The organism is Paenibacillus sp. BJ-4 (assembly GCF_020404765.1).
In the GTDB taxonomy this organism is placed as follows: domain Bacteria; phylum Bacillota; class Bacilli; order Paenibacillales; family Paenibacillaceae; genus Paenibacillus.
This window is the reverse complement of the sequence record NZ_JAIVEM010000190.1, coordinates 1-57671: the sequence shown is the minus strand read 5'-3', so window position 1 is coordinate 57671 and position 57671 is coordinate 1. Positions and strand designations below refer to the sequence as shown.

General features: G+C 47.5%; 47 protein-coding genes, 2 pseudogenes and 1 riboswitch (1 of these 50 running past the window's edge). Of the genes and pseudogenes, 39 read left to right on the top strand and 10 right to left on the bottom strand.

Annotated elements, in window-relative coordinates; translation table 11 throughout:
* The 8 genes from ruvX to LCF57_RS27225 form a co-directional block, all read left to right on the top strand.
* Positions 1-320, top strand: partial view of a Holliday junction resolvase RuvX gene (gene ruvX / locus LCF57_RS27260; RefSeq protein WP_226003464.1) — the 3' portion only. It extends 97 nt beyond the left edge of the window; 320 of the gene's 417 nt are visible here — the last part of the coding sequence; its start codon lies off the left edge, out of view; it ends in the stop codon at positions 318-320.
* Between the two features lie 13 nt (positions 321-333).
* Positions 334-636: a DUF1292 domain-containing protein gene (locus LCF57_RS27255; RefSeq protein ID WP_025682191.1), complete on the top strand. Its 303-nt coding sequence runs from the start codon at positions 334-336 to the stop codon at positions 634-636.
* Positions 633-935, top strand: coding sequence for a DUF1292 domain-containing protein (locus tag LCF57_RS27250; protein WP_226003463.1), 303 nt, complete (start codon positions 633-635; stop codon positions 933-935). Before LCF57_RS27255 ends, LCF57_RS27250 begins: the two co-directional genes overlap by 4 nt.
* A 93-nt stretch (positions 936-1028) precedes the next feature.
* Positions 1029-2057 (top strand): endolytic transglycosylase MltG, encoded by a 1029-nt coding sequence (gene mltG, locus LCF57_RS27245; RefSeq protein ID WP_226003498.1) that lies wholly within the window; start codon positions 1029-1031, stop codon positions 2055-2057.
* A gap of 11 nt (positions 2058-2068) precedes the next feature.
* The gene (locus tag LCF57_RS27240; RefSeq protein WP_226003462.1) at positions 2069-2998 is read left to right on the top strand and encodes a peptidase U32 family protein; all 930 of its coding nucleotides are present in this window, start codon (positions 2069-2071) and stop codon (positions 2996-2998) included.
* Between the two features lie 30 nt (positions 2999-3028).
* Positions 3029-4360: a peptidase U32 family protein gene (locus LCF57_RS27235; RefSeq protein ID WP_226003461.1), complete on the top strand. Its 1332-nt coding sequence runs from the start codon at positions 3029-3031 to the stop codon at positions 4358-4360.
* A 224-nt stretch (positions 4361-4584) separates the two neighbouring features.
* Complete coding sequence (locus tag LCF57_RS27230; protein WP_318840821.1) at positions 4585-6834, top strand: methyl-accepting chemotaxis protein; 2250 nt, start codon at positions 4585-4587, stop codon at positions 6832-6834.
* Between the two features lie 125 nt (positions 6835-6959).
* Positions 6960-8768: a peptidoglycan D,D-transpeptidase FtsI family protein gene (locus LCF57_RS27225; protein ID WP_226003459.1), complete on the top strand. Its 1809-nt coding sequence runs from the start codon at positions 6960-6962 to the stop codon at positions 8766-8768.
* Here the strand turns inward: LCF57_RS27225 and LCF57_RS27220 are convergent.
* On the bottom strand, positions 8723-9877 hold the full coding sequence (locus tag LCF57_RS27220) for an AI-2E family transporter (protein WP_226003458.1): 1155 nt from the start codon (positions 9875-9877) through the stop codon (positions 8723-8725). The genes LCF57_RS27225 and LCF57_RS27220 overlap by 46 nt on opposite strands.
* 176 nt (positions 9878-10053) lie before the next feature.
* Between LCF57_RS27220 and LCF57_RS27215 the strand changes: the two genes are divergently transcribed.
* A complete protein-coding gene (locus LCF57_RS27215; RefSeq protein WP_226003457.1) occupies positions 10054-11451 on the top strand; it encodes a polysaccharide deacetylase family protein in 1398 nt (465 codons plus the stop codon).
* 136 nt (positions 11452-11587) lie between these two features.
* Here the strand turns inward: LCF57_RS27215 and ilvD are convergent, their stop codons facing one another.
* The 3 genes from ilvD to LCF57_RS27200 all read right to left on the bottom strand — a co-directional run bounded on the left by ilvD (position 11588) and on the right by LCF57_RS27200 (position 14959).
* Entirely contained in the window at positions 11588-13276 is a 1689-nt protein-coding gene (gene ilvD / locus LCF57_RS27210) for a dihydroxy-acid dehydratase (protein ID WP_226003456.1), read from the bottom strand.
* A 225-nt stretch (positions 13277-13501) separates the two neighbouring features.
* Complete coding sequence (locus LCF57_RS27205; RefSeq protein ID WP_025717949.1) at positions 13502-13750, bottom strand: KGG domain-containing protein; 249 nt, start codon at positions 13748-13750, stop codon at positions 13502-13504.
* A gap of 174 nt (positions 13751-13924) precedes the next feature.
* A complete protein-coding gene (locus LCF57_RS27200) occupies positions 13925-14959 on the bottom strand; it encodes an acyltransferase family protein (RefSeq protein ID WP_226003455.1) in 1035 nt (344 codons plus the stop codon).
* Between the two features lie 315 nt (positions 14960-15274).
* Here LCF57_RS27200 and LCF57_RS27195 point away from each other — a divergent pair, with 315 nt between their 5' ends.
* The 4 genes from LCF57_RS27195 (at position 15275) to mgrA (ending at position 18725) form a co-directional block, all read left to right on the top strand.
* Positions 15275-16081, top strand: coding sequence for an alpha/beta hydrolase (locus LCF57_RS27195; RefSeq protein WP_226003497.1), 807 nt, complete (start codon positions 15275-15277; stop codon positions 16079-16081).
* A 14-nt stretch (positions 16082-16095) separates the two neighbouring features.
* Positions 16096-16875 (top strand): HAD family hydrolase, encoded by a 780-nt coding sequence (locus LCF57_RS27190; RefSeq protein ID WP_226003454.1) that lies wholly within the window; start codon positions 16096-16098, stop codon positions 16873-16875.
* Positions 16863-17606 (top strand): NAD-dependent protein deacylase, encoded by a 744-nt coding sequence (locus LCF57_RS27185; protein ID WP_226003453.1) that lies wholly within the window; start codon positions 16863-16865, stop codon positions 17604-17606. Before LCF57_RS27190 ends, LCF57_RS27185 begins: the two co-directional genes overlap by 13 nt.
* A 99-nt stretch (positions 17607-17705) precedes the next feature.
* A complete protein-coding gene (gene mgrA, locus LCF57_RS27180; RefSeq protein ID WP_226003452.1) occupies positions 17706-18725 on the top strand; it encodes an L-glyceraldehyde 3-phosphate reductase in 1020 nt (339 codons plus the stop codon).
* Between the two features lie 204 nt (positions 18726-18929).
* Here the strand turns inward: mgrA and LCF57_RS27175 are convergent, their stop codons facing one another.
* Positions 18930-19796, bottom strand: a complete 867-nt coding sequence (locus LCF57_RS27175; RefSeq protein WP_226003451.1) for an AraC family transcriptional regulator — start codon at positions 19794-19796, stop codon at positions 18930-18932.
* A gap of 218 nt (positions 19797-20014) precedes the next feature.
* Here LCF57_RS27175 and LCF57_RS27170 point away from each other — a divergent pair, with 218 nt between their 5' ends.
* The 10 genes from LCF57_RS27170 to ptsP all read left to right on the top strand — a co-directional run bounded on the left by LCF57_RS27170 (position 20015) and on the right by ptsP (position 32931).
* Entirely contained in the window at positions 20015-21193 is a 1179-nt protein-coding gene (locus tag LCF57_RS27170) for a galactokinase (protein ID WP_226003450.1), read from the top strand.
* A gap of 1 nt (position 21194) precedes the next feature.
* A complete protein-coding gene (galE, locus tag LCF57_RS27165; protein ID WP_226003449.1) occupies positions 21195-22184 on the top strand; it encodes a UDP-glucose 4-epimerase GalE in 990 nt (329 codons plus the stop codon).
* Between the two features lie 17 nt (positions 22185-22201).
* Positions 22202-23845: a UDP-glucose--hexose-1-phosphate uridylyltransferase gene (locus tag LCF57_RS27160; protein WP_226003448.1), complete on the top strand. Its 1644-nt coding sequence runs from the start codon at positions 22202-22204 to the stop codon at positions 23843-23845.
* A gap of 185 nt (positions 23846-24030) precedes the next feature.
* Entirely contained in the window at positions 24031-25194 is a 1164-nt protein-coding gene (locus LCF57_RS27155) for an iron-containing alcohol dehydrogenase (protein WP_226003447.1), read from the top strand.
* Between the two features lie 173 nt (positions 25195-25367).
* Positions 25368-25886 (top strand): NfeD family protein, encoded by a 519-nt coding sequence (locus tag LCF57_RS27150; RefSeq protein WP_226003446.1) that lies wholly within the window; start codon positions 25368-25370, stop codon positions 25884-25886.
* A gap of 48 nt (positions 25887-25934) precedes the next feature.
* Positions 25935-27470, top strand: a complete 1536-nt coding sequence (locus tag LCF57_RS27145; RefSeq protein ID WP_226003496.1) for a flotillin family protein — start codon at positions 25935-25937, stop codon at positions 27468-27470.
* A gap of 195 nt (positions 27471-27665) precedes the next feature.
* On the top strand, positions 27666-28517 hold the full coding sequence (glcT, locus tag LCF57_RS27140) for a glucose PTS transporter transcription antiterminator GlcT (RefSeq protein WP_226003445.1): 852 nt from the start codon (positions 27666-27668) through the stop codon (positions 28515-28517).
* Positions 28518-28780: 263 nt separating this feature from the next.
* Positions 28781-30826 (top strand): glucose-specific PTS transporter subunit IIBC, encoded by a 2046-nt coding sequence (ptsG, locus tag LCF57_RS27135; RefSeq protein ID WP_226003444.1) that lies wholly within the window; start codon positions 28781-28783, stop codon positions 30824-30826.
* Positions 30827-30950: 124 nt separating this feature from the next.
* Positions 30951-31226, top strand: a complete 276-nt coding sequence (locus tag LCF57_RS27130) for an HPr family phosphocarrier protein (RefSeq protein ID WP_013372579.1) — start codon at positions 30951-30953, stop codon at positions 31224-31226.
* Entirely contained in the window at positions 31219-32931 is a 1713-nt protein-coding gene (gene ptsP / locus LCF57_RS27125) for a phosphoenolpyruvate--protein phosphotransferase (protein WP_226003443.1), read from the top strand. Before LCF57_RS27130 ends, ptsP begins: the two co-directional genes overlap by 8 nt.
* Before the next feature lie 131 nt (positions 32932-33062).
* Here ptsP and gcvPB read toward each other — a convergent pair whose 3' ends face one another.
* The 3 genes from gcvPB to gcvT all read right to left on the bottom strand — a co-directional run bounded on the left by gcvPB (position 33063) and on the right by gcvT (position 37138).
* Positions 33063-34559 carry an aminomethyl-transferring glycine dehydrogenase subunit GcvPB gene (gene gcvPB, locus LCF57_RS27120; RefSeq protein WP_318840820.1) on the bottom strand — a complete coding sequence of 499 codons (1497 nt, stop codon included), beginning with the start codon at positions 34557-34559 and terminating at the stop codon, positions 33063-33065.
* A complete protein-coding gene (gene gcvPA / locus LCF57_RS27115; RefSeq protein ID WP_226003442.1) occupies positions 34556-35911 on the bottom strand; it encodes an aminomethyl-transferring glycine dehydrogenase subunit GcvPA in 1356 nt (451 codons plus the stop codon). The genes gcvPB and gcvPA overlap by 4 nt, the downstream gene beginning before the upstream one ends.
* A gap of 126 nt (positions 35912-36037) precedes the next feature.
* Positions 36038-37138 (bottom strand): glycine cleavage system aminomethyltransferase GcvT, encoded by a 1101-nt coding sequence (gene gcvT / locus LCF57_RS27110; protein ID WP_226003441.1) that lies wholly within the window; start codon positions 37136-37138, stop codon positions 36038-36040.
* A 175-nt stretch (positions 37139-37313) separates the two neighbouring features.
* Positions 37314-37502, bottom strand: a riboswitch (glycine riboswitch).
* Positions 37503-37803: 301 nt separating this feature from the next.
* Between gcvT and gcvH the strand changes: the two genes are divergently transcribed.
* The 10 genes from gcvH to LCF57_RS27060 all read left to right on the top strand — a co-directional run bounded on the left by gcvH (position 37804) and on the right by LCF57_RS27060 (position 51900).
* Positions 37804-38202 carry a glycine cleavage system protein GcvH gene (gene gcvH, locus LCF57_RS27105; RefSeq protein WP_226003440.1) on the top strand — a complete coding sequence of 133 codons (399 nt, stop codon included), beginning with the start codon at positions 37804-37806 and terminating at the stop codon, positions 38200-38202.
* Between the two features lie 381 nt (positions 38203-38583).
* Positions 38584-40062, top strand: coding sequence for a PTS mannitol transporter subunit IICB (locus LCF57_RS27100; RefSeq protein WP_226003439.1), 1479 nt, complete (start codon positions 38584-38586; stop codon positions 40060-40062).
* Between the two features lie 83 nt (positions 40063-40145).
* Complete coding sequence (locus tag LCF57_RS27095) at positions 40146-42224, top strand: BglG family transcription antiterminator (protein WP_226003438.1); 2079 nt, start codon at positions 40146-40148, stop codon at positions 42222-42224.
* Entirely contained in the window at positions 42221-42655 is a 435-nt protein-coding gene (locus LCF57_RS27090; protein ID WP_226003437.1) for a PTS sugar transporter subunit IIA, read from the top strand. The genes LCF57_RS27095 and LCF57_RS27090 overlap by 4 nt, the downstream gene beginning before the upstream one ends.
* Entirely contained in the window at positions 42652-43797 is a 1146-nt protein-coding gene (locus tag LCF57_RS27085; RefSeq protein WP_226003436.1) for a mannitol-1-phosphate 5-dehydrogenase, read from the top strand. The genes LCF57_RS27090 and LCF57_RS27085 overlap by 4 nt, the downstream gene beginning before the upstream one ends.
* 218 nt (positions 43798-44015) lie before the next feature.
* Positions 44016-46169, top strand: a complete 2154-nt coding sequence (locus LCF57_RS27080; protein WP_226003435.1) for a DUF454 family protein — start codon at positions 44016-44018, stop codon at positions 46167-46169.
* On the top strand, positions 46162-47817 hold the full coding sequence (locus tag LCF57_RS27075) for an amino acid ABC transporter ATP-binding/permease protein (protein WP_226003434.1): 1656 nt from the start codon (positions 46162-46164) through the stop codon (positions 47815-47817). Before LCF57_RS27080 ends, LCF57_RS27075 begins: the two co-directional genes overlap by 8 nt.
* A 261-nt stretch (positions 47818-48078) precedes the next feature.
* Positions 48079-50565 carry a type I pullulanase gene (gene pulA / locus LCF57_RS27070; protein WP_226003433.1) on the top strand — a complete coding sequence of 829 codons (2487 nt, stop codon included), beginning with the start codon at positions 48079-48081 and terminating at the stop codon, positions 50563-50565.
* Between the two features lie 110 nt (positions 50566-50675).
* Positions 50676-50978, top strand: a complete 303-nt coding sequence (locus tag LCF57_RS27065) for a hypothetical protein (protein WP_226003432.1) — start codon at positions 50676-50678, stop codon at positions 50976-50978.
* 160 nt (positions 50979-51138) lie between these two features.
* Positions 51139-51900, top strand: a complete 762-nt coding sequence (locus LCF57_RS27060) for a transposase (RefSeq protein ID WP_226003431.1) — start codon at positions 51139-51141, stop codon at positions 51898-51900.
* A gap of 64 nt (positions 51901-51964) precedes the next feature.
* Here the strand turns inward: LCF57_RS27060 and LCF57_RS27055 are convergent.
* A pseudogene (locus LCF57_RS27055) lies at positions 51965-52344 on the bottom strand (MFS transporter); the annotation flags it as partial.
* 208 nt (positions 52345-52552) lie between these two features.
* Here LCF57_RS27055 and LCF57_RS27050 point away from each other — a divergent pair.
* Together LCF57_RS27050 and LCF57_RS27045 are read left to right on the top strand one after the other, a co-directional pair.
* Positions 52553-52891, top strand: coding sequence for a winged helix-turn-helix transcriptional regulator (locus LCF57_RS27050; protein ID WP_226003494.1), 339 nt, complete (start codon positions 52553-52555; stop codon positions 52889-52891).
* A 32-nt stretch (positions 52892-52923) separates the two neighbouring features.
* Positions 52924-53787 carry a LysR family transcriptional regulator gene (locus tag LCF57_RS27045; protein WP_226003430.1) on the top strand — a complete coding sequence of 288 codons (864 nt, stop codon included), beginning with the start codon at positions 52924-52926 and terminating at the stop codon, positions 53785-53787.
* Positions 53788-53923: 136 nt separating this feature from the next.
* Here the strand turns inward: LCF57_RS27045 and LCF57_RS27040 are convergent, their stop codons facing one another.
* Positions 53924-54583 carry a type 1 glutamine amidotransferase domain-containing protein gene (locus tag LCF57_RS27040; protein ID WP_226003429.1) on the bottom strand — a complete coding sequence of 220 codons (660 nt, stop codon included), beginning with the start codon at positions 54581-54583 and terminating at the stop codon, positions 53924-53926.
* Positions 54584-54842: 259 nt separating this feature from the next.
* Here LCF57_RS27040 and LCF57_RS27035 point away from each other — a divergent pair.
* The 4 genes and pseudogenes from LCF57_RS27035 to LCF57_RS28445 all read left to right on the top strand — a co-directional run.
* A pseudogene (locus LCF57_RS27035) lies at positions 54843-54947 on the top strand (aldo/keto reductase); the annotation flags it as partial.
* Between the two features lie 44 nt (positions 54948-54991).
* Positions 54992-55216 carry an FAD-dependent oxidoreductase gene (locus LCF57_RS27030; protein WP_318840819.1) on the top strand — a complete coding sequence of 75 codons (225 nt, stop codon included), beginning with the start codon at positions 54992-54994 and terminating at the stop codon, positions 55214-55216.
* A gap of 14 nt (positions 55217-55230) precedes the next feature.
* Positions 55231-56397, top strand: coding sequence for an iron-containing alcohol dehydrogenase (locus LCF57_RS27025; RefSeq protein WP_226003428.1), 1167 nt, complete (start codon positions 55231-55233; stop codon positions 56395-56397).
* A 3-nt stretch (positions 56398-56400) separates the two neighbouring features.
* On the top strand, positions 56401-56745 hold the full coding sequence (locus LCF57_RS28445; RefSeq protein ID WP_413232241.1) for a putative quinol monooxygenase: 345 nt from the start codon (positions 56401-56403) through the stop codon (positions 56743-56745).
* The last annotated feature ends 926 nt before the right edge of the window (positions 56746-57671 follow it).

Below are 57671 nucleotides of genomic sequence, written 5' to 3'. Positions count from 1 at the left end.
GACGTGGTGACGACAGTGAGTTCGGTAAAATTGCAGATTTAATCCGTGATCATGAAATCGGTGAGGTGGTTGTAGGCTTGCCGAAAAATATGAACGGAACCGTGGGTCCACGCGGTGAGATTTGCATTGAGTTTGCGAACCGACTCAAGGAGTTGCTGGGATTACCCGTTCACCTTTGGGATGAACGGCTGACGACGCGTTCGGCAGAGCGTACGCTTCTGGAAGCCGACGTCAGCCGAAAAAAACGCAAGCAGGTGGTAGATAAGCTAGCAGCAAGCCTGATCTTGCAAAACTATTTGGACGCACACAGTACAAGGTGAGGGGGATATCGTAATGGCTGAAAATCAAGTGGGTATGGAAGAAGAGCCGGAAATTATTTATATTGCCGATGACGAGGGCAACGAAGAAGAGTTCGAGGTCATTATGAAGTTTGAGGTAGACGGTTCCGAAGCGAAGTACATGATGGTTGCGCCAGTGGACCCTGAAGCTGATGAGTCCGATGTTTACGCCTTCCGTTATGAGGAAGAAGGCGATGATATTAAATTGTTTGTGATCCAAGACGATGCTGAATGGGAAATCGTCGAAGAGACCTTTAATACATTTGTAGAAGAAGAGGACGAGGAAGACGGGAAATGACGAACTATTCACGCGAAGACCTAAGCTGGACCTCTGATTTGAAAGAAGCGTTCGACGGCGATGTAGAGTTGCAGGATGAACAGGGTCATGCGGTACGCATGGAGCTGGAAGCAGAGTTTAAGGTAGGTAATCAACGGTACGCCGTATTACGTCGACCTGGGGCTACTGCAGGCGAACATGAGCTATATCATGTGAGCTCATCCACAGACGGCGAAATCTCCATCACCACCATCGAAGATGATGACGAGTGGGAAGATATTTCCGAGCTGTACGATGAATGTACGCTGCCGGAGCTGTAAGCCTGGATAACGAGGAGATCAAACCTGAAAGGGCGGACCTGTCCGCCCTTTTTGGCTGTGAAGGAGTTGAGTGGATTGAAGCGAAGGACGAGGATGGTCACGCTGCTGTTGCTGCTTGTCATCATAGCAGGAGGAGCAGCTTTCTATATTTGGAGTGCTATGCAGCCTGTTCAGCCGCAAACGCAGCCTGTTGCATTTACGGTAGTGAAGGGAACAGGGACCTCAGCTATTGCAGATACGCTGGAGCAAAAGGGACTTATACGTAATGCGCTCGTGTTTAAGGCATATCTAAAATTCAAACAGCAAGGAAGTGCATTTCAGGCTGGAAAATATGAAGCGCAGCCTGGCGTAACCTTTGATCAGCTAGTTGCCAAGCTATCGGCAGGGGACGTTGTCAAAGAGGAAATGATTCGTTTTACAATACCGGAAGGTTATACGATCAGACAGATGGCTGATAAGCTGCAAAAGGAAGGGCTGGCAAACCGGAAGCAATTTTTGCAGCTGGCCAACGATCCGTCTGCCTTTGACGTCTCGCTCGTGCGGGATATTCCGAAGCAGGCAGGGCTCCGCTATGCGCTGGAAGGCTATCTCTTCCCCGAAACCTATGAGCTGAAAAAAGGCAGCACAACCAAGGATATTGTTCAGACGATGCTGGAGCAGACGCAAAAACGTCTGAATACCATACCCGATTTGGATGCCAAGCTGAAGCAGCGGGGCGAAACGCTGCATCAATTGTTAAGTGTTGCTTCTCTGGTGGAGCGCGAGGTGGTTGTGGATGAAGAACGGCCTATAGTGGCTGGAGTCATTTATAACCGACTCAAGAAGGACAAGAAGCTGGAAATTGACGCTACTGTTCAATACATGCTGGATAAGCAAAAGGAACGGCTGTATTATAAAGATTTGGCTGTAGAAAGTCCTTATAATACGTATTTGCATCAAGGACTTCCACCAGGACCGATTGCAAGTCCGAGCTTAAAATCAGTGGTGGCGGCCTTAGAGCCGGAAGCTACGGATTATTTATTTTATGTGACTAAAAAAGACGGGACACATAAACATTTGTTTGCCGCCACGTATAAAGAACATTTGCATAACATTCAGGTAAGTAACCGTAAGACAAAATAGGAGGTGAGCCTATGGCTTACAAACCCGAACTGCTGGTAACCGCCAGCTCTCCGGAGGATGCCCGCCATATGCTGGATGCCGGAGCAAATGCATTGCTGATTGGGGATGACCGCTTTGGCATGAGGCTGCCGGGACATTTTACACCGGATCAAATCCGTGAGGTGGTAGAAGAAGCACGGAAGCATGCGGCGCAGGTATATGTATCGATGACAAATTTGATGACGAACGAGCTGTTGCCGCTTCTTCCCGAATATGTGCAGACAATCGCAGGATGCGGTATAGATGCCATTGAGTTTAATGATCCGTCGGTGCTCATGGCGGTGAAGGAGCATGCTCCCCATCTGAAGCTGTTTTGGAACGGAGAAATGATTTCCACCAACTTCGCAACCGCCAACTATTGGGGTGAGAAGGGAGCTTCGCGTGTTATTTTGGCCCGTGAGCTCAGTATGGACGAAATTACGGAAATGATTCCCAAGCTGAACATGGAGGCACAGGTTCAGGTACATGGCATGACTAATATTTATCATTCCAAGCGTAAGCTTGTACAAAGCTATATGCTGCATCAGGGACGCCCGGTAGAAGGCGATCTAGGCAAGGAGCGCGGTTTGTTCCTGATTGAAGCCGAGCGGAAGGAAGAGAAGTTCCCCATCTATGAGGATATAAACGGGACGCATATTATGAGTTCGGATGATTTCTGCATCATGGAGGACCTGCATATTCTGATGGAGGCAGGCGTACACAGCTTTAAGATCGAAGGGCTGTTAAAACCTACGGCTTACAATGCGGCAGTTGTTCGTGCTTATCGTAAAGCCATTGACACCTATACAGCTAATCCGGAAGCTTATGCGTATGATGAAAGCTGGCTGGATGAGGTTCGCCGTCTTCAAGACCCTGAACGCGAGCTATCCTTCGGATTTTTCTATAAAGAGCAGGTTTATTAATATTATATGAACACACAAGGGGGGAACGTCATGGGAACGTTGACCAAAACGAGAAAATATAATGGCAAGCGGAATCGTCTGGATAAGCCGGAGCTGTTGGCTCCTGCCGGAAATCTGGAAAAGCTGAAGTTTGCGGTTCACTATGGCGCGGATGCTGTATATATTGGTGGACAAAAATATGGTCTGCGTTCTAACGCCGACAATTTCAGTTTTGAGGAAATGCGGGAAGGTGTGGAATTTGCCAACAAGTACGGTGCCAAGGTGCTTGTGGCTACGAACATCTATGCCCATAATGAAGATATTGCCGGGATCGAGGAATATCTGCGCAATCTGTACGAGGTAGGAATTCATGCTGTTATCGTTGCTGATCCAGCCATTGTATCTGTGGCATTGCGTGCTGTTCCGGGATTGGAAGTGCATTTGAGCACACAGCAATCCACACTGAACTGGCAAGCGGTAAAGTTCTGGAAAGACGAGGGACTGCCACGTGTTGTCTTGGGACGTGAGACCAGCTTGGAGGAAATTGAGGAAATTAAAAAGCATGTAGATATTGAGATTGAAGCTTTTGTCCATGGTGCGATGTGTTCTTCATTCTCTGGTCGCTGTGTGCTATCCAATCACTTTACAGACCGGGATTCCAACCGTGGGGGATGCTGTCAGTCTTGCCGCTGGAAATACGACTTGTTCGAGGATGCCCGCCCGGGCGAGGTGTGGATATCTGAGGAAGAGGCGCAGGACAGTAATGTGCTGAAACAATTCCAGCTTGGCGTTAACCAGCTTCCGCTGTTTGAAGAAGGAGATAATGCTTTTTCGATGGGTTCCAAGGACCTGTGCATGATTGAAAATATTCCTGATCTGATTGATGTCGGTGTAGACAGCTTTAAAGTGGAAGGACGCATGAAGTCCATTCATTATGTGGCTACGGTCGTGAATGTCTATCGTCAAGCGATTGATTCCTATATGGCTGATCCTGAAAATTATGTGCTCAAACCAGAATGGATTGAAGAAATTAACAAGGCCGCCAATCGTCCGCTGAATACAGGCTTTTTCTACGATACACCGGATCATGAGGATCATATTTATGAGCCGGAAGAGAAGGCAGTGCCTTATGATTTTGCCGGACTGGTCATGGATTATGATTCTGCGAGTGGCATCGCAACGATTCAGCAACGGAATCATTTCAAGCCGGGTCATGAAATTGAATTTTTCGGTCCGAACGGAACGTTCTTTAAACAAAAGGTTGGAACGATCTGGGATGAGGAAGGCAATGAGCTGGATGCTGCCCGTCACCCGCTTCAACGGATTAAAATGAAGGTAGATCAGCCTGTATCGTATTTTGATATGATGCGTAAAAAGAAGTGAATAGGCCCTAAGTCTCGGGTTAAAAGATTCAAAAGTCTCTCCTATCGGTTGGAGAGGCTTTTTTTTGAATACTTTTCTAGGAAAAAAGTTTCACAAAATTTAGTCATTCCTCAAAGGAAAGCTACATTCCGTGTCGAATAGTTCCGATAGATGTTATATAGATAATAGATACATAATGGATGACGTGGAACAGGAAACTAATCATATGGTGGTAGGTGAGATGAATGGGTTTTCGGAAAAAAGAGGGGAATACAACAAAAAGGCAAGCAAAGAAAACAGATCTTATGAAAGGCTCGAAGGACAGCAAGGTAACAACGGATAACAGTTCACAAACGGTAAGAGTGTCCTCGAAGGTTCTCCCCTGGGTAGCTAGAGCCACCCGTAAGAGTACATCTAATTTAAAGCGGTTACTTAAGCTAGAAAAGTACAGTAAGGATTTCATGCATTTGGTCAAAAACTATAATCCGATCCGTTCGGTTGGAATGAAATTGTTCCTGATTTTTTTTGCGGCAATTATGCTATTTGTGGTCAGCTTGGGGATGCTCTCATACTACAAGGCTAAAAGTACAATTGAGCGAAATGCGGCTACAGCATATCAGCAAACCGTTCAGCAAACTTCGGAAAAGCTGGATATTATTTTAGAGCGTTTTCAAGATACCTCGACACAGGTATTTTTTGATACAGAATTAAGCGATCAACTGCAAAAGGCAGTAAAGAAGGAGAAAAACTCCTTTGATTCTTTTGTTGCTATGGGCGAAGTGAATAAGAAGCTAACGAACCTTGCTTTTACGAATAAAGCGATTGATTCATTATATTTGTACCCGGAAGAAACCAGTTTAGCTGCGATGGGTACAGGAACACAAAAGGATGTACGACAGGAAGCATGGTTTAAGGATATTTTGAAAAACAAGGGAATTGTTTGGCTACCTACGCAGGTGAATGATAATGGAAGCAAGACTTTTCGTCTGGCACGCTCCATGAACAGTATGTCCGGGTTGGGAGGGACTTACGTTCTGGTTATGGATTTAAAGTCCAGTGCGGTGGAGGATGAGTTGAAAAGTGTTAATTTGGGCTCAGGCAGTATGATTAGCCTTGTGACAGACAAGGGTGAATTTGTAGGCTCTAACATGGATAGCTTGGCAGGAGGAAAGAAAAAGCTGGATTACGTTTCCAAGCTAGAAGGAATCGAAGGAAATCAAATTATGGAGCAGGAAGCAAATGGGAAAGAGCAAAATGTGCTTACGGTTCATAATACACTGGGAACCTCCAAGTGGATTCTCGTGGGTGTAATACCTGTATCTGAGCTGGTTAAAGACGCGAGGGGGATTTTAACAACGACCTGGATATTTGCTGCGGTGGCTGCACTCATTGCATTGTTCATTGGCCTGTGGATCGTACGCCTCGTGGCGCGCCCGTTGACCCATTTGAAAGATTTAATGATCGAAGGAGCCAAAGGTAATTTGCAGATCCGAACGAATTATAAGGCTCAGGATGAAATTGGCCAGTTGTCGGTCAGCTTTGACATGATGATGGAGCAAATCACATTGCTGGTAGAGCAGACGAATGCCTCGGCTCAGGAGGTTCTGAATACAGCAACGGAATTAAGTGATGCCTCGAAGAAGACGGCAATTTCAGCCAAGGAAATTGCAGCCGCAACTGAGGAAATTGCTCATGGCTCCACCAGTTTGGCAACAGAGGCTGAACGTGGCAGCGGATTAACCGGGAATATATCTCAGCAAATGGATATGGTGATGGCTTCTAATCATGAAATGAGCTTGGCTGCGCAGGAGGTTGAACAATCCAGTGAAAAAGGGACGATCCAGCTGAAAAACCTGTTAAGCAAGACGCGGGTTACAGAAGAAACTACGCATGCTCTGGTAGGCAAGGTAGATGAACTGAAACAGACAACTTCCGATGTCTTTCGGGTGCTGGATGTATTACAGGATATTGCTAAACAAACAAATATTCTGTCACTGAATGCGACGATTGAGGCGGCACGGGCAGGAACTGCCGGACGTGGCTTTATGGTGGTAGCGAATGAGGTTCGGCAGCTGGCCGAGCAATCACGTCAAGCCATTCATACGGCCTCAGGCATTATTAACAACATCGTCAATGAGATGAATGAAACGGTCCAGGCGTTATCCGAGGTGTATCCACTGTTCCGTGAGCAGATGGGAGCCGTACAGGTGACGACGGACATTTTCCAATCGGTACAGCAGCAAATGGGAGAGTTCGCGCTTCGACTGGGAACCGTCACCTCATCCATTCAGGAATTGAGTGAATCGCAGACCATTTTATCTGAGGCGATGACCAATGTAAGTGCTGTAGCCGAGCAATCCTCGGCCACTTCACAGGAAGTCGCTTCTCTCAGTAATGAGCAGGCAAATATCGGTAATCAACTGGTAGGCTTGTCTGATAAGCTGGAAGGTGTATCCGTGAAGCTGAAGGAACAGCTTTCACGGTTTACAGTGTAAATGTAACAAAAATCGTAGTTGTTAATTTTATGATTAACGACAGAAAACCCATTCCCGTGTTCAAAAGCGGAATGGGTTTTCTTTTTTAGCTACAGGACATACTACTGGAAAAAGATGAAAGAAGGATGCGTGTGCCGAGGCGTGGCAACAGCTTCATGCGAAAACGTCGAATTGCATATATGGCCTTGGGGATCATGGCGCTGCTGCTCATTTTACTACTCCGATTGGCTTGGATTCAGGGGACGGCGGGGATACATATGTCTGCTTACGGGGGACATTCGCTGAAGGAAATGTCTGTACGTCAGCGCCAGGAGGGAATTGCTATCGACTCTGGGCGTGGACAGTTCACGGATCGATATGGGCAACCATTGACTGGTGGTGTAGTCTGGACGCCAGTGCTTTTCCCCGATGTTGACGGCAAAGCGGCTCTGCATGGCGAAGAACTCGCCAGGCTGCTGCAGACGAATAAGAAGCAACTGCTGACACGATGGAAAGGTCTGCAATCACCGCTAATATGGCGCGATGGGCGCGGAGAGCCCGTACAAATCAGGCCGAATGAAGCAGGCAAGCTGCTGAAGCTAGCCCCTTCACTCATCGAGCTTGTACCTTATGCGAAACGCTATACGGATCTGCCTAATGGCAGGCAATGGCTTGGCTTTCTGTATGAGCGTGCCGACCGAGCGGGTGAACTACCCATCGGGGCAGCCGGGCTGGAAAGAACGCTGGAGCCGCTGCTGAGCGGCGTCGGTGAAACGTTCGTCTCCCGGTTGGTGGATGCGCAGCGTCGCCCGCTGGCCCATGTACCGCTTCGGGTCACTGCTCCATCTAATGATCACTATCCGCTACAGGTGCAGACTACAATTGATCTTTCATTACAGGAGCAGCTTGAAAAGCTGACGGCCACCAATCACCTGGCAGAAGGTGCGGTGGTTGTACTTGATGCGGGCAATGCGGATGTGCTGGCGATGGTGTCCCGTCCTTTTTATAATCCTGTTCGTGTTGATCCGCAGCAGACCACAGATTGGTCGAATCGCGCGCTCAAGGCGGTAACCCCCGGTTCCATTTTTAAACTGGTTACGGCTGCGGCTGCACTTGAATCGGGTGTTGTCCAACCGAAGGAGCAGTTCCATTGCCATGGAACCTATGGCAAGTACGGTTTGACTTGCTGGAAAAAAGAAGGACACGGCACCCTGAACCTGGAGGAGGGGCTTGCCGTATCCTGTAATAGCGTGTTCGCTCATCTTGGCGAACGGCTTAAACCTGAGCAAATTCAGGCGGCGGCCTCTGCGCTGGGATTGAGTCGAACAGTGGGCTGGCAGGAGCGAAATCTTGCAGGGCTACCGCAATTCAGACCGCTGGATCACGAGGAAAAGGGAGCCGTATTCGGCTCCCATACCCATGCGGCAGATCCGGGCGTACGTGCACAGACAGCTATCGGTCAGCGCGATGTGCTGGTCACGCCTCTCCAAGCCGCCAATCTCATCGTCACCTTGCTGCACGATGGCCAGGTCCATGCTCCACGCCTTGTGAATCGCATCAGCTACGCAGATGGAGGCACCATGCTGGAGCTACCTGCTCATGCTTCACATGCTCCCCAGGGAAGCCAGCAGATTCATGCCTCCACGGCTCGCACGCTTCGCGAGGCGATGGAGGAAGTCGTGGCCCATGGCACAGGCGCATCCTTGCGTGATAAAACATGGCATCTGGCTGGAAAATCGGGTACAGCCCAAGCCTTAAAGAACGGTCGTCCTGTAAATCACCAATGGTTTATCGGTTATGGTCCGGTAGAGCGACCTCGTTATGCCGTTGCCGTCCTGGTGCAAAATGCTTCAAAGCACTCTGCCAATCAGGCTACTGCACTGTTCGGACAGGTGATGGATCTGCTAGCTCAATTTTCCTCAGCTCCACGAGCAGTTCCACGTTCTTCCTCCTGAATTTTAACAATAAACGGGGGCTCATCAAATTCTTCTGTCGGAAACCGAATCCATTGTTGCAGATAGCCTTGCTGCCACAATTCCTTGAGCAAAATAATCAGAATCGGAGACAAAATTAATCCGGCCAATCCGAAGATGGATAACGATATAATGGCAAAGGAAAGCATCAGATAGGCAGATGAGACACCGATGGAATTTCCAGTAATTTTAGGCTCCGCCAGCTGGCGGACGATCACCGCAACAGCCATGACAACAAGCAGCCCGATTGTCAAGCTGGTATTACCCGTGATGAACAAATACACGGCCCACGGAATAAAAATAACAGGCACACCCAGCAAGGGAAGAATATCAAATAAAGCCGCCACAAGCGCCAATGAAAGGGCATTATCCACTTGTAAAATGAGTAAACCTATAAATACAAGAATAAAGGTAATCCCTACCAGTAAGGCTTGAGCCTTCAGAAAAGCGGAAATCGCTTTAAGCACGTGGTTTTTTAGAAAAAGGTAAGCCGTTTTAAGTGTTTTGGGAGTCTTGCTACGGGCAATTCCCTTCCAAAGATTAATTTCCATACTTAAAAAGAATGCTAAAATAATTGCAACGGCAAAATTGCCCATAAAAACAGTGAAGGAACTGAGGAATTGTATAAAAAAGGATAACCCGAGTTGTGCCCATTTGGTCGCAATCGTGGTCGCAGTTGCAAAATATTCATTCACACGTTCCGTAACACCCGGAGGTAAAGCAGCAATTTTATCTTGAGAAAGATGAAGATATCGCGTGAATTCCGTTTGGATAATCTGGGTATAATGTGGGAGGTTTTGCGCGACTTTCGTAAATTGCGTAACCAAAATCAAACCCAATCCGAAAAAAATAGCGAGTAAAAGAATGATGAACAACAACACAGAGAGCGCGGAGGCGAAAGGCTTCTTCATCCCTTTACGATGGAAATAACGGGCTGCAGGTTCAATGCACCAGAACACGACGAACGATAGGAATACCGGTGCCGCCAGTTGATACAGCTTGCTGGATACGAACATAATTAAATACACGGTTAATACAATCAGACCGATATCAAAAACGGTACGCCAATATTTTTTGTACAATGGAAGCATATGTATACAACGACTCCTTTAAGATTTTTACTTATTGTACACTAAATTGGACTTCATTGCTGATCAGGCAATAGCAAAATGTCCGCATGCTTACGCTTTATGATAATATATAAGTAAGTGAGTTTTCCTCAGAGAGCCAGCTTGGGAGTTCAGAATAGAAAAGTGGGGATAAAAACGTGCAGACTTTGCTGTTATGGATGTTTTACATTTCAACTTTTTATGCTTTTATTCCGGCGTTGGTCAGTCGTATTTTTGGGTTCAGAGTGTTTCGGCGTGGCAAAAGCGAGCAAGAATTTGCGCTCACCTTTGATGATGGTCCTGATCCGGTATATACCCCGCAGTTGCTAGATTTGTTGAAGCGTTTTGATGCCAAGGCCACTTTTTTTGTCATCGGCATAAATGCGGAAAAGCATCCCGAGCTTCTAAAACGCATGCATGATGAAGGCCATTTGATCGGTATTCATAATTATGTGCACAAATCGAATTGGCTTATGCGACCAGTTACTGTCAGAAGGCAGATTGCCCAAACAGAGGCAGTCATTCGCCGGGTAACGGGACAGGGAACGACCTTCTACCGTCCGCCATGGGGAATTGTGAATTTCTTTGATATTTCCAAGACGAATGGCCGTCGAATTGTATTATGGTCCTCCATGTTCGGGGATTGGAAGGCGAGGATTGGAGCGAAACAGTTAGCGGAGCGAATGCTCAAAAAGCTGAGGGGTGGCGAGGTGATGCTACTCCATGACTGTGGTACGACATTGGGGGCAGATGAAGAAGCCCCTCAGAATATGCTAATTGCACTGGAGAAGCTACTGTTGGTCGCTCAAGAACGGCAATTACGCAGCGTACGGGTGGATACATTGTTTTGTCAGCCTGTCCATATTTCAGCTGCTGGTGAGATAGCCGGTACAGGCTGGTTCAAAAGTATGCTGGTATTCGGATGGCTGCTCTACGAGCGGTTATTCCACACTTTATTCCGGCTTCGTCCCGTAAGCAAGGAGGATACAATTTTTTATTATCGTCGCCGTACCTATCATGGACCGAATGTAAACATGGAGAACGGTAGGTGGCTAAAAAAGGGAGACCCGATAGTCGAGCTTCATTTTGATAATAAAATGTTGTTTCATTTAGGTTCGTCGGCAAAGTCCATGGTGCATTTGGCTATTCAATTAATCAGGATAGTGAAGCGGCAGCTTCCTGATCTTGCCCATCTGCTTGTACATGATTCTGGAATGAACGGCGTAAAGGCTGTCTATGCAGTAAGTATGATTAACCGTGGACCGGAGAAACTGGGTTTTCAAATTCAAGAGCTACCCAAAGGGCTGTTCAAGAAAGCGTCCACCATATATTTAAAGCTGTTATTTAGTGTCATCCATCCTTCGGGCCCAGAACAGTTGAACGACAAAAAAGAGGTGATGGTACCGAAACTGATCGTGATGCCAATCGATACTTTGTTTGACCGTTTTCATCAAGAGGGTCCATTTCAGACAGATCAACCCCCCGATCAAACCAATCAACGAGACGCTACACATATGCTCCACGGTGAAGTGAGTGATGAGGTTAGTTCCATTTAAACAGCAGTTAGAGCTTCACAAGCAGTGGATGCAGGATCAAAGCAGTCAACCTAATACGAAAAAGCCTCCCACTCCCTGTTATTAAAGGGAGCGGGAGGCTTTTTTAACTGTTCATAAAATATATCTTAGACAAACATTAGATTTTCATAATTCCGCCGTTACTTGCGTTCGTTACCAGCTTGGAATAACGTGCCAGATAGCCAGTCTTCACCTTTGGCTCGAAGCCCTTCCAGTTGGCGCGGCGACGTTCAAATTCTTCATCCGTAATTTGAAGCTCAATCTTACGATTGTTCAGATCCAGCTCAATGATATCGTCGTCCTCAACAAAAGCGATAGGGCCGCCCTCTGCGGCTTCAGGGGAAATGTGGCCGATGGAAATACCACGGGATGCACCTGAGAAGCGTCCGTCTGTAATCAGACCAACCTTGGCACCGAGCCCCATACCCACGATTTGTGAAGTTGGAGCAAGCATTTCAGGCATACCCGGTCCGCCCTTAGGACCTTCATAACGGATAACAACAACATGTCCTTCCTTGATTTTACCGTTGGCGATGCCAGCCAGTGCATCTTCCTGTGAATCAAAGCAGATGGCAGGACCTTTGTGATAACCGCCAACAGAAGGATCAACAGCACCGACCTTAATAATGGAGCCCTGTGGTGCCAGATTACCGAATAATACAGCCAGACCGCCGCGTTCGGAATAAGGGTTGTCCAGCTTGTGGATAACATTCGTGTCCAAAATTTCCTGACCCTCTACGTTTTCGCGAATGGTTTTTCCGGTTACAGTAATACAGTCACCATGCAGTGCGCCTGGTTTCTTCAACAGTTCATTCAGCACTGCGCTTACGCCGCCTGCATTATGAACATCCTCAATGTGATAGTCGGAAGCAGGTGCCAATTTGGACAAATGAGGTACGCGGTTTGCGACTTCATTAATACGTTCAATAGGGTAATCCACTTCAGCTTCATGAGCCAATGCCAACGTATGCAATACCGTATTGGTGGAACCGCCCATTGCCATATCCAATGCGAACGCATTATCAATGGCCTCTTTAGTCACGATATCACGTGGTTTCAGATCCAGCTTGATCAATTCCATCAATTGGCGTGCAGATTGTTTGACGAATTCTTTACGCTCTTCTGCTACCGCGAGGATGGTACCGTTACCTGGCATAGCCAGACCCATCGCTTCAGCGAGACAGTTCATGGAATTCGCTGTGAACATTCCTGAGCAGGAGCCACATGTCGGACAGCCGTATTGTTCCAATTCAAGCAAGCTTTGGTCATCAATTTTACCCGCCTGGAATGCACCTACGCCCTCGAAGACGGAGGTCAGGGAAATAGAGCGACCATTTTTGTCTTTACCAGCTTTCATAGGACCGCCACTGACGAAAATAGTAGGGATGTTGACGCGCAATGCACCCATCATCATGCCGGGGGTAATTTTATCGCAGTTAGGAATACAAACCATGCCGTCAAACCAGTGGGCGGAAACGACCGTTTCCAGAGAGTCGGCGATAATTTCACGGCTTGGCAGAGAATAACGCATACCAATATGCCCCATGGCAATACCGTCATCTACACCGATGGTGTTAAATTCGAAAGGTACTCCGCCCGCCTCACGAATAGCCTGCTTGACAATTTTGCCAAATTCCTGCAAATGAACGTGACCCGGTACAATGTCAATATACGAGTTGCATACCGCAATAAACGGCTTGTCAAAATCTTCTTCCTTAACGCCCGCTGCGCGCAGCAAGCTGCGGTGAGGAGCGCGGTCAAAGCCTTTTTTAATCATATCGGAACGCATTTTCGTCTTAGCTGTCATGATGCTGGTTTCCCCCCAAAGTTTAAAATGATATGGCGTTCAATAGACGCCGTTAATAGCGCAGATGTTTTCTAAAGAGTCTATCATAGATGTGAGCTTTTTTCTACATATATAAGATTTCGAAAAATGATAAAAAATGACGGCAAAAAAGCCCACACCGCAATAAAGCGGGTGGACTCAAGCTCATTTCTATGATTAAGGGAGGGTACAATGGGACACTACAACTTAGTTTTTGCCGCCTTTGCGACCAATGTCTCTGTAGAAATTCTTGTCATGCGACTCAGCTGTAGCATCGCCGCCCTTTTTGCCGATTTCTTGATAAAATTCTTTGTCATGAGAGTTTGCGGTTGCTTCCCCGCCTTTTCTACCAATCTCCTGATAAAAATCCTTGTCGTGCTTCTTCGAAGTCGCCTCTCCACCCATGCGACCTGCTTCTTCACGGCTCATTTTCCCTTGATTTTGATTACGTGCCATCACAAATCACTCCTTTTTAAAAAGTTGTTTTTTGTTGCGCGCATCCTTTACTTACCACATTGAGCCTCTATGAAACAGGCTTTATGCGGAGTAAAAAAGGTCATGAGTCCCTTGCCTTTTCGTCTGTAAGCGAGTTGTCGCGTGTTTATGCCTGATATAAAGGAAGCTAAAAAATTATGCAGATCGTCTAAAAGGATAAAGGGCTGGTTTGAGCATCCAATCCACTTGTGGCTCAATCAGAGGGCGCGTTGCAGTCCGAACCCAGGGCATGGTCAACAAACAGCACAGACCTGCTGCGCACACTACGATTAAAATGATCTCTACCGGAGTATCTATATATTCGTAGACTCCCTTCGCAACAACGGTACGGACGATCAGGCCATGAAGCAAAAAGACATATAATGTCCGCCGGCCCATCTCGGTGATACGTCCTGTGATTGATGGAACAAAGCCTAGAAATGCCATAGAGGCTATGAATTGAACTCCATAAATACCGATACGGTAAATCCCTGCGTACCATTCGGTGTGTCCCAGCTCACCATAAGTCATGCTCCCATACAGCCAGCCTGCCGGGATGCCGAAATACGACGTTCCCGCCATTACCATGAGCAGAACGGATACAGCACCAGTGATTATTCGGACTGGAGCTGTAAAGAAGCGCCGAACGTCTGCATAGTTCAAATGATATCCTGCTATAAAGTAAGGTAAATAAACAAAGGTTCTGCATACGCTTAGCCATATACCCTCCATAGGGAGATATCCGACAAGGATACCCAGTAGTACGGATATGCCCAATTGCAAGACAGGCGGCATTCCCTGCAAAGCGAGCATTAACAGTCTCCAACAGATATGGCTGGCGAGGAACCAGAGCAGCAGGTAAGGTGCGAAAAAAGAATGATGGATACGGGGAACGTGAAAGAGTGCAGCGTCCAATACAGAATAGAGCGATTGGAAAATAAGATATTGCATACCAATCTGTAGAAGAACTTTACGTCCTGCCGATCCGGTTAGGGAGGACTTTGCAAAATAGCCTGTAACAAGCACAAACAACGGCATATGGAACATAAATATCCAGCTGAAAAATTGCTGTGCAATATCAAATGAACTGGCCAGTGGTTCCAATGCATTCCCTGCAAATACACATATGATCAACATAAATCGCAAATTGAGAAAGAAGCTTTCACCCTGTACATCATGGCTTGTCGTCATGTGTTTCCCTCCGAACGGCATTCAGCCGTGTAAACTATTTAAAAAATAATTCTTTACAAGGAACAAGGTACGATACTCTGGACCTTACCATTGTGATTTAATTCACAATGGTAAGCGCTATCATGTCCTTATTGTGTGGCGAAAGCTTGAACAGCGGATAAAGATAGGCTAATACTTGGAAATGTTTGCTGATTTGACCCTGTATGTACAACGATGTTACCCTAACAAGGCTATAGTTACGCTGTTGAATACAGCTGCACTTTTTATATTCAAATGACGAAACATGAGGCAGGCAAGGTGAAAGGAACATTTAAAATGAGAAGAAGAACAAGAAGCTCATACAGTTCATATGGGACACGCGGTCCTCGGAAAATATGGAAGATCCTCCTGGGCATCCTGATTGTCATTGTGCTGATCGCAGGTTGGGGAGCATGGAAGGTGTTTACACCTTATCAGCCTGATGAGACGGCGGTAGCTGCATTAGCAGAAGCAGCTGATGCTGTGAAGGTAAATGAACAAGAGCACTGGATTGGATTTGAGCCCGCCAAAAGAAGTGGCGCCGGAGTCATTTTGTACCCGGGAGCGCTGGTGAAGCCCGAAAGTTACGCACCTTTGGCACGGCGTCTGGCGGAAAAGGGCCATCATGTGATCATTGCAAAAATGCCGTTGAATCTGCCACTGGCTTCCCCAGATTTGGCGGGTGAAGTGCTCAAGGCTTATCCGAAAGAAGCATTTGTCATTGGAGGCCATTCGTTGGGTGGTGTGATGGCAGCCCGCTATGCTGCCGCACATGCCGACCAGATCAAGGGTGTATTTTTCCTCGCTTCCTACCCGGATAGCAAAGGGAATTTAAAGGATAAGAATTTGCTCGTTATTTCTCTTCTGGGAAGTGATGACGGAGTGATCAATATGGATCAGGTTCAGAGTGGCAGAGCCTATTTACCAGCCAATACATTATATTTTACAGTGGAGGGGGGCAATCATGCCCAGTTCGGCAGCTACGGAGCTCAAAAAGGGGATAACGCAGCTACAATTAGTGCCGTGGAGCAATGGAATCAGACAGTATCGGCTTTACAGGACTGGATGAAAGAGAGTGTGGATGGGGCTCCTAAAAACCAGTAAAGGAGGCATACTGCATGTCTGAGCTGATCGTGCAGGGAAAACGGTATCCGTGCCGTGGCATTTTATTGGATAAGGATGGTACGTTGCTGGATTTTATTCAGTTGTGGGGTCCTTGGGCTCGTTCTATACTGGATATGATGGAGCAGCACCTTGCCTTGGCAGGTACCAGTTTTACAGTGGAAAAGGGTAGGGTTCTAGGTACCCTTCATGACCAGGAGGGGTGCGTGATCGGTTATGATCCTTCCGGTCCGCTGGCTATGGGAACGGTGGATGAAAGTACGGGCGTGCTCGCCTGGCAGCTGTATACTGCCGGTGTGCCATGGAATGAAGCCGTGCGGCTTGTCCGCGATTTTAATAAAACAGCGATGGCTGATATTCGAAGACACCGGGCAGCAAAAGTGTTTCCGGGGTTGCGGATGTTGCTGGAGCAAAGCCGCTGCGCCGGAATAAAGCTGGCAGTTGTGACCTCTGACAGTACAGAGGCCGCACAGGAGCATTTGGAATGGATGGGGCTAACATCCTGTTTTGACGAGGTCATTGGACACGATAGGGTTACATACGGCAAGCCTGACCCGGAAATGGCTGAAAAAGCCTGTGCTTTACTGGGACTGTCACCATCAGATGTGGTTGTCATCGGAGACAGCAACGGGGATATGCAGATGGGTAAGCGTGCCGGGGTACGGTTGGCCATTGGATTTGCGCCGGAGCCGGAACGTTCGGCTCATTTGCTGGATGCGGATATGGTTATCCGCGCGTATGAAGAACTGGAGGTGCGTAAAACATGGACAAAGTAAAAATGTTGGCTGAATGGATACAGGACGCGCAAAATATTGTTTTCTTTGGCGGAGCAGGGACATCGACGGAAAGCGGTATTCCGGATTTTCGTTCAGCGGCTGGCTTATATCAGAGTGAGGAAAAGCTGCCTTATTCCCCGGAGGTTATGCTTAGCCGTTCTTTTTTTGTAAAGCATCCTGAAGTGTTCTTCGACTTCTATCGCAGCAAAATGTTGCATCCCGATGCGGAGCCGAATGGCTGTCATCGTTTCCTTGCGTCATTAGAACACCAAGGCCGACTTAAAGCGGTTGTAACACAAAATATTGATGGATTGCATCAGGCCGCGGGCAGTGTAAATGTACTGGAACTTCACGGCTCGGTGCATCGCAATCATTGCATGAAGTGCGGGCGCTTTTACAGTCTGTATGAAATAATGAGCAGCTCTGAGATCGTACCCAAATGTCCGGTAGACGGGGGAATTATCAAACCGGATGTTGTTTTATATGAGGAGGAGCTGAATCAGGATACCCTCATCCGCTCCGTCCAGGCCATTTCGCAGGCCGATCTGCTGTTAATTGGAGGAACGTCGTTGACCGTGCATCCTGCGGCAGGTCTGATTACTTATTTCCACGGTAAACATACGGTTCTGCTCAATACCGACCCCACCTCGTATGATCACAAGGCGGATCTCCTTATCACTGAGCCGATTGGAAAGGTTATGGGACAACTCGCTGAACAATTAGGGTTGTAATCGTTTTCTTGTCAACGGTCGGATAAAAGCGCTATAGTATGGTTGTACCGGACATGACCGTACTGGACATAAGAATGTTTCGAGAGAGGCAGGGATAGCATGGTTTATTTGGCTGACGACAATCGTTATGAAATCATGAAATATAACCGCACAGGGAGATCAGGTCTTAAACTGCCCGCCATTTCGTTGGGCTTGTGGCATAATTTTGGCGGGATTAACAATGCGGAGAATGGTCGCAGTATGATTACCCGATCCTTTGATTTGGGAATTACGCATTTTGACCTGGCCAATAACTACGGCCCTCCTGCGGGATCAGCAGAGGAATTTTTCGGACAAGTGTTAGCTAGTGATCTGAAACCCTATCGTGATGAGATGGTCATTTCGACCAAAGCAGGCTACTATATGTGGCCGGGACCTTATGGGGATTGGGGCTCACGCAAGTATCTGATTTCCAGTCTGGATCAGAGCCTGAAGCGGATGGGGCTGGACTATGTCGACATCTTTTACTCTCACCGCTTTGATCCTGATACACCGTTGGAAGAAACGATGCAGGCGCTGGATCATATCGTACGTTCCGGCAAAGCGCTGTACGTGGGTGTGTCTAATTACAGCGCGGAGCAAACGGCAGAAGCGGCCCGTATATTGAAAAAGCTGGGAACACCGCTTTTGATTCATCAGCCCAAATATTCTCTGCTCGATCGCTGGATTGAAAACGGATTACAGGATGTGCTGGACGAAAACGGGATAGGCAGCATTGCCTTTTGCCCACTGGCTCAGGGATTGCTAACCAATAAATATTTGAACGGAATTCCCGAGGATTCACGTGCGGCGAGTACGTCTGTCTTCTTGAATGAGAACCATGTGACGCCTGAAACACTTCGCAAGGTACGTGCGCTCAACCAAATGGCAGCTGCACGCGGACAAAGTTTGGCTCAGTTCTCGTTGGCCTGGGCTCTGCGTGGTGGACGCCTGACCTCCGTCCTGATTGGGGCCAGCCGTGCCAGCCAAATTGAAGAAAATGTCGCCGCCTTGTCCAATCTGGACTTTTCACAGGAGGAACTGGATCGGATTGATTCCATTCTGCATACCGGGAACACTCAGGATGGCGGCACAGCCTAAAGGCAAAAGGTATTCTGGAGTCAACGACCTAATTTCACATTCTCTTATACGATATATACTTAACAGCCCGCAACCGCTTGGAGGATGCGGGCTGTTTATTATGGTAGGGAGTTAGGGAAACCACTGCCTGTCCTGTCTTCTCTGTAAAAGAAGCTCAATCGTCCGTCAGAAGCAGCAGGTCAATGCAACCTGCTAAAGCCTACTTTACGACTGTGGATATTGCTTAACCTTGTTTCGATACTCGGTTGGTGACTGACCGCAGAAGCGCTTGAATTGACGTGAAAAATATAAAGCATCGGTTAATCCAACCGAGGCGGCTACCTGCTCCACGGACAGCTCGGGACGCTCACGCAGCAGCTGACGTGATTTGTCGATTCGCAGCTTGAGCAAATAGGTAACGGGGGAGACGCCCGTCTCCTTCTTGAATATCCGTGACAAGTACGCACGATTATACCCAAGTCCCTCAGACATTTGTTCAATGGAAACGGGGTGTGCATACTGGGTGGACATGTACTGAACCATCTGCTTGACTGTACGTCGAATTTGCGAATCCGCCCCTGACGGATCAGACCAGTCACTTAGATGATTACCTGCTTCTCCCATGATCAGATACAAATAGCCCAGTGCTGAAAGATGAGAGCTGGATTTTCTGCTGTAGAAGGCCAATTGCATTTGCTCCAGATAACCGGGAATGGGATTGTGATCGGAGGCATGGAAGACAGGCTGATGAACGCGCAGTCCTGCTTCCTGCACCACCTGCTCGGTGAGGTATCCGGTAAAGGCAGACCAACGATAACGCCATGGTTCCTCTTCATCCGAGGTATAGCTCACAAGCTGACCAGGATGGATGAGAAAAAAATCGTTTTTTTCAAGCTGGTATGTGTGCTGTTCCGTTCGGAAAATACCTTTCCCCGATTCTACGAAATGAAGCAGATAGTAATCGTAGAGCTTCGGCCCTACGGCATGACCGGATTTGGTTTGGCTCTCCCCGGCAAAGAGTACATGCAGCGGGCTATTTTCATAAAACACCGGATTGGAGGCGACAGCATAACTATATGAATGCGCTTGCAAAATAGGGTCATCCTTCCTGCATTTGTGAATAGTTTAGCGAATGCGGTATACTTACATTGTACATGTCCAAGTCACATTTATCCATATCTTCAACACATGGATGCATTACATTGTGTGGCGCTTTCATTTATACTGAATTCATAAGAGATGTCAACCTGATTAAGATTGTACAGGGAAGTCAGGGTACCTTTACTAACGTGAATGAGGTGGATGCGGATATGAACGCTGCTGAATTAAAGAAACATTTTATTGAAAAATATGGTGAAAGCAGTCATGAACTGCGGATATTTCACGCACCCGGGCGGGTCAATCTGATTGGAGAGCATATCGATTATAACGGTGGCTACGTACTCCCGGCTGCGCTGGAATTCGGAACGACACTGATCCTTCGTGCGCGTAATGATGATGAAATTCATTTTGCTTCGACAAATCTTTCATATGAAGTATCTATTCCACGCGGAGAAATAGGTAAGAGTAAAACCGATGAGTGGGTGGACTATCCGGTCGGTGTGCTGGTGGAGCTGGCTGAAAAGGAAGTTTATCCGTCTAGTGGATACGACCTGCTCTATCATGGAGAAATACCGAACGGTGCTGGATTATCCTCCTCTGCCTCCATTGAGGTGGTAACGGGATACGCGTTCCTCACGATCGAAAAACAGGAGACAAATACGGTCGAAATCGCTTTGTTGTCGCAGCGGGCAGAAAACAATTACGTTGGTGTCAACTGCGGTATTATGGACCAGTTCGCTGTCGCGAACGGAGCGGCTGATCATGCCATTCTGCTGATGTGCGATACGCTGGAGTACCGTAAGGTGCCATTCCGTACGGGGGCCTATAAGCTCGTGATCGGCAACACGAACAAGCGCCGCGGGCTGGTGGACTCAGCCTATAACGAGCGCCGCAGCCAATGTGCCGAAGCGCTGTCCATTTTGCAGCAGCAGGAGCCAGCACTGGAATACCTCGCTCAGCTGGATGAGGCCCGTTTTGGCGAGCTGCAGCATCACATAGCGGATGAAACGGTGCGTCGCCGGGCACAGCATGTGGTAGCGGAAAATGCTCGTGTGCTGGCCTCTGTCGATGCGCTTGCGGCCAATGATCTCGCAGCTTTTGGGCAGTTGATGAACGCTTCGCATGATTCATTGCGCGATTTGTATGAGGTCAGCTGTACGGAGCTGGATGTCATGGTCGAGGAAGCACGACGAATTTCCGGCACGCTGGGTGCGCGTATGACGGGAGCTGGCTTTGGAGGTTGTACGGTTTCACTGGTTCATGAAGATGATGTAGAACGTTTTGTGAAGGAAGTTGGCGAAGCTTATCAGACCCGGACAGGGCTGGAAGCCAGTTTTTATGTATGTAAAGCGGGAGACGGAGTTAAAGAACTGAAGGAGGACGAATAACATGGCAATTTTGGTCACAGGTGGAGCGGGATATATTGGTTCACATACAGTAGCAGAGCTGTTGGATCGAGGGGAAGAAGTAGTTGTGCTGGACAATTTGCAGACCGGACACAAGGCAGCGCTGCTTGGAGGCAAGTTGTATGAAGGGGATTTGAGAGATAAAGAGCTGCTGTCCAAATTGTTCTCCGAAAATAGTATTGACGCGGTTATCCATTTTGCAGCCAACTCGCTGGTTGGGGAAAGCATGCAAAATCCTGGTAAATATTATGACAACAACGTGTTTGGCACGTTGAGCTTGCTGGAGGCTATGAAGGATGCCGGCGTGCGTCGAATCGTGTTTTCATCTACTGCGGCTACCTATGGCGAACCGGAAAAGGTGCCGATTGAAGAAGGCGATCGTACAGAGCCAACAAACGTGTATGGTGAAACGAAGCTCATGATGGAGCGCATGATGTCGTGGTTTGATAAAGTATTGGGCATTAAATATGTGTCCTTGCGGTATTTTAATGCGGCTGGCGCACATGAGAGCGGCAAGATTGGTGAAGACCATCGCCCGGAAAGCCATCTAATCCCATTGGTACTGCAAACAGCCCTGAAACAGCGTTCACACATTGCCGTGTTTGGTGAGGATTATGCGACACCGGACGGAACGTGTGTCCGTGATTACATTCACGTAAGCGATCTGGCAGATGCTCATGTCCGTGCAGTGAACTACTTGCGCGAAGGCAATGAGAGCAATGTGTTCAATCTGGGCAATGGACAGGGCTTCTCAGTGAAGGAAGTTATTGGGACGGCACGCAAGGTGACTGGGCTTGACATTCCGGTTGTTACGGAACCACGCCGTGCAGGTGATCCTGCGGTATTGGTTGCATCTTCTGACAAGGCTCGTTCCGTGCTTGGCTGGAGTCCGACACGGACCAGGCTGGAGGACATTATTAGCGGAGCATGGAGCTGGCATCAGTCGCATCCTCAGGGCTACGGCGACGAATAGACAGGAGACGATGACATATGAGTGAAAGTCAATTCGCAGCTAAGAGCCAAGATGAGGAACATAACCGGCACCTGGCTGATGACATCGATGAAACGGCGCAGCAAGCCGCTTTATATGCGGTGGAACAATTGGTTGCATTCGCACAAAATCGGGGCTTGATCAGTCAGCAAGATATAGATTACAGCCGTAATTTGCTGCTGGAGCAATTCGGTTTCTCGGAGCCTTATTCCGGTGGGGAGGCAGGGGGCATTACTGCCCCTGAAGTTCTCCAGCCTGTGCTCAATGTATTGATTGATTATGGCGTTGCCACTGGACTTATCCCTGAAAACACAGATACGTATCGTGATTTGCTGGACTCCAAAATTATGGGCTTGCTGATGGCGAGACCTTCTGAGGTCGTTCGTGACTTTCATCAAACGGAGGCTGAACGTGGCATAGAGGCGGCGACAGATGCTTTTTATCAACTATCTATCGACTCGAACTACATTCGAATGGACCGAGTTTCCAATAATGTGTATTGGAATCAACCGACAGCTTACGGGGATATGGAAATTACGATTAACTTGTCCAAGCCGGAAAAAAGTCCAAAAGAAATTGCGATGGCGAAGCTGCTTCCACCGCCTGTGTATCCCAAATGTCAGTTATGCCGTGAAAACGTAGGATATGCAGGAAGGGTAAATCATCCGTCACGTCAAAATTTGCGCATCATTCCGTTGGAATTAAATGGGGAGCCGTGGTTTTTTCAATATTCTCCTTATGTGTATTACAACGAGCATTGCATCGTGTTCCATCATGATCATGTGCCGATGAAGCTGACGAAGGACACGCTACGGCGGTTGCTGGCCTTTACGAAAGCGTTTCCGCACTATTTTATCGGCTCCAATGCGGATCTGCCGATTGTCGGTGGATCGATCCTGACCCATGATCATTTTCAAGGCGGGCGCCATACATTCCCGATTGAAAAAGCAGGTGTGGACGGGGATTACCATAATAAAGCCTTTCCGCAGGTTACGGCAGGCATCGTGAATTGGCCCATGTCGGTGATCCGCCTTACGTCAACGGATGCCGGGGCGCTGTTGGAGGCAGGAAATGCTGCTTTTGAAGCCTGGAAAGCTTACAACGATCCTGCGGCCGACGTCTTCTCTCATACAGAGCAGGCTGGGGAAACGATTCCACATAACACAGTAACGCCGATCGTGCGCCGGGATTCCGAAGGAAGGTTCCAGATGGATCTGGTGCTGCGCAACAACCGAACAAGTGATGAATACCCGGAAGGTATTTTTCATCCTCACCGCGAGATGCATCACATCAAAAAGGAAAATATCGGTCTGATCGAAGTTATGGGACTTGCCATATTACCGGGGCGGCTTAAGGCAGAACTGGATGGAATTGCAGATATTTTGTGCGGGAACGATGAGCTGGCTGCTGCCATGCAGGAGGAAGAACATCCGCTGTTCAAGCATGCAGACTGGATCTATCAGCTAAAAACCCGATTTGGTCGCTTGACTGACAAGGAGACGGCTGTCCGTACCGTGCAAAATGAAGTTGGACTGAAATTTAGCGAAATTCTGGAGCATGCAGGAGTATATAAACGGAATCCGTCCGGTCAGCAGGCCTTTGGTCGTTTTATGCAACAATTGGGATATACTCTGGGAGAATAAAATCAATTGCACGACGCATAATACATTACGAGAACCCTCCCAAGATATGTCATGGAACCATGCTCCTTTTCAGGAGTGTGGTTTTTTTCTGCAAATAGAGCAGATTTGTTTCCTGTAACTGAAAAGGTTATAATAGAGTAGTTTCTTAACCTTAAACTTTAAAATATTGGAGGCGAGCGTTTGCGATGAAAGCATTTGAATTTTATAATCCGACACAATTGATCTTCGGTAAGGGGCAATTGGAAGCTCTCAAGCGTGAAGTTCCTAAATATGGTAATCGCGTATTGCTTGTATACGGCGGCGGCAGCATTAAGCGCAGCGGTCTGTATGATAATGTAATAAGTTTGCTCGGTGAAATCGGTGCAGAGGTAACAGAACTGGCTGGTGTAGAACCAAATCCTCGCTTGTCTACCGTACATAAAGGCGTGGAATTGTGTAAAACACATCAAATCGACCTCGTATTGGCTGTGGGCGGCGGTAGTGTGCTGGATTGCTCCAAAGCCATCGCTGTTGGCGCGAAATACGATGGTGATATGTGGGATTTTGCGGAGCGTAAAGCGGCTCCAAAGGCGGCATTGCCATTAGGTACAGTTCTGACGATGGCAGCAACCGGTTCCGAAATGAACGCAGGTTCTGTCATTACGAACGAAAAAACACAAGAAAAATTGGGATGGGGCAGCGTATATGCGTTCCCAGCGTTTTCCATTCTCGATCCGGTGAACACTTATTCTCTGCCGCGTGATCAAACTGTTTACGGAATTGTAGATATGATGTCACATACACTGGAGCATTATTTCCATTTGGAATCCAATACTCCGGTTCAACTGGGCTGGTGTGAAACGATTTTGCGTACGGTCATGGATGCTGCTCCGGGTCTGGTTAACGATCTGGAAAACTACGAGTTGCGTGAAACAATTATGTATTGTGGAACAATGGCGCTGAACGGCTTTTTGAACATGGGACTGACAGGTGACTGGGCTACTCATAATATTGAGCATGCTGTGTCTGCTGTGTATGATATTCCACATGGCGGAGGACTGGCTATTCTGTTCCCGAACTGGATGAAACATAATCTGCATGTGAAGCCTGAACGCTTCAAGCAACTGGCTGTGAATGTATTCCATGTGAACCCGGAAGGCAAGAGTGATGAAGAAGTAGCGTTGGAAGGCATTCAGGCGCTGCGTAATTTCTGGAACTCGATTGGTGCACCAAGCCGTCTGGCAGATTACGATATCGATGCTTCCAAAATCGATATTATGGCGGATAAAGCTGTGAAATTTGGAGCTTTCGGCGGCTTTAACAAGCTCAACCGCGAAGATGTAGTGGAAATTTACAACGCTTCTCTGTAAATCGGTTTCGGACTACTTTAAGCACGTTTGTACGTCATTTGACGTAGGAACGTGCTTTTTTGGGTTTCATGTGAGGCATTTCAGGAAAATTTTGAAACTTTTTAAGGTTGAATACGTAAACATAGTTATAGACTGGAAACCAGACTGAAAAGGCATATGGAAGGAGGAGTCGCATGGAAACCCTATTTTGGTGGTTATTGGCAGGGGGCGCTATCTTTACGGTAGTCAGCGTGCTGATCGGAGATGTACTCGGTAGTTGGCTGGACGGGGCGTTGGAGCTGCCGAGCCTTGATTGGTTCAGACCTGTTGTTTTACTTGGAGCCATGACTGCCTTTGGCGGGGCAGGTGTGCTATTGACGAAATATACAGGGCTAAGCACGGGCTGGGTCGTTGTGCTTGCTTTTTGTGTTGCATTTGTCATTGGAATACTTGTGTTTTTTGCGTTTATCAAGCCAATGGCGAACTCGGAGGTATCCAGCGGCTTCTCTATGCGTGAGCTGACTGGCAGGATCGGTGAGGTCACCATTCCGGTGCCGGAGGTTGGTTACGGGGAGGTTATGATCCGCTTGGGTGCAGGCAACACCATACATACAGCATCCAGCTTTGATCACAAACCGCTGGCTGCGGGGACCCGTATCGTCGTGGTTGAGGTCGCAGAGGGCGTCGTTCGCGTAGCATACCTGGACACATAGACGGCGCATTCGCTTAACTTGAAGGGAGCGTGAACGGGAGTGTCAAATTTGCAGGATATTGTGCTGGTCCCTGGGATTGTTGTTATCGTTATTGTCATATTAGGGATTGCTTTTTGGGCCCGCTACAAAACGGTTGGACCGGATGAAGGAATGATCGTAACGGGTTCTTTTCTGGGAAATAAAAATATTTCCGAGGATGAATCCGGTCGCAAAATTAAAATTGTACGCGGTGGAGGGGCATTTATTTGGCCTATTTTTCAGCAATCCGAATTTATTTCTCTCTTGTCCCACAAACTTGACGTAACGACACCGGAAGTATATACGGAGCAAGGGGTTCCAGTGATTGCTGACGGTGTAGCCATTATTAAGGTCGGCAGTTCCATTGAGGATATAGCGACAGCAGCCGAACAATTTATTGGGAAGCCCTTGGAGGCTCTCAAGGGAGAGGCCCAGGAAGTGCTGGAAGGGCATTTGCGTGCCATTCTCGGCTCAATGACGGTGGAGGAAGTGTACCGTAATCGGGATCGGTTCGCCCAGGAAGTACAGGGCGTAGCTGCTCGCGATCTAAAAAAGATGGGTCTGCAAATTGTATCATTCACCATCAAGGATGTGCGTGACAAACATGGATATCTGGATGCACTCGGTAAGCCGAGAATTGCCGCCGTGAAACGGGATGCGGAGATTGCGGAAGCAGAGGCTGTGCGGGATGCCCGGATTCAGAAGGCGCGTGCAGAACAGGAAGGCCAGAAGGCCGAGCTGCTGCGCGATACCAATATTGCCGAGGCAGCCAAGGAGAAGGAACTAAAAGTGGCTGCGTTTAAGAAAGAGCAGGATACAGCCAAGGCCGACGCTGATCAGGCTTATCATATTCAGGAGGCTCGTGCCAAGCAGACTGCTGTTGAGGAGCAGATGAAGGTTGAGCTGGTCCGCAAGGAGCGAGAAATTGATCTTCAAACCAAGGAAATTCAGGTTCGTGAAAAGCAATACGATGCGGAAGTGAAAAAGAAAGCGGAAGCCGATCGGTATGCCGTAGAGCAAGCAGCGGAAGCGGATAAATCGCGGAAAATGCGTGAGGCGGAATCGCTGCAATACTCGATTGAGACACAGGCTAAAGCATCAGCTGAGCAAAAACGCTTGAACGGGCAGGCTGAAGCGGACGCGGAACGTGCGAAGGGTACGGCGGACGCAGACGTCATCCGTTTGCGTGGTTTGGCAGAAGCGGAGGCAAAGGAAAAACTGGCGGAGGCGTTCCAAAAGTTTGGAGAGGCAGCCGTACTGGATATTATCGTCAAAATGCTGCCTGATCTGGCTGGACGAATTGCCGAGCCGATTGCGTCCATTGATAAACTGACGGTAGTTGATACAGGCAAAGGAGAAGGCGCGGCACGTGTCAGCAATTATGTCACAGAATTGATGGCTACGGCTCCCGAGATGCTGAAGAGTGTATCCGGTATCGATGTGGAGCAGTTAATTAAAGGGCTGACCACTGGGAAAAATGGCCTTCATTCCGCACCGTCCTCCGATGAAACGGATAAGCTACACATTCATGCCCCGGTTGAGGTAGCGTATTCAGATAAAGAATAGAATATAAGTCTTTAGGTGAGCAGATGATCCTGAACAGAAAGGCCGCTTTTCATCACAGTTTTTCCCGGCAATTGTGATGAAAAGCGTTTTCTTTTTATTGACCTTTAGCAGAATATTTGGTACTTTAACGTGGATTCCTCTGAGCAGCATGCTATAATTCTTAGGATCAAGGTTCTGATAAAAAGAGGTGCGGATGTGAGCAGCCTACAAGTGGCGAAAGCGCTGAATAACAATGTGATTATAGGAATGCATCCCGAACATGATGAGGTTGTCGTGATTGGAAAAGGAATCGGTTTCAATCGCAAAGCCGGCGATCTTATACCGTTGGATTCAGTTGAAAAATTATTTATTTTAAAAAGCCATGAAGAGCAGGAGCAATACAAACGATTGCTTCCTGAGCTGGATGAAAAGCTCATTGAGGTCATCGGTGAGGTGCTTCATCTGGTTCAGCTTCAAGCGAAGAAGCCTTTGAATGAGCACATATTAATTGCTTTAACCGACCATATCGCTTTTTCCATCAACCGTCAGAAACAGGGGATTACGATTCATAATCCGTTTCTGTACGAAACCAGGGAAATATATCCCCAGGAATACAAGATGGCTGAACAGGCCGTTTCTTTAATCAGGGATAAGATGGCCGTGGATTTGGGAGAAGATGAAATCGGATTTGTGGCCTTGCATATTTATAGTGCCATGACGAACCAGCATATTTCTGAGGTTCGGAAGGATTCTCGTCTGATCGCTGATATGGTTCAGGTAGTCGAGAATACCCTCGACTATCGTATTCCTCTCCAATCTCTTGATTATTCCCGCCTGCTGACACATCTGAGATTTGCCATTGAACGTGTGCGGCGTGGTGAGATTGTGCAGGAGATTTACCGCTTAGACAAGCTTTTGAATGAGGAGTATCCGGAAATGTATATGCTGGCCTGGAAGCTCACGAAAATTATGGAGAAAAGGCTCCGTAAACCTGTGTATCCAGCTGAGGTTAGCTATTTGACGATGCATTTGCAGCGGTTGTCCCAGCGCAAAGAGCAGGGAGAGTAACCAATGTAAAACCGGGAAATAAAAAAGTATTGCCTCACTTTTAGCAGGATGCTATAATCAATCTGTAATGAGCAAGACAACAATTGAACATTTAACGTGTTACTGATTCGATCAGGCATGAGTTGTTTTAAGTTATGATTGTTTACAGCCTACTAGGGTAAGCTATATCCCAAGGTTGTGTTCAAACATACTTAAATCGGCTTATGCCTTTTTTGTTGTTTTGCCTCTGCATTCTAAATTTTTTAGAGAAGGAAGTGGAACGTATGTTTAAAAAGCTTTTCGGCGTTTTACAGCGTGTCGGCAAAGCTTTAATGCTTCCTGTAGCTATTTTGCCAGCTGCGGGACTTTTATTGGGAATTGGTAACATGCTGGTCAATCCTGATTTTCTCCAGTATATTCCTGCATTGAATGCGGGCTGGGTACAATCAGTTGCGACGATCATGATGAATGCCGGACAAATCGTTTTTGATAATTTGGCATTGTTGTTTGCAGTCGGCGTAGCCGTCGGTCTGGCAGGTGGTGAAGGTGTAGCAGGTTTGGCTGCGATCATCGGTTACCTCGTAATGAATATTACGCTGGGAACAGCCGTTGGTGTTACACCTGGCCTAATTGCCCAAAAAGTCCCGGGGTATGCAACTGTATTGGGGATTCCAACGCTTCAAACAGGGGTTTTTGGCGGGATTATCATTGGTATCCTGGCCGCGTCTATGTACAACCGCTTTTTCAAAATTGAGTTGCCTTCGTATTTGGGCTTTTTCGCAGGTAAGCGCTTCGTTCCGATAGCAACAGCAGTATCCTCGCTGATTGTCGGACTTGCACTGGTTCTGATCTGGCCTCCAGTTCAACAAGGACTTAACGCAGTATCTCACTTTATGGTGTATTCCAATCCGACCTTCTCAGCGTTCCTGTTCGGGGTTATCGAACGCGCACTTATTCCATTCGGTTTGCATCATATCTGGTACTCACCGTTTTGGTTTGAGTTTGGCGAATATGTTAACAAAGCAGGTCAAACCATTCATGGTGACCAGCAGATCTTCTTTAACCAGCTTCGCGACGGAGTGACTCTGACAGCAAGTACGTTCCAAGTGGGTAAATTCCCATTCATGATGTTCGGTCTGCCAGCTGCCGCGCTTGCGATGTATCATGAAGCAAGACCGGAACACAAAAAATATGTAGCAGGTATTATGGGTTCCGCAGCATTGACTTCGTTTTTGACAGGGATTACGGAGCCGCTGGAATTTTCCTTCCTGTTCGTTGCTCCACTGTTGTTCGCAGTTCACTGTGTATTTGCAGGTCTGTCATTTATGACCATGCAAATTTTGAATGTCAAAATCGGTATGACGTTCTCGGGTGGATTTATTGACTTCCTGATTTTCGGGATTATCCCAACCCGTACTCCATGGTGGTATGTCATCATCGTCGGTCTGATTTTAGCGGTTATTTACTACTTTGGATTCCGATTCATCATACGAAAGTTCAACCTGAAAACACCAGGACGTGAAGAAGCTACAGACAATGTGGATAGCGCTGCGACCGGCAGTAGTGATGAGCTTCCACACAACATTTTGGCCGCTTTTGGTGGTTCATCGAATATCAAGCATCTGGATGCTTGTATTACACGTCTTCGGATTGAGGTTAATGAGAAATCGAACGTTGACAAAGCTCGTTTGAAACAGCTTGGTGCTTCGGGTGTTCTTGAAGTCGGCAATAACGTACAGGCGATTTTCGGTACACGTTCCGATACGATTAAAACTCAAATGGCTGATATCATGGCGGGACGCACGCCTGCACCTACTCCGGCACAACCAGCTCCACAAGAGGAAAAGGAAGCTGGACAAGAGCAACAAACGATTATTGTGGAAGATATCGTGATGCCAGTTAATGGTGAATTGGTTGATATTTCGACAGTTCCCGATCCGGTATTTGCAGAGCGTATGACAGGAGACGGCTTCGCAGTCGTGCCAAATGATGGAACGATTGTATCCCCTGTTTATGGTAAAGTCTTTAATGTATTCCCAAGCAAGCACGCAGTGGGTATTCAATCCGATGGCGGCAAAGAAGTGCTTGTTCATATCGGAGTGAATACAGTCAAGCTTAAAGGACAAGGATTTGACGTTTTGGTGAACGAAGGCGATCTTGTGTCAGCAGGTCAGCCAATCATGAAAATTGACCTGGAATACGTGAAGGCAAACGCTAAATCCATCATTTCACCTGTCATTTTCACCAACCTTCCAGAAGGTTCTTCGGTAACTTTAAACAAAACAGGAGTATTGAAGGCTGGCGAAGATGGTATAATTACGATAAAATAAACTCTATGTGTTTCGGTTTAATGATTAGGCGGCTTAGGCCGTCTGATCATTGCCCGGTTTCACTGCACGTATTATACTGCGTGTAAACAAATACTATTTTTAGAAAAGTGGGAGGAACAATTTTATGCAAACAACTTTTAGAATTACAGATGAAGACGGTATCCATGCACGTCCTGCAACTGCGCTGGTAAATACAGCTAACAAATTCAGCGGTGCTGAATCTTTTGCCGAAGCTAATGGTAAAAAAGTAACTTTGAAATCCATTCTGGGTGTATTGTCTCTGGGTTTGGAGCAAGGTGATACCATCAATATTATCTGTGAAGGCGCTGAAGCTGCTGAAGCTTTGAAAGCTCTTGAAAATGTAATCGTTAACGAAGGGCTGGGCGAAGTTCATGCTTAAGATCTCCGGGATTGCCGCTTCGGCAGGCATCGCCATTGCCCGGGCGTTTATCTTGGAGCATCCGAATTACGCTGTAGAGAGACGCGCGGTTGGTGACGTTGAAGCTGAAATTGCAAGATTGGATGCGGCTTTAGCAGAATCTCAAACCGAATTGGAAATGATTAAGGAGAAAACATTAAAGGAGTTGGGCGAGAAAAAAGCAGAAATTTTTGCTTCTCACCTGTTGATCCTGAATGATCCTGAATTGATCGATCCAGTAAAAGCTAAAATCAGAGACGAGCAGCTTAATGCTGACTATGCTCTGGATGAAGTGGCTACACAGTTTATTTCCATGTTTGAAAACATGAAAAGTGCATATTTGCAAGAACGCGCGTCTGACATGCGTGATGTAACCAAACGGGTGCTCAATCATCTGCTTGGTGTTCATTTTGTCAGCCCTGCAGAAATTGCCGAAGAAACGATCGTGCTTGCAGAAGATTTGACACCTTCCGACACAGCTCAGCTGAATCGTGAATTTGTTAAAGGCTTTGCAACAAATATCGGTGGACGTACTTCGCATTCGGCTATCATGGCTCGCTCACTTGAAATTCCTGCGGTTGTAGGAACCAAAAATATATTGTCCCAAGCTAAAAGCGGCGATTTGATTATCGTTGATGGTCTGGATGGACATGTATTCGTGAATCCTTCTGAAGAGATCGTTGCTGAATACCGTGCTAAACAAGTGGCATACGACAAGCAGCGCGAAGAGTGGCGAAAGCTGCGCGGCGAAGCTACGGTTTCTGTCGATGGTGTCCATGTCGAACTGGCAGCCAATATCGGTACGCCTAACGACGTAGCTGGTGTTCTAGATAATGGTGGAGAAGGCGTCGGCTTGTATCGTACAGAATTCTTGTATATGGGACGCGACAAGCTCCCATCCGAAGAAGTACAGTACACAGCATACAAAACCGTTCTGGAAAAAATGGAAGGTAAGCCGGTTGTAGTCCGTACGTTGGACATCGGTGGCGACAAAGAACTTCCTTATCTGGATCTGCCGAAAGAAATGAATCCGTTCCTCGGATTCCGTGCGATTCGTCTGTGTCTGGATCGTCAAGATATTTTCCGTACTCAATTGCGTGCTTTGCTGCGGGCAAGTGTACACGGTAACCTGCGCATCATGTTCCCGATGATTGCTACACTGAACGAATTCCGTGAAGCAAAAGCAGTTTTGCTGGAGGAAAAAGAAAAGTTGGTAGCCGAGGGTGTAGCCGTAGCTGAAGAAATTCAGCTGGGCATCATGGTAGAAATCCCTTCTACAGCGGTATTGGCTGATCAATTTGCTAAAGAAGTTGATTTCTTCAGTATCGGTACGAACGATCTAATCCAATACACAATGGCTGCAGACCGTATGAACGAACGCGTATCTTACTTGTATCAACCATACAATCCATCCATTCTGCGTCTGGTGAAAATGGTTATTGATGCAGCTCACCGTGAAGGACGTTGGGTTGGTATGTGTGGCGAAATGGCAGGGGATGCAACAGCAATTCCGTTGCTGCTGGGTCTGGGACTCGATGAGTTCAGTATGAGCGCAACTTCCATTCTGCCAGCACGCAGTCAAATCTCCAAATTGTCTCGTGCAGACATGGAAAAATTGGCTGCAAAAGCTTTGGACATGCAAACAGCCGAACAGGTAGTTGAATTGGTTCAAAGCATTGAAGGCTAAGGGTATCACATTTTTAAGGGTAATATCTTTTTCCAACAAAAAATTGCTGTGTACATACAGCAGCCGGTATCTAAACAGATACCGGCTTTTTTGTATGCTTCTTTTTTATATACTTTAGATAAAATTTGTTTTTAGCTGCACGAGCAGTTCAGTACAGGCTTGCGGGCAGCGGTGGTTTCATCCAAGCGTGTGACTGGTGTGGTATAGGGTGCATTAAGCACCAGCTCGGGGTTCTCCTCCGCTTCTCGCGAAATATGAATCAAGGTGTCGATAAAACCATCAAGCGTCTCTTTGCTTTCCGTTTCTGTCGGCTCAACCATGATACATTCCTCTACATTTAATGGAAAATAAATCGTAGGCGGATGATAGCCGAAATCGAGCAAACGTTTGGCAACATCAAGTGTGCGCACTCCAAATTTTTTTAAATTCCGTCCAGACATCACGAATTCGTGTTTGCAATGTCCCGGGTAGGGAAGCTCGAAATATGGAGCCAGCCGGTGCATCATATAATTAGCATTCAGTACGGCGCACTCAGAGACCCGCTTCAAGCCGTCAGGACCGTAGCTGCGGATGTAGGCATAGGCACGGACGAGAATGCCGAAGTTGCCGTAAAAGGCTTTGACCCGTCCGATGGAATCTCCCTGCTCCCGGTCCCAGTGGTACGTACCCTGAGCATCACGTACAACCAGCGGCTTGGGCAAATAGGGAATGAGCCGCTGCTTTACACCGACCGGCCCTGCGCCGGGTCCGCCTCCGCCATGCGGGGTACTCATCGTTTTGTGCAAATTGAGATGCACAACATCGAAGCCCATATCCCCGGGGCGGGTAATGCCCATGATGGCGTTGGAATTCGCGCCGTCATAGTAGAGCAGTCCCCCCGCTTCATGCACAATCGCGGCAATGTCAGCGATTTGCTTCTCGAACAGGCCAAGCGTGTTCGGGTTGGTCAGCATGAGCGCAGCGGTGTCGTTGCCTACAGCTTGACGCAGCGCGTCCAGATCCACCAGCCCCTGCGGGGTGGAGGGAAGAGTGATCGTCTCGAAGCCCGCGACGGTTGCACTGGCGGGGTTCGTTCCGTGCGAGGAATCCGGCACGAGCACCTTGGTACGTCGCTCACCACGGGCTTCATGGTATGAGCGGATCATCATCAGCCCGGTCCATTCGCCATGGGCGCCGGCGGCGGGCTGAAGGGTGACGGCATCCATACCGGTTAACGCGGCCAGATCGTTTTGGAGCGTATGCAGCAGTTCCATGGCACCCTGGATGCTATCCTCAGGCTGATAGGGATGAATTTTAGCGAAGCCTGCATAACGGGCGACATCCTCGTTTACCTTCGGGTTATATTTCATCGTACAGGAGCCGAGCGGATAAAATCCGTTGTCCACCCCAAAATTGCGCCGGGACAAGGCGGTGTAATGGCGAATCACGTCTACTTCGTATACCTCCGGTAATGCCGCAGGCTCGCTGCGCAGCGCATAATACGGCAAAAGCTCTGCCACCGGACGACGGGGAACGTCGCATTCGGAAAGGGAATAGGCGATACGACCCGGACGGCTCAATTCAAAAATGAGCGCTTGATCGTGTTCCTTCAACAGCTCTTGCTTCTGATCTTGTCCGGTGTGTGTCATAGCAATCCCCCCAAGGTGTGTACAAATTGATCGATCTCTTCTTTGGTTCTTTGCTCCGTCACGGCAATCAGCATGTGACCGGCAAGTTCCTCGTAGTCCCGGCCCAACTCATAGCCGCCGATAAATCCCGCAGCGAGCAGTCCGGCCTGGAGCTTGTTCATATCCGTACCATCAGGCAGCTTGAGTGCAAACTCGTTAAAGGTGGGCGCATTAAAGGAGGCAGTCACACCCTTCAAGCTCAGCAATTGCTCTAATGCATAGCGGCTTTTATGCAAATTCAGCTCGGCTACTTCTTGCATGCCCTGTCTACCCATGACGGACAAATACACAGATGCAGATAAAGCAAGCAACGCTTGATTGGAGCAAATGTTAGACGTGGCCTTTTCACGCCGGATATGCTGTTCCCGTGCCTGCAAGGTCAGCACGAAGCCGCGTTTACCATTGCGGTCTGTGGTTTGGCCTACAATACGTCCGGGGATGCGGCGCATATGTGCCTGAGAAACGGCAAAATAACCGCAGGTCGGACCGCCGAGGGAGGAAGAGATGCCAAGTGGCTGTGCGTCTCCTACGACAATATCCGCTCCCTGCTTGCCGGGCGTCTCCAGCAAGCCCAGTGCCAGCGGATTGGCGCTGACAACCATAAGCCCTTGGTGTGCGTGGATCAGGTCAGCCATGAGCTTCACATTTTCCACGGCTCCGAAGAAGTTGGGGCTTTGGACCAAAACAGCTGCCGTCTGTTCCGATACGGCCTCCGCCAATGCCTGTGTATCCGTTACACCGTCCGAATAGCCAATCTCCACGATGTCCAAGCCCAGCCCACTTGCATAGGCAGCTAATACCTGACGTGCCTCCGGGTGGACGGTCCGTGATACGATAAGCTGTTTGCGGTGGGTAGCAGAGGCGGCCAGTGAACCCGCCTCCGCCAGCGCAGTCGCTCCATCGTACATGCTGGCATTGGCTACAGCCATGCCTGTTAATTCGCAGATATACGATTGAAATTCGAAGATGGCTTGCAGCTCGCCTTGGCTTATCTCTGGCTGATAAGGAGTGTACGCGGTGTAAAATTCCGAGCGCGAAGTGATGTGCTGAATGACGGACGGGATATGATGATCATAAATCCCTGCACCAAGAAAGCTGGCATGAGTGTCTGTATTGACATTACGCCCGGCCAGCTCGGACATATGGCGGGTTAAGCCTCTTTCGTCCAGTCGAGAGGACATGGGCAGCTCGCCCTGATATCGGATATCCTCTGGAATATCACTGAATAAATCGTCAATGGACGATACGCCGACCACGCGCAGCATTTCGGCTTGATCCTGTTCGGTCATGGGCAGATAGCGATGCTGCTTCATAGGTTCTGGCTCCTTTCGAAAAAGCAAAATTTAAAATCATAAATTGGCTAATAAATAATCGTGAACTGGAAAATCCAGAAGTTCATATCTGACATGTTCGCTATATAAAAATGAAGAGTGCTTAAATCAACGTGAACGTTTATAAAAAGGTGCTGCTACCACCTCGGCGCGCAGGCGTTTGCCACGGATTTCGACCTCCAGTGGTGTGGATAGAGCACTAAACCGGCTGTCGACCAGAGCCAGACCCAGATTACGCTTTAAGGTTGGCGACTGGGTTCCCGTTGTAACCTCGCCGATTTGCTGTCCTTCCGCGAATACCGGGTAATGGGCGCGCGGGATACCACGATCCAGCAACTCCAGTCCGATCAGCTTGCGAGGAATGCCTTGCTCTTTCTGGCGTTGCAGCGCTTCTCTGCCGATAAAATCTCCCTTGCCCAGCTTGACGAAAAAGCCCAAGCCAGCTTCAAGCGGTGAAATCGTTGCAGATAGCTCCTGTCCGTACAGCGGCAGCCGTGCCTCAAAGCGCAGCGTATCCCGGGCACCAAGCCCAGCGGGTACCAGACCATGCGACTCACCCGAACGAAGCAAACCTTCCCATACAGCCGAGGCTTCCGCAGCAGGTATATACATTTCAAAACCATCTTCACCCGTATATCCGGTGCGGGAGACAAGTGCTTTTACTCCGAACAGCTGCACGTTCTCACGGAATCGGAAAGAGGCCAGATTTGTTATGTCCGTATCTGTCACGGCTGTCATAATACGCGCTGCTTCCGGACCCTGCAATGCCAGCAATGCGATGGCATCAGACACATTTTCCAGATGAACGGATGCAGGCACGTGGCGAATGAGCCAATCCCAATCCTTGTCGATGTTGGAGGCATTCACAACGAGCATGTAACGCTCCGGCCCTTTACAGTAAACAAGCAGATCGTCTACCACACCCCCGTCGGGATAACAGAGGAGCGAGTATTGAGCCTGGCCCGGTTCCAACTGGCTGACATCGTTCGTCGTTACCTGTTGCAAAAAAGCTTGGGCTTCTTTGCCTTCAACCAAAAACTCGCCCATATGCGATACATCGAATAACCCCGCATGTTGCCGGACGGCCTCATGCTCCTTTTGAATACCGCTAAACTGTACGGGGAGCTCCCAGCCTCCAAAGTCAATACAACGGACCCCGGGCAGCGTTCCATAAGACGAATACAGTGGTGTTTTGCGCAAGTTAGTCATTTTTCCACTCCTATCCGGTGTGATCGGCTAAACAAAAAAGACAGGCCGAAAAAAACGTATAGACGGTGGTCCATACTCTTTTTTCAGCTCTGTCCTTGATACCTGAAAGTTACCCCGGTGTATACCAGGTTTCCTCTTGGGTGATCCGCTTCATAGCGAATGCTCTCCAGAGATGCGTCCGGCAGAGGTCCTTTTGCCTGAGAGATTCACCTGCGTATAGGTTTACTCCTTCGGCGCTACCATTGGAAACCATTGTTGTTACCAGGTCATGCAGATAACAACTTGATCCGATTCGCGCGTGTACATCTGCCTCACAAGTGGCAACAGCTATGCGAATTTTGGTAGTCTCTCCCTCCGCGTTCATCCGCGTTTGCAGTTGTCGGGAAGTTTCCAAAAGCATTTGTTATAACCCATTAATACGCAAATTCATTCAAAATGTCAATAAAAATGTCATGAAAATCAATTCTAAAAACATTTTATGCATAAATAAGGATATGTAAGCGTTTGTTATACCTTATCATATTTTCATATAGAACGCTACCTGAAGTGATGTGAAGTATTTTTGTTAGTATTATTGACATGAGCGTTCTTGTTATCATAATCTTAACCTGTCTAGATAAATGAGCAGAAGCGATCTAATTCATTTGGAAGTGAGGCGGAACAGGATGAGTGAAGTGAAACAGCAGCTTTGGTATACGGAGGAACATGAGTGGGTTGAACGCACAGAAGCTGGAACAGTACGGATTGGTATTACAGATTTTGCACAGCATCAACTGGGTGATATTGTTTTTGTCGAATTACCTGCGGAGGGAGCAACGATTGCTCAGGGAGCAGAGGTTGGTACAATTGAATCGGTAAAGACGGTATCCGATCTTTTTGCTCCAGTGACGGGAACTGTTTTGAGAGTAAATGAAGCGCTGGAAAGTACGCCAGAGCTGGTAAACGAATCTCCTTATGAAAAAGGCTGGATGATCGATGTGGAATTCAGTAGTGATGTGGAGGAAGCTTTGGGCAAGCTACTGACTGCCGATGAGTACAAGAAATTGACTGCCGATGAGTCATAAATAGTGCAATGTAGTATGGAATTATAGCGTCGTTTGTCCGCTCGTTTTTGTATAAAATAGTCGCGATGATTTGACATTGCGGCTATTTTTTTGTCTTTTTAAGCAAGCGTAATTACGTGTTTTTCCCCTTTTTAGAGGATTGTCCCCGTATCAGAATTGTACAGTTGAGAGCATGTTATTCCGACTAATTTCTATAGTACAGGCCATATTAAGAAGAATTATGCTGGTATATTATCTTCACGGTTATTTTAAATTTAAATGTTGTCATCAACGTTCATGACGAAAGTACGTTTTCATTTCGTTGATGAAGATAGCGCTGTCATTTAGTATGAATTTTGAGCAAAGGTAGTGATGCTAGTTACTCATAAGGAGGATATGAATATGAGCACAATGGACGCAAAGTCCAATCCCAACGGAGGCGCTCGCGTCGCCGTACAACGTTTTGGCCGTTTTCTCAGCGGTATGGTTATGCCCAATATGGGGGCCTTTATCGCGTGGGGGTTGATCACGGCACTCTTTATTCCGACCGGATGGTTCCCGAACGAGGGTTTTGCACAACTGGTTGATCCGATGAAAAATTATTTGCTGCCGCTGCTGATTGGTTATACAGGTGGCACGATGATTCACGGACAGCGCGGAGGTGTGATCGGGGCCATTATGACGATGGGTGTCATTGTGGGAGCAGACATTCCGATGTTCCTGGGCGCGATGGTAGCTGGTCCGCTGGCTGCATGGATATTGAAGAAGTTTGATCAGGCTATTGAAGGTAAAGTCAGATCAGGTTTTGAAATGCTTGTCAATAATTTCTCGGCCGGGATTATCGGTGCCATTCTAGCACTGCTTGCCCATGTGGCAATTGGCCCATTTGTACAAATTATCAGTCAAGTGTTGTCAGCAGGGGTACAGTTCCTCGTGAACGCAGGGCTTTTGCCGCTTGTCAATCTCATTATTGAGCCCGGAAAAGTATTATTTCTAAACAACGCATTGAATCACGGAGTATTAAGTCCGATTGCGCTGGAGGAAGCTGCAAGAACAGGCAAATCCGTTTTGTTCATGCTTGAATCCAACCCTGGACCGGGGCTCGGTATTTTGCTGGCATACTGTCTGTTCGGTAAAGGCTCTGCGAAGTCGTCGGCTCCTGGTGCAGTAATCATTCATTTTTTCGGCGGGATTCATGAAATTTATTTCCCTTACATTTTGATGAAGCCGATTCTGATTCTCGCTGCTATCGCAGGGGGCGTTGTAGGAACCTTCTGTTTCATGTTGACAGGTGCCGGACTGGTTGCTGCCCCTTCACCGGGCAGTATCATCGCTTATTTCCTGATGACACCCAAAGGCGGATATTTGCCAATGCTGAGCGGTGTGATCGCTGCTGCAGTCGTATCCTTTGCTGTTGCTGCAGTACTGCTCAAGACAGGTAAGCAAAAAGAAGAGGGGCTGGAGGAAGCCGCATCCCGCCTGAAAGATATGAAAAGTCAAAGCAAAGGTGCAAGTGCGAACGCCACTGTTACAGAAGATAACAGCGAGTCTGATCGTGCTGCCGAGATTGCCACAGAGCGAACGCTTAAGGATAAGTCGGAAATTAACAAGATCGTCTTTTCCTGTGATGCAGGTATGGGTTCAAGCGCTATGGGCGCCTCGATTTTACGTAAAAAAATGAAGCAGGCGGGTGTGGGCGTTACGGTAACGAACACGGCAATCAGTGAAATTCCACAGGATGCGGATATTGTCATTACGCAAAAAACGTTGACAGACCGGGCTAAAACGGTAGCCCCGAATGCCGAGCACATTTCGATTGACAATTTCCTGAAAAGCCCTGAGTACGAAGCGCTGGTGGAACGTTTGAAATCCGATTCTTAATCCCCGTAATAGTCAGGCCGCCTGTGGGCAGTTATTTGTATTTCCTGCTGAAGGGATGAGCTTGGGAAGGAACGGTAGCGTTTATGAATATTACGAAACGACAACGTGACATTGTGGAGTATCTTCTGGAGCAATCCAAAGAGGTTACGGCGGGGGAAATTGCCGCGAAGATCAATGTCAGCACAAGGACGGTTCACCGGGAACTCAGCGCAGTCGAGCATTGGCTGGCGGTTCATGAGGTAAAGCTGGAGAAAAAATCAGGGATCGGCATTTATGTGGATGCTGACCCGGACCAGCTTGTATGTCTGCGGGAGCAATTGATGCATACGAAGTCGGACGAATATTCGGCTGAGGAAAGAAAGATCGTAGTTCTCTGTATGCTGCTGGATACACAGGAGCCGATCAAGCTGCTGGCGCTGGCTGCTGATTTGAAGGTCACGGTCACTACGGTCAGCCATGATCTGGACGAATTGCAAGGCTGGATCGGGGAACGGGGACTCGTGCTTGTGCGCAGACGTGGATACGGTGTCGAGATTACAGGCCGGGAGACGGACAAAAGACGGGCGATTTCCGAGCTCGCTCTCGAATATTTGGATGAATCGGATCTGTTTTCCAGCCGAGAGGAGCTTCGTCCTGTGACACATGTCGCTGACAAGTTATTGGAGATGATTGGCAAAGAGAACCTGCTAACCGTGGAAAATGCCCTCTGGCAGCCCCATGATAAATGGCTGAAAAACATGGTGGAAAGCAAATATATGGAACTGCTGATTCAAATTTGTGTTTCGCTGGCACGTCTGCGACTCGGGTACGTTGTGGATCATCGTCTCTCGTATTCGAAAACAGATTCGGATGAGAATATCATGCTGCGCACAGCTATGGTGGAACGCATATGCACGGAGTTGTCAGAGGCGCTGGATATGGACTTTCCAGAACCGGAGCGATCTTATTTGAGGCTGCTGTTCCGTGATGCCGAGGATCATTCCACCCGGCTGCTGCCGCTGGATGATCTGGTATTGCTGGAATCGGTTCATGAGTTGATTCGTCGTGTGGAGGGAGAGACAGGCACGCCATTGGCAGAGGATCGCGTTCTGCGTGAAGGGCTGATTGCCCATATGGCTCCGGTACTCAAACGTTTGAAGGAAGGCAGGTCGATCCGTAACCCCCTCCTTCAGCAAATCCGCAAGGATTACGGCAGCTTGTTCGACTCGGTGAAAAGGGCAGCGGCAGACATGACTGAAATGGAAGTACCGGATGAAGAGATCGGATTTCTCGTCATGCATTTCGGCGCTTCGCTGGGGCGACTGCGACAGTTGCGGCGGGAGGTACGGGCCATCGTTGTCTGCACAAGCGGCATTGGATCATCCAGACTTTTGGCAACAAGACTGGCTAAGGAACTGCCACAGATCAAAATCGTGGATAGAGCCTCATGGTTCGAGGCGGCGCGAATTCCGAAGGAAGATTATGATCTGATCATTTCGACAGTGGAGCTACCGCTTGAACCAGATCGGTATCTCAAGATCAGCCCGCTGCTGACGCAGGAGGAGAGTGACCGACTGCGTAACTTTATCCAGCATATTACACTCAAGCATCCCAATGATCATCAGCAGGAACAGGCTATTGAGCCCGGTCAGGGCATGGAATGGCTTACGGGTCTACGGAAAAGTCTCGAAGAAATTGTACACATTGTACAGCAATTTCAAGTATATCCACTTGAAAATCAAGGGATGGATATGCGGGCTACCGTACAGGCCATGTGCATGTTGGAGGCGGGACGGGGGAATGTCACAGAACCTTCTGCCGTTGCTGCACAACTCATGGAAAGAGAGCGCCAAGGTAGTCAGGTTATCCCTGATACCTCCATAGCTCTAGTTCATACGCGCAGCCACTATATTCGCCAGCCTTCGCTTACCTTGTATAAGCTGGCAGAGCCGCTGCTGACGGATGCAGGCGAACAGGCAGAATGCGTGCTGCTGATGTTGGGACCTCGTGAGCTGCCGAGAGAGAGCTTGGAGGTATTAAGCGAGATTAGTGCATTACTATTGCGGGAAGACATGGTTACGCTACTGGAGCATGGTAGCCGGGAGCATATTGTCAATTATATATCGAGTGAGCTGGCTGAATTTTTTCACAGTAAATTAGGAACAGGGAGGAACCTACCGTGAGCATAATGACGATAGATAAAGTAAAAATGAACGCAACCGCCAAAGACAAATATGAGGCGATACGCATGGCTGGACAAATCCTGCTGGATGCGGGACATATTACAAGTGAGTACATTGACAAGATGCTTGAACGCGAGGAGATCGTGTCCACTTATGTCGGGAACGGGTTGGCTATTCCACATGGCACGAAGGAATCCAAAACGTTAATTCAATCTACGGGCATCTCAATCATTCAGGTCCCGCAAGGTGTGAATTTTGGGGAAGAAAAAGCATATATGGTGATCGGCATCGCAGCACAAGGCGGAGATCATATGGAGATTTTGACGAGTATCGCTATGGTGTGTGCGGAGGAAGAAAACATGGACAAACTTCGTAACGCGGTGAGTCCTCAGGAAATTATTGATCTGTTTGAAAGTGAGATGGAGCTATGAGAGCCGTTCACTTTGGAGCAGGCAATATCGGTCGCGGCTTTATCGGATTGATTCTTTCGCGTGCAGGCTATGAGGTTGTCTTTTCGGATGTCAACGACACCCTTGTATCTGAATTACGGCGTCGCAAGCAATATACTGTAGAGTTAGCCAATGATACAAAGGATACGGAGACGGTCACGAATGTAACGGCGATTGACGGCAAAGATGCAATGGCTGTAGCGGATGCGGTAGATCACGCTGATCTGGTAACGACCGCAGTGGGTGTCAGTATCCTCAAGCATATTGCAGCAGGCATCGCGGAGGGAATCAAGCGGCGGGTAGAGCGAGGGGCAGGGCCGCTGCATGTGATCGCCTGCGAAAATGCAATCGGGGGTAGCGCCCAACTGAAAGAGCATGTTTTTGCACTATTGGATGAAGCGACCCGTGTCAAGGCAGAAGTTTCGGTGTATTTTCCAAATGCTGCTGTAGACCGGATTGTGCCGATCCAGCATCATGAGGACCCGTTGCATGTGCAGGTAGAGCCTTTTTATGAGTGGGTTGTGGATCGTTCGCAAATGGCTCCTGACCATAACGAAATCGAAGGTATCCTTTACGTGCAGGATTTGGAGCCTTATATTGAACGCAAGCTGTTCACGGTGAATACGGGGCATTGCGTGGCGGCTTATCTTGGTTATACCGCAGGTTATGCTACAATTCAGGAGGCCATGAAGGATCACAAGGTGGTGGATTCGATACAAGGGGCACTGGAGGAAACAGGAGCGGTGCTTGTGCAGCGCTTCGGTTTGGATCAAGGGGAGCACAAGAAGTACATCTCCAAAATCTTGGAGCGTTTCCGCAATCCTAATCTGACCGACGAGGTTACTCGAGTTGGACGTTCTCCGCTGCGCAAGCTGTCTCCTAATGACCGCCTTGTACGTCCCGCGCTGCAAGCGCAGGAGTATGGCATCCCGACGGATCATCTTGCGTTAGGAATGGCTGCTGCCTGTAAATTTGATATCGCGGAAGACCCCGAGGCAGTCGAGCTTCAGCAGGTGATCCGCAGCGAAGGACTGGGTGTGGCGCTGACGCGTTATACATCCATACCCGCAGAACACCCGCTGCACCGGCAGGTTTTGGAGCAATATGATATTATAAATTCATAAAACAACGAAATAACGCGCCATATTATTTTTGATTAAACCTCTTGAAGACAAAACATTCTACATCAACACGAAAGTGTTCTGTAGCGATGTGCTTCAAGAGGTTTTTTCATGGGCGTGATTTACATCACATAACAACCTTCCCTAAATATTTTATATTGATAATGATTATCATTATCTACAAAGTGATATTTATTATCTTATCTATAGGGAGGAATACAGTGAAACCGATATATATTACCTTAGGGTTTCTTTTTTTGGCGCTTGGAGTTATTGGCGTGGTGGTGCCGTTGCTGCCGACTACGCCGTTTTTGCTACTGGCGACTTTTTGTTTTATGCGGGGGTCTGAAAGGCTCCACCAATGGTTTTCGAATACCTCTTTATACCATAAGCATCTGGAAAGCTTTGTCCAAACCAGATCATTGAAGTTGTCTACGAAAATCATATCATTGGGTTTGGCGTCAACTATGCTTATAACGGGATTTATTTTCACCCCCACAATATGGGGAAAAACGCTTATTGCTATAGTCATACTGTTTAAATATTATTTTTTTATATTCCGAATCGGAACCGTGAGGGGAGCTGCGACGAAAACTCCATCTTCATCCGAAGCCGCCCCTACGACGAAAAAAAGGTCTAAAATGGTCGACAGCCGTCTGCTCGGTCTGGTAGAACATTCTCGAAAATATATCCTATGGGGTGTGCTGGTACAGTGGATCGGTCTTTTAGGAAGTATAGCCGCTGTGTTGTCCATGTCCTATGTTTTGGAGCAGGCATGGGCCGGACAAGTGACTCGTAAGCTGATTTTATCGGCGACTGTCATTGTTTTTACTGCCATTGCAGTGCGATGCCTCAGTAATTATGGAGCCAGTATGTTGTCCTATCGGGCTTCGGTGAATGCTAAAAAAACGCTGCGCTCGCAAATGTATGGCAAGCTGCTGAAGCTGGGACCCTCTTATACGGATTATACGTCCACCTCAGGGGTTGTTCAGGTTGCTGTAGAAGGAGTGGAGCAGCTTGAAACTTATTTCGGCAGATACATGCCTCAGCTGTTTTACAGTCTGCTTGCGCCTGTCACATTGTTCATTACCCTATCTTTTATCAGTTTCAAAGCAGCCATTATTCTGTTAATCTGCGTACCCCTAATTCCGGTATCCATTATTGTCATTATGAGGATGGCTAAAAAATTGTTTCGAAAATATTGGGGCAGTTACGTCAATTTGGGTCACAGCTTTTTAGAAAATGTACAGGGTCTGACTACGCTCAAAATGTACGGTACAGACGAGGAGAAGCATCGGGAAATGAACATAGCCGCTGAGGATTTTCGCAAAATGACAATGAAAGTGCTGACCATGCAGCTAAATTCCGTAGCCGTCATGGATCTTATCGCATATGGGGGGGCCGCTGCGGGTGTGCTGGTCGCGGTGAGCGAATACTCTTCAGGCCATATTGGCTTTGCGGGAGCGCTGATCATTGTTTTACTGTCGGCAGAGTTTTTCATTCCGCTGCGTTTGCTGGGTTCTTACTTTCACATCGCCATGAACGGAATGGCAGCAAGTGACAAAATATTTCAAATGCTGAGCACAGAGGACCTGATCCAAGGAAAAGAAAGCATAGAAAATACGGATATTCGACTGGAACAAGTGAATTTTGCCTACGACGAAAGAGATACCCTACGAAATATATCCATGGATATCCCTCAGGGCAGCTTCGTTTCGATTGTCGGGGAATCGGGATCTGGTAAAAGTACGGTAGCCGGCTTGATCGTGGGTCATCATGAGGGGTATCAAGGAAGCCTGACTGTTGGAGGAATCGAGCTTACTGATATTTCGGAAGAAAGCCGCATGCAACATATGACCTGGATCGGCTTTAACAGCTATATTTTCAAAGGTACGGTTGAAGCTAATCTAAGAATGGGCAATGAGCATGCAGACGAGGAACAAATGCTGGAAGCCTTGCGGGAGGTGAAGCTGTATGACTTTATTCTCTCACAAGGGGGATTGGAACTGGAGCTGGAGGAACAGGGGGCGAATCTGTCAGGTGGACAACGACAACGGCTGGCGCTAGCCAGAGCGCTGCTGCATGATAGCCGTGTGTACATTTTTGACGAGGCTACCTCTAACATCGACAGTGAGAGTGAGGAAGGCATTATGGAGGTTATACACGCACTGGCAGGCCCAAAAACAGTGATTCTTATCTCTCACAGACTGGAAAACGTTGTTCAATCCGACCGCATCTATGTGCTGCAAAACGGTCTGGTGGCAGAATCCGGCACGCATCAGGAACTTTTGAGTCAGCAGGGACATTATGCGGAGATGTATCTCAGTCAACACCGGGTAGAACAATTTGTAAATGGGGGTGCTGTATATGCGTAGACACGGATTACGGATCATGGCCCAATTGCTGATATTGGCCGGGCCTCTTTTACCTGTGCTGCTTATAACGATCATTACCGGGGTGTTCGGTTTTGTTTGTGCTATCGGTATTATTGTCTACGGAGCCCTCGCTCTGCTGACAGCAACGGGCATCACGACAGGCTACAGCATGACGTTTTTACTTACTTCTATCGTGGTTTGTGCCGTGTTGCGCGGCGTATTTCGTTATGGCGAGCAAATGAGTGGTCATTATCTCGCATTCAAGCTGCTGGCTGTACTGCGTGACAAGGTGCTTCAAGTCTTGCGCAGACTGGCTCCAGCCAAGCTCGAAGGCAAGGACAAGGGAAATCTGATCTCGTTGATTACAAGTGATATTGAGCTGCTGGAAGTATTTTATGCGCATACAATAGCGCCGGTTATAATCGGCATCATGACTTCGCTGCTCATGGTATTTTATATTGGTTCCTATGAACCTGGATTAGGCTGGCTTGCTGCGCTTGCTTACATCACGGTGGGTCTGTTCATTCCACTGTTCACGTCGCGTATGGGCAGACGTCAGGGAATGGAATATCGGAGCAGCTTCGGCAAGCTGAGCAGTTATTTTCTGGACAGCTTACGTGGTATGAAGGAAATCGTGCAATACGGGTGCGGGGAACAACGATTGGCGGAGATTAACCGTCGCACAGATCAATTGGATATCAAGCAGAAGGTCTTAAAGCATCATGAAGGCATCATAAAAGCAGTAACAGATGCGGCTGTAGTGGGATTTTCCTTTCTGATGCTGCTGGCTGGATTGTACGGCATGTCTAGCGGACAGGTCAGCTTTACAGGAATGCTGATTGCTGTCATTGCCTTGTTTAGTTCATTTGGCCCGGTGGTCGCACTCAGCAATTTGTCCAACAATCTGCTCCAAACGCTGGCGAGTGGGGAAAGAGTGTTGAGTCTGCTGGAGGAGACACCTGAGGTAGAGGAAAATATCGACGGAATGAGCGTTGCTTTTACTGGAGCACAGGTGGACAAGCTTACTTTTGCCTACGATGGTCAAACCGTGCTGGATGACGTAAGTCTCACGATCCCGCATAAGCGAATTACAGGCATTCAGGGTAAAAGCGGCTCTGGCAAGTCAACGCTGCTTAAGCTGCTGATGCGATTCAGGGACCCGCAGCAGGGCAGAATTTTGCTGTCAGGACATGATTTGAGGGAAATAGGAACCCGCCATTTGAGAGGATTGCAAAGCTATGTCGATCAGGATACGTTCCTGTTCGATGATACGATTGCAGCCAATATCAAAATTGGAAAGCCTGATGCGACGCACGAGCAGGTTGTGAAAGCAGCTCGCAAGGCATCGGTGCATGATTTTATTATGACCTTGCCTCAAGGGTACGACAGCCGCGTCGGAGAATTGGGGGACAGGCTGTCCGGTGGAGAGCGTCAGCGGCTGGGGCTGGCCAGAGCCTTTGTCCATGATGCGCCTCTCTTATTGCTGGACGAGCCTACCAGCAATTTGGACAGCCTGAACGAAGCCATTATTTTAAAATCGTTAAAGGAACAGCAGCAGGACAAAACCATTGTCCTTGTTTCGCACCGAAGCTCCACTATGCGGATTGCCGATGATATTTTTCAAATGGATAACCGCAGACTGTCCTGAGATGAGATCAAGGGAATATTACATGCCCTAAGGGCTGATGCTGTAGCCTGTTCATGGTTTTGTCATAAAATGGAGTGTGCGTGGGAAATGGAAGCAGCATCCGTATTGAAAATCATCCGACTTTTCAAGCTTGTCATATTTTGATAGCCTATGAGGTGAGAATTTTGTTAAATCCTAAGGTATATTGACAAGTCATAAACATCATAAATGATGGATGAACAGAGGCGGAAGCCGATGTACAGAAATGGGTGGTGAACAGGAATGTCTGATTTCAAACAGCTTGAGCACACAACATATCCCACATATGAAGGCTATGATTTGGGGCTTACTTATACATCTGCGGGCAGTCTGTTTAAGGTGTGGGCGCCAACTGCGCAGCAGGTTCATGTGGCGTTGTATGACGACGCGGGGGTGTACGATCAGGAAGGGAACGTTCAGGAGCATGGCGGCGGCCGGGAATTTCTTATGAGCCGTGATGATCAAGGTGTATGGTCCGTAGAGCTGGAAGGCGACTGGAACAGATATTATTACATGTACAGGCTGGAGTGGGCGGATCATACCGTTCATTATGCCGTCGATCCTTATGCGACAGCGGTGTCAGCCAACGGGCAGCGTACCGTGATCCTTGATTTGGCGCAAACCAACCCGGACGGATGGGAAGAGGACATGGGTCCTGCACTTGAGCGGGCCACGGATGCCGTTATTTATGAGCTTCATGTACGTGATTTTTCAATGGATACTCATTTTAATGCGAGTGAAAAAGACTTGTCTGCCGTACAGGGGAGGTTTACGGCCTTTACGTATTCGGGTTTAAAGGATAGGGCGGGTAACAGCATCGGGCTGGACCATTTGCTGGAACTGGGTATCACACATGTTCATTTGCTCCCAGTGGCTGATTTCCATACGGTGAATGATTTTGCGGAATTCGAAACCGAATATAATTGGGGCTATGATCCACAGCACTACAATGTACCAGAGGGATCGTATTCTTCAAATCCGGCTGATCCGGAGGCACGTATACGTGAGCTGAAGCAGCTGGTGCAGTCTTTGCATTCTGCAGGCATCGGTGTCATTCTGGACGTCGTATACAACCATACTTATTCGGTGGAAAAGGGACCGTTTGAACCTGTCGTACCCGGTTATTATTACCGGACAGATGAGCAGGGACAGCTTACCAACGGGTCAGGTGTAGGTAATGAGATGGCAACCGAACGTCCCATGGTTCGCAAGTATATCAAGGATTCACTGCATTATTGGGCTAAGGAATATCATATAGACGGCTTCCGTTTTGATTTGATGGGGCTGATTGATACACCGACGGTGGAGCAGCTTACACAAGAGCTGCGCGCTGAGGTGCGTCCTGATCTGCTGATCTACGGTGAGCCTTGGACGGGGGGAGAGTCCCCGCAGCCTTTGCTGACGTTAAAAGGAACGCAGCGCGACAAGGGCTTTGCTGTTTTTAACGACAACTACCGCTCTGCTATTAAGGGTGACAGCGACGGTACCGGGAGCGGATTTGCTACGGGAGCATGGAATCAGGAGGAACAGGTGCTTAAAGGCGCTTTTGGCGCTATTCATGATTTTACAGCCCACCCTTCGGAGAGCATTAATTATGTGACAGCGCATGATAATCTCAATCTGTGGGATAAAATTTTAACGGTAAGAGGTTTGCGTGAGTTCTGTGGTTTTCCGCAATGGGAGCAGGGGAAGCCGCGCGATGGGAGAACAGCCGAACAAGCCGTTGCTGAAGCAGATCCGTATCGGGAACTGGATGAAAAAGACTTGCTGGACGATGAAACCGTACGAAAATCCTTATTGGCAAACGGTATGGTGCTGACCTCCCAGGGCATTCCTTTTATCCATGCAGGCGATGAACTGCTGCGCTCCAAATATGGGGATCATAACAGCTATCACAGCGTGGATGCGGTGAATGCCATCCGTTGGGCTAACAAAGCGAGGTTTCGCCCGGTGTTTGACTACTATCGAGGGTTAATCGCTTTGCGACGCAGTCACCCGGCGTTCCGGATGGATCATCGTGAACTGGTGGAGCAGCATATGGAGGTGCTGCAAAGCAGCGGACATGTGGTGGCCTTTGCACTGAGGCATCACGCTAACGGCGACGTATGGAATCATATTGTGGTCATTTATAACGGTTCGGATACGGAGCAAACGGTCTTACTGCCAGCAGAATCGGACCGCTGGCATGTTGTCGTGGATGCACATGGAGCCGGAAACGAGATACGATATGAAGTAGCAGGCCATCGTGTGACTGTTTCGCGCTGGTCAATGATGGTGCTGTATGATCAGGAGAAACCAGCTCAAGTCTCCTCTTCGACTGAACAGGATCAGGATACCGGGAAAGTGGAGAATGGAGCGGAAGGTTCGGATAAGAAAATGGATCAGGAAATCGCAAAAGGCGAAACTGCTTCTTTTCGCACGATTGAATTGATCTATGAGCGTGCAGATCAGCAGTATTCCGGCTGGAATGTATGGGTATGGGGAACTGGATGCCGGGACGGGCATGTAGAATTAAGCGAATTGGATGATGGTCGCGCGGTAGCGCGTATTCAGGTGGCCCTTAATGTACAGCGAATCGGCTACATTGTTCGGCTCAATCATTGGGATGCCAAGGATATTGAGGCAGATCGGTATATTGAAATAGACCCGACCCGGTCTGTGACGCAGGTATTGATTCATAGTGGCCGAGAAGAGTATTTGCTACTGGTAAACGATAACCGGGCGGGCTAGATTTTTATGGCTAGTACAAAATGGCATTAATATTTAAGCATGGGTAGACGTCATCGAACAAATCCGTTATGTTGGAAATAATATCCGACAGGAACGGGAGAATACAACACATGGCTAAACGAGAAAAACACATGGTAGCCTTTACCGAAAAGCAAAAACAGATTCTGGAGTCCTTGAGAAACGGCAGCCACAGTCCATTGCACTTGATCCAGCGATCTACGATCCTGCTGTCCTTTGGAGAAAGACGTACCGAACGCAATACCGCCGCGAAGTGGCGCGCACGCTGGATCGCCGCCAAACCGGAATTGGATCGCATCGAACAAGAGAACGCCCGGCAGTTGCGATCGGCGATCAAGGCGACGTTACAGGATGCTGCCAGACCCGGCAAGCCGACCAAATTCACGCCTGAATAAGTCGCTCACATCATCAAGACCGCTTGCGAGAAACCGGAACATTTCGGCATCCCGCTTTCGCATTGGACGCCGTCTGCGTTGGCGCGTGAAGTGGTGAACCAACAAATTGTGCCATCCATCTCATCCCGTCAAGTGGGGTGCTTCTTAAAAAGAGAGGGATTTGAAACCGAATCAAAGCCGGTACTGGCTGAATCCGAACATCACGGATGAAGCCTCGTTCCATCAGGAAGTCCATCAGGTGTGCGAAGTGTACGAAGCCGCTCCAGCCTTGTACGAAAACGGCATCCATGTGCACTCCACTGACGAAATGACAGGCATTCAAGCGTTGTCGCATAAGCATGAGGCATTGCCGATGGTTCCCGGAAAAGTGGAGCGTCGGGAGTTCGAATATGAGCGCCACGGCACTTCCGGTCTCATCGCCTCCCGACATGTGGTTACCGGGCAGATCGAGTCGCCGCTCATTCAGCCGACGCGTACGGAATTGGATTTTGTGCAGCATGTTCGTGAAGCCGTTCTGCTGCATCCGGAGCACCAACATATCTTTATTACGGATCAATTGAACACCCATCAATCCGAATCGTTGGTTCGCTTCGTCATCGATCGGGGCAAGCTGGGGCTGGACGAAGAGACCATCGGCGTAAAGGGAAAGTCAGGCATCCTGAAAAGCTTGGCCACGCGTAAAGCGTTCCTGGAAAACCTCGCCCATCCCATTCGGTTTGTGTATACGCCCAAGCATTGTTCATGGTTGAACCAAATTGAGTGTTGGTTTTCGATTTTGGTTCGTCGCTTACTGAACAAGCGATCCAGCTTCTCGTCCAAAGAGGCGCTTGAAGAGCGCATCGCTCAGTTTATCGTTTACTATAACACCCATCTAGCCAAGCCGTTCAAGTGGACATTTGACGGCAAGTTGTTTAAGGTTTGATTATTGCTCATTCTTTTATGCCATTGTGTACTAGCCTTCTTTTCCGGAGATACTAACAGGCCTGTAACTGGACAGCAATAGTTGATGCAATGGAGAAGAAGACACCATGGGAGAAGGCTGTAACGAAACGAGCTATAAGCAGCAGTTCAAATGACGTTGAAAGCGCGGCAATCCCGTTGCCGATAATGAAAATAACCATCAGCCACATAAGTAAAGACTTGCGGCTTATACGATTGATGAGCGCAGTGAGAATAGGGGCTCCTACAGCAACCTCGATGGCATAATCTGAAATAAGCAGCCAGCCAGGGTAAGACCGATTTTCATGTCACCTGCGATGGATGCAAGCAAACCTACTGGAACAAACTCAGTTGTTCCGATACCAAAAGCACTGATAGCAAGAGCTAGAAGCGCCCAGTTACCTGATTTTAATGTTTCTTTTTGCATTGGGGCTGATTGTACAGATGATTGGCTCATGCAAATATTCCTCCTAGTTGTGAATCTAACTACTCTACCGAAGTAAACTTTACTTTTGGTTTACGAGTGCTAGTATAGAGCTATAAGGGATAAATGATAAGTACGTACTTTAAAGTTCCGTAATAACCAAAAAGTTATATACGCACTAAAAAGTACCCTAATTAGCTTAAGGAGGTAAATTAAAGTGTTTAACATTCCAGTTGAAGCTACTCTTGAAGTGATCGGTGGCAAATGGAAGGTCGTCATCTTGTGTCATTTAGATAAGGGGGAGAAGCGAACAAGCGAATTAAAAAGATTAATGCCTGGCATTACCCAAAAAATGCTTACCCAGCAATTACGTGAGCTTGAAGAGGACGGAGTGGTGAAACGAAGTATTTACGAACAGTTACCGCCGAAAGTTGTTTACTCGTTAACGGAATATGGATGGTCTCTGAAACCCATTCTTGATACGATGTGTGCTTGGGGTGAGCAGCATATGGAAATGGTTGAAGGCCCCGAAATTGAAATTTCCAAATAAATTATTCGGGTACAGTAAGCCTGGAGGACATTATGATTGACTTTGAATGGTACCGGAGTTTCATAAGCATCTATAAAAATGGAACTGTTTCTAAAGCCGCAGAAAGCCGTTACCTTACACAGCCGGCGATGAGTCAGCATTTGTCGGCCTTGGAAAGTGAAATGGGAGAGCCATTGTTTTTGCGGACTCCGCGAAAGATGGTTCCTACGGACAAGGGAAAAGAGCTGTATACACTCGTTGCGCCCATTTTGGAGCGTTTAGAGAATATTACATTGCGCATCAAAGCTCCGTCCCTTACCGAAATTCCGAAGGTACGCTTAGGTGCAGCACCGGAATATATGCTTTATCGGCTTTTGGAGTATGGGGAATCTATGGGGTTTCGCATTATTGCGCAATTGGGAACGGCTGAACAGCTCTTGGGATATCTGCAGGAGGATAAAGTCGATTTTATTATTACCTCGCGAAAAAACGATGTTCCGGGCTTCTCTTACGTAAAGCTGGAAGTCGAAACCTTCGTACTCGTCGCTCCAATGAATTATGAATCTCCGGCGGACGATATTGAAGAATGGCTAAACCTGCAGCCTTGGTTGAGCTACGGACTGGAATTGCCAATCATACGAAGATTTTGGCGGCAGCATTTCAATAAACGTCCGCAATGGGAACCGGTCCATGTTATTCCTGATTTACGCGGGATACTGAAAGGAATCGAAAGTCATATGGGGATGAGCCTTTTGCCAACCTATCTCATTCGTGAATCCTTGTCCCTCGGCAAAACGAAGGTGGTTTTTCCTGACTACACTGTCGAAAATGGGCTTTATCTTGCGTATAGGGTGAAGGACAAAGAACACCCGAATCTTCAAATGGTGATTGAAAAGTTAAAAAGTATAATAGGATAGAATAAATAAAGCTGCGAACCGGATAGGCTCGCAGCTTTATTTAAAAAATATAAGAATTTATATGTTTCACGCACTAAATTATTTTATATTTTTCGCAGAAGCGGACCGTCCTTTTAAAGGACGGTTCCGTTTCTGCTTACCCGAGCAGATTAATGATTGCTTTGGCAACACTTTCGGTAGATTGAGGATTTTGCCCGGTAATCAAATTTCCGTCTACCTCATAATGATTACTCCAGTCGGATTCTGCTACAAAGTCGGCCCCCGCTTGGCGCAATGAGGATTCCAGCAAGAAAGGCATGTAGGCGTCCAAGGTTGCTGCTTTCTCTTCCGAGTCGGTAAAGGCTGTCACTCGTTTTCCTTGAACCAGAGGAGTTCCATCGGATAAAGTGGCATTGACCAATCCGGCTGGTCCGTGGCAAACTGCGGCGACAATTTTGCCCGCTTCGTAAAATTCTCTCAGCAGTAATTGGAGCTTTTGGTTCTGGGGCAAGTCAAACATCGTACCGTGACCACCGGGAAGGAAAATAGCTTCAAAGTCCTCGGATTTAATCTCGTCCAATTTCACCGTATTTTCCAGATAGCGGGCAGTGTCAAGAATCTCCTTGGGAGTGTCCGTGTTTATGCTGGACTCATCAATTGGCGTTTTACCGCCCAATGGACTGGCTATGGTGATTTGGTATCCTTGTTTGCTGAATTCCAGATAAGGCTCAGCGAATTCGGAAAGCCAAAGACCGGTTGGCTTCCCATTATTCATTTTATCCGTCGAAGTAACAATAATGGCTATATCTTTTGGCATGTTGTTTCTCTCCTTTAGGGAATTTGTTTTGCAGTCCCCATTGTATAGTTGGCCCAGGAATATATCCAATTAGATAATGGGCATAAAGGTATAAATTTATTTATAGGTCTCGAATAGTTCCCGAAAAATTTAGTAGGCACTTTTTAGTGCCTACAGTACTAAAAAGTACGTACTATTCATAATGTTCAACTGAATTTATAATAATCCTTGCCATACACGTTTCTACCCGGAGCAATTAATGAATGGAGGAAAGATACAAATGGTGAATAGTTTACAAGATACTACTACACTGCGTAATGGTGTGAGCATGCCGTGGTTTGGTTTGGGTGTATTTAAAGTTGAGGAAGGTCCCGAACTTGAAAACAAGGCTGCCAGTGGAGGATCGCTCAGCAAGAGCCTGTTTCCTGTTTGGTAAACCCGGCGACAGGAAAAGAACACGAGTATGAGATCAAGGAAGCCGAAGTTAAAAAGAAAGTGATGGTCGTAGGTGGAGAACCGGTTGGTATGGAAGCGGCTATTGTAGCTGCCAAACGCGGTCATGATGTAACCATATATGAAAAGAATAATAAGCTTGGCGGACAATGGCTCCTTGCGGCAATCAACCTTGCTTACAAGACTGCTTTGGCAATATAAAAAGGAGGAGTACAATGAATCCCTTTCAATTTAACAATCCTACCAAAATCCTTTTTGGACGTGGGCAAGTAGAAGAAATCAAAAATGAAATTCCAACCTATGGACGGCGTGTTTTGCTTCTATACGGGGGAGGAAGTATTAAAAAGAATGGGCTGTACGATCAAGTTATTAAAGCCCTGTCTGAAATTACAGATGTCTATGTGGAGGAACTGAGCGGAGTGGAACCCAATCCGCGGTTAACAACGGTGAATAAGGGAATCAACCTTATAAAAGAAAATAATTTGAATTTTATCCTAGCTGTGGGTGGAGGAAGCGTAATTGATTGTGCAAAAGCCATCGCTGCAGGCGTCTACTACGATGGTGATGTGTGGGATATTGTAACGAATAAAGTAACAGCAACGAAAGCCGTTCCTATCGGCACCGTGTTGACCATCTCTGCGACAGGATCAGAAGCGAACAGCGGTTCGGTCATTACCAACTGGGAAGAGAAGGATAAACGTTTTTTTGTCTCCGATCATACTTTCCCTAAATTCAGTGTCCTGGATCCGGAAAACACTTTTTCAGTGCCAAAAAACCAAACGGTTTACGGCATGGTAGACATAATGTCCCATGTTTTCGAACAATACTTTCATGCTTCATCCAATGCCCCGTTGCAAGAACGGGTCGGTGAATCCATCCTACAGACGACAATGGAAGTTGCGCCCAATTTGATAAATGATCTCCATAATTATGATTACCGTGAGGTCATCATGCTCAACGGAACATTTGCTTTAAATGGCATTCTATCCATGGGTGTTCATACGGATTGGGCGACCCATACGATCGAGCATGCGGTCTCAGCCGTTCATGACATTCCTCATGGCGGCGGATTAGCAATCTTGTTCCCTGTTTGGATGGAGTTTGTCGCTTCCAAAAAACCGGAAAAAGTGGCTCAATTAGGGGTCCGCGTGTTTGGAATTGAAGCTGAAAACAAAAAAAATTCTGACGTGGCGGCAGAGACGATTCGAAAATTACGTGAGTTCTGGAGTTCGCTCGGAGCGCCTGAGAAACTTTCCGATTATGGAATCGACGGTACAGAAATCGATTTAATGGTTGAAAGAACAATGGTCACCGAAACCATTGGAAGTTATGTCCCTTTAAATAAAAAAGATGTGGAGACCATTTTAAGAAAATCATTATAGTCAATCAACGAAAGAAGGGAGATCATAGAAAATGAGCGCTATTTCGATTGCAGCTATTCTTCAAGCAAAACCGGTGAAAGAACAGCTACTGCATCAATAGTTGGTAAAATTGGTTTCATCTTCCGGATTGATGAAAGATGCATAAAGTACATCCTTCATCAATCTATAGAAAATAATGCAGTTTTTGTGTTTTATGAAATCTGGAAAGATGAGGAGTCTATAAACATCCATATTCAAAAAGACCATTATAAGCAATTTCTAGGTAATACAGAGGATCTTATCGAGTCAAGGCAAACACATCGATTGCACGAAATTAATCTGATCTGGATGGATAAAGGGAAAACATAAAAAGGTTCTAAGCGAAATTATGCTTTGGTATTATCCCCTTCAAGTAGACACTAAAAAAGTCCACATGTATCATGAGAATGGAGTAAACTTGGAGATACCTCACGCCAGTAGAGGCCAGAAAGATCCCCTCATAATAGTTGTCCAGTTTTCTGTTGACAATCCAAACCTCTGTTCCATATTATCTAAGACGTTTAATTACTATGAAGACGCATGACAACATTGTTATGTGTTTTCTTATATAGAAACTCGAAATGTGAGCTCAACTATGTGTAGGGGGGCTGCATACAAAGTAAAAAAGTATCAATTATTACTATATAAATTACAATTTGTCTCAATAATAATTAAAGAATGTCTCAATTATAAAATGTAATAAAGACTTTATAATATTGAAAAGGAATCTCATTACTAAATTGATAGGTTGTTTTGCAGTGATTGGAAAAGCTTCTACTTCGCCTAATCTAAACAAATTTTCTCCGTCATTAGAGCCATGAAGAGAAAACGAAAGAATAAAAGCTCTAGAAGATGGCTGGGACAATAGATATCATTGATCGTTTTGCCTTCGTCTAATTTGAAGATGATTTCTCCACCTTTGTTGTTTAAGCTGCTTTCCCAATGGAGATTATTATCAACTAAAACATTTTTAGGGGAAGTATTTTTGGAATCTCCGTTTGTCGAAAATGTTGTTTTATACTATTTATATGAAACTCTCAATGAATGTATTTCTTATCATGAAATTCATACTAGTACACAATGGCATAAAAGAATGAGCAATAATCAAACCTTAAGCAACTTGCCGTCAAATGTCCACTTGAACGGCTTGGCTATATAAGTTGAACTAAAGAAACAACTGACTAGAACCTGACACAGAGACGGTCAATGATCGTCAAAGGAAATTTCATAATCTCTTCCATGAATTGTTGTACGTT

Excerpts from the sequence above, each read along its gene's own strand:
- LCF57_RS27255 (WP_025682191.1), top strand. The coding sequence starts at position 334 with ATGGCTGAAAATCAAGTGGGTATGGAAGAAGAGCCGGAAATTATTTAT.
- LCF57_RS27250 (WP_226003463.1), top strand. The coding sequence starts at position 633 with ATGACGAACTATTCACGCGAAGACCTAAGCTGGACCTCTGATTTGAAA.
- mltG (WP_226003498.1), top strand. The coding sequence starts at position 1,029 with ATGGTCACGCTGCTGTTGCTGCTTGTCATCATAGCAGGAGGAGCAGCT.
- LCF57_RS27240 (WP_226003462.1), top strand. The coding sequence starts at position 2,069 with ATGGCTTACAAACCCGAACTGCTGGTAACCGCCAGCTCTCCGGAGGAT.
- LCF57_RS27235 (WP_226003461.1), top strand. The coding sequence starts at position 3,029 with ATGGGAACGTTGACCAAAACGAGAAAATATAATGGCAAGCGGAATCGT.
- LCF57_RS27230 (WP_318840821.1), top strand. The coding sequence starts at position 4,585 with ATGGGTTTTCGGAAAAAAGAGGGGAATACAACAAAAAGGCAAGCAAAG.
- LCF57_RS27225 (WP_226003459.1), top strand. The coding sequence starts at position 6,960 with ATGCGTGTGCCGAGGCGTGGCAACAGCTTCATGCGAAAACGTCGAATT.
- LCF57_RS27220 (WP_226003458.1), bottom strand. The coding sequence starts at position 9,877 with ATGCTTCCATTGTACAAAAAATATTGGCGTACCGTTTTTGATATCGGT.
- ilvD (WP_226003456.1), bottom strand. The coding sequence starts at position 13,276 with ATGACAGCTAAGACGAAAATGCGTTCCGATATGATTAAAAAAGGCTTT.
- LCF57_RS27205 (WP_025717949.1), bottom strand. The coding sequence starts at position 13,750 with ATGGCACGTAATCAAAATCAAGGGAAAATGAGCCGTGAAGAAGCAGGT.
- LCF57_RS27200 (WP_226003455.1), bottom strand. The coding sequence starts at position 14,959 with ATGACGACAAGCCATGATGTACAGGGTGAAAGCTTCTTTCTCAATTTG.
- LCF57_RS27195 (WP_226003497.1), top strand. The coding sequence starts at position 15,275 with ATGAGAAGAAGAACAAGAAGCTCATACAGTTCATATGGGACACGCGGT.
- LCF57_RS27190 (WP_226003454.1), top strand. The coding sequence starts at position 16,096 with ATGTCTGAGCTGATCGTGCAGGGAAAACGGTATCCGTGCCGTGGCATT.
- LCF57_RS27185 (WP_226003453.1), top strand. The coding sequence starts at position 16,863 with ATGGACAAAGTAAAAATGTTGGCTGAATGGATACAGGACGCGCAAAAT.
- mgrA (WP_226003452.1), top strand. The coding sequence starts at position 17,706 with ATGGTTTATTTGGCTGACGACAATCGTTATGAAATCATGAAATATAAC.
- LCF57_RS27170 (WP_226003450.1), top strand. The coding sequence starts at position 20,015 with ATGAACGCTGCTGAATTAAAGAAACATTTTATTGAAAAATATGGTGAA.
- galE (WP_226003449.1), top strand. The coding sequence starts at position 21,195 with ATGGCAATTTTGGTCACAGGTGGAGCGGGATATATTGGTTCACATACA.
- LCF57_RS27160 (WP_226003448.1), top strand. The coding sequence starts at position 22,202 with ATGAGTGAAAGTCAATTCGCAGCTAAGAGCCAAGATGAGGAACATAAC.
- LCF57_RS27155 (WP_226003447.1), top strand. The coding sequence starts at position 24,031 with ATGAAAGCATTTGAATTTTATAATCCGACACAATTGATCTTCGGTAAG.
- LCF57_RS27150 (WP_226003446.1), top strand. The coding sequence starts at position 25,368 with ATGGAAACCCTATTTTGGTGGTTATTGGCAGGGGGCGCTATCTTTACG.
- ptsG (WP_226003444.1), top strand. The coding sequence starts at position 28,781 with ATGTTTAAAAAGCTTTTCGGCGTTTTACAGCGTGTCGGCAAAGCTTTA.
- LCF57_RS27130 (WP_013372579.1), top strand. The coding sequence starts at position 30,951 with ATGCAAACAACTTTTAGAATTACAGATGAAGACGGTATCCATGCACGT.
- ptsP (WP_226003443.1), top strand. The coding sequence starts at position 31,219 with ATGCTTAAGATCTCCGGGATTGCCGCTTCGGCAGGCATCGCCATTGCC.
- gcvPB (WP_318840820.1), bottom strand. The coding sequence starts at position 34,559 with ATGACACACACCGGACAAGATCAGAAGCAAGAGCTGTTGAAGGAACAC.
- gcvPA (WP_226003442.1), bottom strand. The coding sequence starts at position 35,911 with ATGAAGCAGCATCGCTATCTGCCCATGACCGAACAGGATCAAGCCGAA.
- gcvT (WP_226003441.1), bottom strand. The coding sequence starts at position 37,138 with ATGACTAACTTGCGCAAAACACCACTGTATTCGTCTTATGGAACGCTG.
- gcvH (WP_226003440.1), top strand. The coding sequence starts at position 37,804 with ATGAGTGAAGTGAAACAGCAGCTTTGGTATACGGAGGAACATGAGTGG.
- LCF57_RS27100 (WP_226003439.1), top strand. The coding sequence starts at position 38,584 with ATGAGCACAATGGACGCAAAGTCCAATCCCAACGGAGGCGCTCGCGTC.
- LCF57_RS27095 (WP_226003438.1), top strand. The coding sequence starts at position 40,146 with ATGAATATTACGAAACGACAACGTGACATTGTGGAGTATCTTCTGGAG.
- LCF57_RS27085 (WP_226003436.1), top strand. The coding sequence starts at position 42,652 with ATGAGAGCCGTTCACTTTGGAGCAGGCAATATCGGTCGCGGCTTTATC.
- LCF57_RS27075 (WP_226003434.1), top strand. The coding sequence starts at position 46,162 with ATGCGTAGACACGGATTACGGATCATGGCCCAATTGCTGATATTGGCC.
- pulA (WP_226003433.1), top strand. The coding sequence starts at position 48,079 with ATGTCTGATTTCAAACAGCTTGAGCACACAACATATCCCACATATGAA.
- LCF57_RS27065 (WP_226003432.1), top strand. The coding sequence starts at position 50,676 with ATGGCTAAACGAGAAAAACACATGGTAGCCTTTACCGAAAAGCAAAAA.
- LCF57_RS27045 (WP_226003430.1), top strand. The coding sequence starts at position 52,924 with ATGATTGACTTTGAATGGTACCGGAGTTTCATAAGCATCTATAAAAAT.
- LCF57_RS27040 (WP_226003429.1), bottom strand. The coding sequence starts at position 54,583 with ATGCCAAAAGATATAGCCATTATTGTTACTTCGACGGATAAAATGAAT.
- LCF57_RS27025 (WP_226003428.1), top strand. The coding sequence starts at position 55,231 with ATGAATCCCTTTCAATTTAACAATCCTACCAAAATCCTTTTTGGACGT.